This window comes from Rhodococcus sp. 14-2496-1d, from assembly GCF_002259365.1.
Lineage (GTDB): Bacteria > Actinomycetota > Actinomycetes > Mycobacteriales > Mycobacteriaceae > Rhodococcoides.
This window is the reverse complement of record NZ_NPFV01000018.1, coordinates 1-56203: the sequence shown is the minus strand read 5'-3', so window position 1 is coordinate 56203 and position 56203 is coordinate 1. Positions and strand designations below refer to the sequence as shown.

Genomic DNA, 56203 nt, shown 5'->3' with positions numbered 1-56203 from the left:
AAGGCCGACTACTTCTTCGACAACATCTATGCGGCCAAGGTCGATCACGACCTCGAACTGCTCACCCAGCTGCAGGGATACGGCCTACGTCGCCTATCCGCCAGGGCATTCGACCTGTCCGAGGAATCTCAGAACCTGCTCAGCTCGATGGCCGAGAAGCTGCGCGTGAGCGAAGGACTTCCAGCGGTGCCGCCGGACAGCACCGTCTAGGATCCGGCTTTCGAGGCCGATACGGGTCGTTCCGCAGGCTGCACTCCCGCGGCCGCAATTCGCGCCTGCACTTCGGGACGCCTCAGTGGCGGCACCGTCGGCGGTGGCTGACGCCGCTCCGGGAGCGCGTCGAGGAGCCGGTGCGTCGTTGCCGTCACCTCGGCGACGGCAACCTCGAAGGCGTCACGGGTGGCGTCCGAGGTCTTCTGCACACCACTGATCTTGCGGACGTACTGACGCGCGGCCGCTTCGATCTCCTCGTCGGTTGCGTGTGGTTCCAGCCCTCGCAGGGTGGTGATGTTTCGGCACATGCATCGACGATAACCCCGCAGCTCACACCTCGAGAAGACCTGCCACGGCACGTAGACACACCGCACGAACCTGTTCTCGGCTCAGAGTTCTGCGCTCCACCCAGTCCAGGCACACCGCTCGCACGAAGGCCACCCACCCGCGCAGTGCGGTGCGGACAATCTCGTCGTCGCGGAATCCTTCGGGCAGAGCAGCCAGGATCCGCTCCTGCTGGATCTCGAACTCGCGCCTGAGGATGTCGTCGATCCGTCGGTCTCCCAGCAGAGACCCGCGGTTGACGGCGCGGACGCCGTGCGCGTGCTCGTCGGTGTAGGAGATGTATGCATCGAGACCGGCGGCGATCTGCTCGAGGACCGGAAGGGAGGTGTCCGGTGCGGTGAGGTCGAGGTTTCGCTCGGATTCGGTGCGCACGACCTCGACGAAGAATTCACGCTTGGACGGGAAGTAGTGGTACATCAACCCGCGGGAGACGCCTGCGAGGTCGGCGACCTCCTCGATCCACACGTCCTCGTAGGGCCGCTCGGCGAACAGCGCCGAGCCGATCTCGAGTAGCTGCGCACGCCGTTGCGTCGGCGTCATCCGCTTACGGGGTGTGGTCATGGGCCTCGAACTTTACTTGACACGGGTTCAACAGCGAGTACGGTCACTATTGAACACCGGTTCAACAGGCTTGTCTCGAAACGATGGAGTGGCGATGTCGACTGAGTTCGCGGTACGAAACGGCCCTCTGCCGCATCCCCCGTACCGAGTCCCCGTGCTCGGCGACATTCTCGGAATCAACCCGCGCACACCGGTTCAGGACTCGACCGCCATGGCCGGCCGCCTGGGCACCATGTTCGAGCGGAGCATCCTCGGTCGACGGTTCGTGTTCGCCTCGGGTGCCGATGTGGTGGGCGAACTGTGCGACGAGAAGCGGTTCGAGAAGTTTCTCCCTCCCGGCGTCGAGAATCTGCGCGACATCGGAGCCGACGGTCTGTTCACCGCCTACAACCACGAACCGAATTGGCAACGCGCCCACGATCTGTTGCGTCCGGCGTTCACCGCCGGTGCCATGCGCGGCTATCACGAGATCATGGTCGACGTCGCCGACGATCTGGTTCGGCACTGGGAAGGTTGCGCACGCACCGGGGCGACGACCGACGTGTCCTCGGACATGACGAAGCTGACGCTCGAGACGATCGGTCGTACCGGATTCAGTTACAGCTTCGGCTCGTTCGCGCGAACCGAGCCGCATCCGTTCGTCTCCGCGATGGTCGGCGCACTGACCTACAACCAGCGGCGGGCGATGCTCAGGGTTCCCGCGTTCGCGAAACCCTTGTTCGCCCGATCGGATCGCGCGTACGCGCAGAACAAACAGTATTTGGCCGACGTCCTCGCAGACGTCGTCCGAACTCGACGCCGGTCCACCGAGAACTTCGACGACCTGCTGCAGATCATGATGAACGCGGCACGCGACGTCGACAATCCGAATGCATTGAGCGAAGCCAACATCGGCTACCAGATCCTGACGTTCTTGATCGCCGGGCACGAGACCACCTCCGGTGCGCTGTCGTTCGCGCTGTACTACCTGGCGACACATCCGGAGGTCTTCGAACGGGCCCGCGCCGAGGTCGACGAGGTCTGGGGTGCGGGCAAACCCGAGTTCGGGCAGGTCCCCAAGCTACGGTACGTCCGCCGAGTCCTCGACGAATCGTTGCGCCTGTGGCCGACAGTTCCCGCGTTCGGCCGAGGAGCACGGGCCGAGACCACCGTCGGTGACGGCTACCGAATGGCGGCCGGGGACTGGGCGATCGTGCTGGTGACGGCCCTGCATCGCGATCCGGTGTGGGGCGATCGTCCCGGCGAGTTCGACCCGGACAACTTTCTACCCGACCGCATCAGGGCCAGACCGGCTCATGTCTACAAGCCCTTCGGTACCGGTGAACGCGCCTGCATCGGAAGGCAATTCGCCATTCACGAGGCGGTCCTGGTACTCGGAACCATTCTCCAGCGTTTCGATCTGCACGCCGACCCGTCGTACCGGCTTCAGGTCGTGGAGCGACTGACCATGATGCCCACGGGCTTTCGGGTGCAACCGTCGACTCGGCACTAGTCAGTCGGGCAACAGCGGAACCGAGATTCCCGGATCGCGTCCGAGAAGCACCCCACGAGTGAGCGATGTCGATCCGAACTTCTTGTGCACCCCGTCGAGCGCACGGTCGAGAGCCGATGCCTCCGGCGGCGTCCGCACCTGCGGTGCGTCGAACTGCAACTCGAGCTGTTCGGCTCCACCCTTGTCGATACTCGAGACGGTGACACCGACGAGGGTGATGCCCTTCTCGGCGATCAGCGGTGCGGCATCACGGAGCAGTTCGAGTGCGGCGTCCAGGATGTCTCGGGTGTCGGCGGTGGCGCGATCGAGCGTGTGCGATCTGGTGGCGCGAGTGAAGTCGGCAAACCGTAAGCGCAACATGACCGTTCGACCGGTTCGCTCTGCTGCGCGCATACGGTGCGTGACGCGATCGACGAGCCCGATCAACGAGGCCTCCACCTCGGCCGCGTCGTGCCTGCCGCGTCCGAGTGCCCGTTGTGCGCCGATGGAACTGCGTGACTTCCCGGGTTGGACGCGTCGCGGATCCCGGCCCATGGCGAGCGCGTACAGATGGGCGCCCACTCCCTTGCCGAGCACCGATGCCAACGACCGCTCGCCGTAGGCTGCGATATCCCCGACGGTCCTGATGTCGAGGACGTGCAGCTTCTCGGCGGTCACTTTGCCTACGCCCCAGAGCCTTTCGATGTTCAGCGGATGCAGGAACTCGAGTTCGGCACCGGGCGGCACGAGAAGAAGGCCGTCGGGCTTGGCGAAGGCACTGGCCACCTTGGCCAGAAACTTGGTGGTGGCGATCCCGACGGTGATGGGCAGCCCGACCTGCTCGGCGACGTCCCGGCGCAGTTGCCGACCGATCTCGGTCGCACTGCCCGCTATCTTCTGCAAGCCGCCGACGTCGAGAAATGCCTCGTCGATGGAGATGCCCTCCACCAGCGGGGTGGTGTCGTGGAAGACGTCGAACACGTCCTTGCTCGCCTGCGAATAGGCATCCATGCGTGGCGGGACGACGATCGCCTGCGGGCACACGGCGCGGGCCTGCCCACCGCTCATCGCCGTGCGTACCCCGAAAGCCTTGGCCTCGTAGCTGGCGGCGAGCACCACTCCCCCGCCGACGATCACCGGCCTGCCGCGCAACCGCGGGTCGTCACGCTGCTCCACCGAGGCATAGAAGGAGTCCAGATCGGCGTGCATGATGCTCGCCACGGGTCGGCCGCTGGACTCCACGAGTCCATGCTCGCATGAGCCACCGACACCGCACCCGACTCAGCGGCAGACGTGCTCCTCCGCGGCCTGCACGATCGGCTCGGCCCAGGGTTCGCCGGTCCCCTTCTCGTAGGTTGCTCCCAGAGAATCGGTCACCTCTGCGACGGCTTCCTCCTCCGTGAGTCCCTGTTGGGCACGGGTCTCGCAGAAGCCGGGGATGTAGATACCGAGCGCGAACACCTCGTTGACGGTCGTTCCGATGCCCTGCCCGTAGAGGTCGTCGAACAGTGCGGCCATTCCCGGGGTCTCGAGAAATCCGTCCCGCGCCTCCTGAACATCACGCGACACATCGCTCCCTGCGCCGGAGGACGTCAGCTCGTAGCTGCAGCCGGCGGTCAACGCCATCACGCACAGTGCAGCACTCACCGATGTCCGACCTGCTCGCGACTTCACAGGACCACCCCGGCAACCACGTAGGTCAGCGCGGCGACAGCTGCCGCCGCGGGCAGCGTGGTGACCCACGCCGCGAGCATGTTTCCCGCCGTTCCCCAACGCACGGCCGTCGTGCGCTTGGTCGCCCCGACGCCCATGATCGCCGACGAAATGACATGCGTCGTCGATACCGGTGCTCCCAGTCCGATCGAGGCAACGTAGAGAACCGCGGATGCGGTCGCCTCGGCCGCGAAGCCCTGGGGTGGGTCGAGTTCGATGATCTTGCGGCCGAGGGTGCGCATGATCCGCATTCCTCCGGTCGCTGTTCCGACCGCCAGCACCGTCGCGGTGAGGAAATAGCACCACAGAGGAATCGTGTAATCGGCCTGATGACCCGACACCACCAGTGCCAGAACCACGATGCCCATCGTCTTGGCCGCATCCTGCATACCGTGCCCGAAGGCCATGGCTGCGGCCGAGCATGTCTGAGCTCGCCGGAATCCGCGGCTGGTGGCACTGGGAGACGAGCGGCGGAACATCCACAGAATGGCCACCATCGCGGCACTTCCGAGCGCGAAACCGACTGCAGGAGAAACGATCATCGGCAGGATCACCTTGGTCGCGACGCCTCCCCACAGCACTGTCATTCCGCCTGCGAGTGCAGCTCCCACCATGCCGCCCACCAATGCGTGCGAGGACGAGGACGGCAACCCGAACCACCACGTGATCAGATTCCAGGCGATGGCACCGACCAGGGCGCACCCGACCACGAGCAATGCGTCGGATCCGACATCGAGGGCGATGATTCCCTCGCCGACCGTCGAGGCGACCTTCGCACCGAAGAAGGAGCCGAGCAGGTTTCCCACCGCGGCCATGAGCAGAGCCGAACGCAGTGTGAGTGCACGCGTGGACACCGACGTCGCGATGGCATTGGCCGAATCGTGAAAGCCGTTGGTGAAGGTGAACGCCATCGCCAGAGTGATGACAAGAACGAGTGCTACCACCGCGCACTCACGTCTCTTTCAACACGATGGATTCGATGACGTGCGCGACTTTCTCGAAAGCGTCTGCGGCATCTTCGAGTTCGTCGCCCACTCCCTTGAGTTTCATCACGGTCAACGCGTCGAAACGGCCATCGAACAGATCCGCCAGGAATGTCCGATAGGCATGGTCGGCCCGGTTCTCGAGCTCGTTGATCTCGATCCAGTAGCGCTCGAGATCCTTCATCGACGCCAGCCTCGGCATGGCTTCCGCAGTGACTTTCGCCGACCGGTCGAGGATGTCGATCATGTCGTGCATGTGCGGGGTGAGTCGGTCGATCCGGTAGAGCGAGAGCAGATGAGTCGCCGCTTCCATGTGGTCCATCACGTCGTCGAGACTCGAACCCAGGACGTAGATGTCGGTGCGATCGAACGGGGTGATGAAACTCGAATTCAGGGTGCGGAACAGGTCGTGAGTGATGCTGTCTGCTTCGTGCTCGAGATCGACCATGCGACGCGCCACAGCATCGATCTCCGGTGCGGATTCGAGCAGTTCGGTCAACGTCTTGGCTCCGGCGGCCAGCAGTTGAGCCGAGGAGTTGAACAGGTCGTAGAACAGAACGGACTTGGGCTTGAAGCGTGCGAACATCGTGCGGCTCCTAGGGGTGAGTCGGCTACCGGCGAGCGCCGGCGTATGGCTCGAGTAGATCCGACGGCACGCGATGATCGGCATCGGCGGGAAGCACGAGTTCGGGTGCACCGGCGCGTGATCGGGGTGCCATTCCGAATGCCTCGATGGACTGGCAGTACTTCGAGACGCGAATGACGGACATGTTCATGCGAGCCGTCATATCGGTCACCCAGTACGGAACCCGCTCGTTGGCCTTGATCTCCAGGATGGCCAGCTTGGGCGGAATGATGAACCGATTCTCGGCACCGGAGTCGAAGCGGAAGTCGCGGTCGCGTCCGTGCACCTTGTGATCGATGGTTACCCGAAGCCCCAGATCGGCCTCGCGTCCGACGTACGCCTCGCGTAGATAGCCGGTCGTCACCATCGGACGCAGGTCGAGATTGGCGATCAACGTACTGACCTCGTTGACGAACGGGCGTTGACTCGGATCGCAGTCGATCTCCTCACGTCCGTTCAACCACCGCTGAGAAACGTCGTAGGGCAACGAGATTCGACGCTTCTGCGTGACCCTGTTGACGCGCTGCTTGATCTCGATCTGCACCGGTGTGTCGTCCGTGCACTCCGACGGCGCCCCGTACAGGCGCACCCGCACCTTGCGTCGGAACTTCAGGCCCTCGATCTTCTCCCAGTAGAACCGCAGGTCGGTGGTGTCGTAGTACAGCGAGGTGACCGGGTAACCGCCCTTCGGCGAGAACGGATCGGTGTCCATCCGCGCCGTCAGCTCTTCACGGACCTGCGCGACGTCTGCCTCGGCGACGAAGTACTTGATCTCGTACCGGTTGAACGAGTGCAGCTTGCTTGCGGTCTGCTGGTAACCGGTGGGCTCGGTGGTCAGGTCTTCCGGCGACGCACCCTGCTTCTCCAGTGCGGCCTTGGGTCGAAATTTGTCGAACAGACTCATGCGGATTCCTTCTTCCTACGAATGGTGGAACGGAGCGAGCACTACGGCGGGCAAGTCGGCAGCTCCGTCGGCCTCGGACGCGAGCAGCAGTTCACCCGCGTCGGTGAAGGCGACGGCCTCGCCCTGTGGTTGATCGGGGCCCTCGACAACACCGGTGGGAGCGCCCGAGAATGCCGCGGCCACATCGCCGTCGGCGATATCGAAGACGAACAGATCCTTCTTCGTTCGCAGTGCCCCCACGGTGGCGTCGGCATCGACGGCCGCCCCGGTGATCGGCCTGCTCGATCCGTCCGGTGCCGTCGCCGACACCGTTCCATTGCGAGCAAGATCGATCAATTGCGGAGAGGCGGTGACGGATTCGGCGCTGCTGTATATCGTGGCGGACGCACCGCCGGAGACCTTGGTGATCAACACCGGTTGCCCGCTGGGCGTCAGAGCGAACGCCTCGACGTCGTGTGCGCCGTCCGGGTAGCGCAGGGAGACGGAGGTCCGCCGATCGGACCGAACATCGACGCCGATCAGCGTGACGCTGTCGCGGTCGCTGTCGTTGTCACCGGTGTCGGCGAGCCACACGATCCCCGCACGATCGACGGCCATGTCCTCGACGTCGACCGTCTCGACTCCGACCTCGACCCACCTCGTGACCTCGCAGGCACGGTCGAGCACCGCCAGCCGGTCGTCGCTGCCGCGGTCTCCTATCGCGTATCCGGTATCGCCCGTCCACGCCAGGCCCGAGAGCTCGGACAGTCCCGGATCGGTCGGAGTACACCAGGTCTCGAATGCTGCCGTCGACTCCGGTTGGGTCACCCCGCACGACGCGAGAACCGAGACACCGATCCCACATGCGGCGACAGTCCGACCCACGCGTCGATTCCTGTTGTTCACCCACGCGTCGCCTGACCGCCACGCGAACGAGCGGCGATCGTCACCACCCGGGAGCAACATCGGCTCATGAACGGTCGAACCTCTGTTCCGGAGTTGCTGGTGGCCACGGGTACGGCGCGCACGCTCGCGCAGGCCGCCTCCTTCGTGATGGAGGGCATGGTCCTGCTCAACGGACTGCCGCTGCGCGACCCCCGCCGCGAGGTTTCCCCGGCGGACACCCTGACCCTGCGCTGACCGCCGGGACATCACGACGATCCCGTGACAACAGGATCGTCGGCGAGTGCGTCGATTCGGATCTGCAGCCGTGACTTCAATTCCGCAGCATCCGCATCGATGTCCTCCTGGGAGAGACCGGCCGACGTGGGAACGGACGCGGCGACCTCGTCGACGATGTCGAGCACCCGGCCACTGGCCCACAACTTGTCGTAGATCGTGCGGAACGCAGTGTCGTACTCGTCGGTGAACTCCGTCGAGTCCAAGAACATGTCCTTGAGCGAATTACCCAGCATCGGGCCACCTTCGGGCATGCCCCCGCCTTCCGGGAGCTCCATTCCCTCCGGTGGGGTGAAGCCCTCGGGCAGCTGCGGCATGCCACCGCCTGCCCCTCCGCCACCGGGAATCATCGAGACTTCGTCGTGGGCCCCGGCGGTGGAATCGGAATTCAGAGCCAGATTGAGATCCCACGACACGACGGAGAACTTCTTCGTGTCCAGGTCGTAGTAGAGGTAGAAGTTCTTTCCCGGTCCGCCCATGTCGTCGCCGTTGCCCAGCAAGTTCTGCAGTGCAAGATAATTCGCCAGCGAGTCGACGTCGACGTAGTCGGCCAGATGCGCATCGAACTCGGCCTGGTCTGCACCGTCGAGCCACTTCAACAGCGTGATGATCGGTTGCAGGTCCGCTGTCCCGCGGGCATTGATCTGGGTGAACTGCTCTGCATAGGTGGTCTGATCGTCACCCTGATACGTGAAGCTCGCATTCGCTCCGGTCTTGTACAACACCCCGTCGCCGTCCTCCAGAGAATTGGCGTAGTCGTCATCGGGAGCGACGACCACCAGTCGCGTCGTCTCGGCCGAGTCGTTCACCGAGTACGTGGTGTAGGTGAAGTCCTGGGTCGGCTGGCCCGAAGCGTCGGTGATCGCAAGAGAGACCGACTCGTTCAACGCCGGAGCGTACGGCCGCAGCGAGAGCGTGGTGTGACCCTGATACGCCCGCCCCTCGGAGTACTCGGCGAAGTCGATCAGAAACGGAAGATCCTCGGGCGCATCGAAACTGAGCGGTTCACCGAGCACACCCAACCCGACTCCCCCGGGCATTCCCCCGCCCTCGGGCATGGCTGCACCCTCCGCAGGCACGGCTGCACCCTCCGGCATCGCCGCATCCTCAGGCATTGCTGCACCCTCAGGCATCGCCGCACCCTCGGGCATGGCCGCGCCGTCCGGCATGGCTGCGCCCTCAGGCATGGCTGCGGCGTTCGCTGGGGGTGCTGCGCCGTCCGCGCCGGCGTTGCCACCACCGCGTCCCGGCATCGTGCCGTCATCGTTGCTCAGCGAACTCAGCGTCGAGTTGCCCTTCAGTCGAATACCGACGTCCGAGATCAGAGTCCCGTCGATGGTGATGTCGGCGGGTACCGATTCCTTGACACCCTCGTTCTGGAACGAGTCCTTCAGGGTCTGGTAGTCACCGGCATCGATGTCGAGCGAAATCGAATGCGACACAGTGGGATCGAAGAGGTCGACCGTGCCCTGGACGTTCTCGGTGATCTCCGACGCGATGACGGTTGCATCGCCGGTGATGTACGGGCGGATCCGGGTCGACCCGAACACGGTCGCCATCACCACGACGAACACCAGGAGCGTGGCAGCGATCTTCCAGTGCTGCCGCACCGTCCGAGGAATTCGATGGATCAACCTCCTTCGCAGGGTCGTCGGAGCGGAGGGAAAGTTCGTGTTCGGGTCGGCCACGATCAGATATCCGTCTGGTCGTATCCGGTGAGTACCGAAACCCGTTGTCCGGTATTGACCTCACTGAGGGCAGCGATCAACTCACCGGGCTTCTTGCCGGACCGCAGTTGTGCGGTGAAATACAGCTCGGTCAGTGCGCCCGATCTCACCGATTCGGTACTGACCAGCTCGAACTCCTTGCAGTGCTTGATCAGTACGTCTTCGACCAGATCGGTGTAATCGGCGTCGGGTGGCACCTGAACCTTGACGACCTGACGCTGCACATCGAGCTTGAACCAGTCGAACTTGCTCATCACCACCATCACCAGGCAGATCGCGAACGTTGCCGCGATCGCCAACACGTAGAAGCGAGTTCCCGTGGCCATGCCGATCGCCATCACGAGGAAGATGAAGCCGACGTCGCGAGTTTCCTTGATGGCGTTGCGGAATCGGACGACGGACAACGCACCGACGAGGGCGAACGCCCGCGCCACGTTCGATCCGACGACCAGCATGATCAGGCTGATGACCATGCCCACCGTGACGAGAGTTTGTACGTAGGACTGGCTGTACGAGACGTTCTTGTGGGTGAGTCGATAGACCCAGCCGATGATGGCCGACAGGACGAACGACAGTGTCAGAGACACCACGATGTCGAACGTCGAGAACGTTCCGCTCAGGTCTTGAATGTTGAAATTCATCGCATTCCGATCGAGTTGTATCGAATTTCGCACTGGCTACCGGGGGTGGTTCGGCCCGCGCGCCGGCGTAATCCTCGCTTTTTACCGTTTGTTCGGATGCCGTTAACCATAGAGACATTCGGTCCGGAAATTCCATACAGGAAGCTGGCAGTTTCCTGCCAATTCAGCCGCAAGAAGCCTGGCAGCACACAGTCGATCCACGACGAATACCCGACATCCACTTCGGATGTCGGGAAGGGTCATCGTTTCTTATCATGTTGCAGTGCAACAGTTTCGATTGTTCGCTTCAGGCAACGTAACTCCGACCGAACAGGCTCGCGATCAGCGAGCCTCCGAGCGTAGGGCCGGCAGAATGACCTCGTCGATGATTCGGGTTCGGTATTCCGAATCCAAAGGCTTGGCATCGGTCAATGGCCCCGTCATGATCGCGCTGAAAACCATGTATTGCAGAAAATCGGCAGCGGGCGGTCTGGTCGACAATTCCCCCCGCTCCACCGCACGCATGACGACCGACTCGAGGAATCGAGCCTCGGGTTCGAGGAACGTTCTCCGCACCGCTGCCGCCAACTGTTCGTCGACCATCACCGCATGGTGGATCGCCGCGGCGAAACGTTGATCGTGCTCCGCCCCCTCGGACACCCGGTGCATCAGCTCGAGCAGATCTCCACGAAGGTCGCCGGTATCGATTCCGACGAACGGCGGGGGGCCCACCGATTCGATGGCAGCGACCACCAGCTCGGCCTTGCTCGACCACCTCCGATAGAGGGTGGCTTTGCTGCACTGCGCTCGTTCGGCAACCAGGTCCATCGACAGCGAGTCGTAACCGACCTCCCCGAGGCAGAGCAGCGCAGCGTCGAGAAACTCGCCCTCGCGCTCCACACTCACCCTCGACCGACGTGGGGCGTCGCCGTTCATCCGTGCCCCCATATCGAATCGAAACAGTTTCGTACCGATAACCGATGGTAGCGCTGAGGCATACTTCTGTCACGGGACGCGAGTGCAGGTGACCTACATCACGTCAGTGTGACATTGTTGAAGCCGTCGGATCGGCGTGAACGGCTGGAGAAAATCGTGACGGCCTGGTGGCGGTGGTACGCAGCGCTCGGCGCAGTCGGCTGCGTCGTCTACTTCCTCGTCCCCACGATCGTCTGGGCTCAGTCGGTCTTCGTACTCGTCGGAGCGTCCGCCGTCGCTGCCACCGTGATCGGTACCAGGATGCACCGGCCCGCCAACCGCAGAGCCTGGCTGGCCATCGCCACCGGAACCGCACTGTGGGTGCTCGGCGACATCGTGTTCGAGTGGATCCACGTCACTCGCGGAAGCGTGCCGTATCCCTCGATCGCCGATGCGCTGTACCTCGTCGGCTATCCGATCTACGGTTTCGGCCTGTTTCTGCTGGCCCGCCACAAGTGGCGGGCCAGTGAGCGTGGGCATGTCGCCAACAGTGCCATCATCATGGTGGCCTTCGGACTGCTCACCTGGGTCTTCGCCGTCCAGCCGACGCTCGGCGCGGAAGGAATCTCCGGATTGGGCGGACTCGTCGACGTCGCGTACCCCGCGATGGACATCTTCCTGCTCGGACTGCTGGCCCACTTCGTCGGATCACGACAATGGCGAGCCCTGTCCTACCGACTGCTCACCTGCGCCGTGTCGTTGCTCGTCGTCACCGACACCGTCAACAACTTCGCGATCATGCCCGCGTCCTCGTCCCAGCGGTCGCTGTTCGACGTCGGATGGACCCTGTCCTACGTCCTGATCGGCGTCGCCGCCCTGCACCCGTCGATGCGCCGCATCACCAACCCGAACATCGAATCCGACGCCCATCTGATGGCGTCGTTCACCACCCCCACTGTCGTCGTGCTCACCGCGGCCACATTGACCGCACCGATCGTCATGTTCATCGAAGTCGTTCGCGACGAACCGATCGAGCAGTGGGGTTGGGCAGTTCTGCTCTGCGCCGGAGCGTTGGTGATCCTGGTGGTGTTTCGCATCACCGATCTGTTGCGGTTGCTGCACACTCAAACGGTGCAGTTGCGTGCAGTCGCCGACACCGATCACCTCACCGGGTTGGCCAATTTACGCGCCCTGGAACATCAGGTCTGGAGCAATGCCGGCGGATCGACATTGCTGACCGTCGATATCGATCGTTTCAAAGAGATCAACGACACGTTCGGGCGCGGCCTGGGCGACCGGGTTCTCGTGGTGGTCGCCGACCGCCTACGAAGTATCGTCGACGACTCGATTCTGTTGGCACGCTTGGCCGGTGACGAGTTCGCGCTGTGCGGGCCGGCGGAATCGATGGACCCGGCCGCGTTGGCCGAGAAGATTCAACAGCAATTCGCCACGCCTTTCGAGGTGGAGAACATGACTCTGCTGATCGAAGCGAGCGTCGGTGTCGCGTCGAACTCTCCGGCTACCGAGGGCGACGAGGAGACCACACCGGATCGCCTCGTACAGCGCGCCGACCTCGCCGTCCAGACGGCGAAAGCCGCTCAGTCGCGCGTTGCGTACTACGACCGATCGATGGACCGGGACAAGAGCGAGCAACTCATCATGCTCGGCGAGCTCACCACAGCACTCGAATCGGACCAGCTGCGGCTGCACTACCAGCCTCAGGTCGACCTCAGGACGATGAGCGTCGTCGGCGTGGAAGCACTGCTGCGGTGGCATCACCCGAACGGTAACGTCCTGTCCCCCAGCGCATTTCTGCCCACCGCCGAACGTACCGGACTGATCCGGCCGCTGACGAACTACGTTCTCACGCACGCCCTCGCCCAACGCAGGCAATGGCTGGCCGACGGTCTCGACCTGAGCATCGCTGTCAACATCTCGACTCGAAATCTGTTCGACGACACCTTGATCGAGCAGGTGTGCACGGCGCTGACCGAATTCGACTGCCCTCCGTGGCGATTGACGGTGGAAGTGACCGAGACCTCGGCGATGACCGACCCGGTGGGCGCGACGGAGAAGCTGTCGATTCTGCACGCGATGGGTGTGCAGGTCGCCATCGACGACTACGGCACGGGCTACAGCTCACTCGCCTACATCGAGCGGTTGCCGGTCCAGGAGTTGAAGATCGATCGCGCCTTCATCGCCGGCATGGCCCACAATCCCGCACACGCCGCCATCGTGCGCTCGACCGTCGAACTGGCCCGTACTCTGGGATTGTCGGTGACGGCCGAGGGCGTGGAGGACGAGATGACGATGACGGCGTTGCGTGAGCTCCGGTGCGGTCGGGCACAAGGTTTCCACCTCGGCCGGCCCACCTCGGCAGATCGACTGCCCGCCCTCGTCGCCGAGCTCGACGAACGTCTGAGAAGTGTTACAGGAGAACGGATATCATGACCGAGGCAGCCCTGTCGGTGTATGCAGCCATTCGATCTCGCCGCGACGTTCGCGCCGAGTTCGACGGAACCGTCGTCGACGACGAGACGCTGCGCCGCATCCTCGGTGCCGCGCATCAGGCCCCGAGCGTCGGCAACACCCAACCCTGGGACTTCGTGATCGTCCGCAAGCCCGATACCCTGAGCGCCTTCGCCGCCCACGTGGCCGGCTGCCGACAGGACTTCGCGGACAAGCTCGATGCCGAACGCCGAAAGACGTTCGACCCCATCCGTATCGAGGGAATCGAGACGAGCGGAACCGGGGTGGTGGTCACCTACGATCCGGGCCGTGGAGGTCGGCACGTCCTCGGCCGCGACACCGTCGACGACACCGGATTGTTCTCCGCCGTACTGGCCATCGAAAATCTCTGGCTCGCAGCGATAGCCGAGAACGTCGGCGTCGGCTGGGTCTCCTTCTACGACGAGGCTTATCTCACCGAACTGCTCGACATCCCCGCACCGGTTCGCCCCATCGCGTGGCTGTGTGTGGGTCCGGTCGAATCGTTCCAGGAGGTTCCCGATCTGGAGCGCTTCGGGTGGCGCACCCGTCGTCCTCTGGACGACGCCCTGCACTTCGAGCAGTACCGCCGATGATGCGGGCACGCCTGGTGACGGTTGCGGCCGCGCTCCTGTTGGTGACCGGCTGCTCTGCCGACACTGTCGACGAAACCAATCCTCCCGCAACGACTCCGGCGGCCGAGCCGGCACAGGCCCCGGACTCGGCCGACCCGATCGGAACCGTCGTCGCCCTTCCCGGTGCTCCCGAGGGTGTCGTGGTCGGCTCGTCCGGCATCGCAGCTGCCGGGGTACGTGAACCCGACGGCGTGGTGCTGTTCGATGCGGCCACCGGTGTCGTGCGCCAGATGGTCGCGACGACGGGTGCACCGCGCCATCTCTCGCTCGCAGGTCCCGACGGCCCGGTGTTGGTTCCGCTCGAAGGCAGTGACGAACTGCTCGAGATCTCACTCGACGACGGCGCGATCCTGTCGACCGCCACGGGGGTGGGCCGTCAACCACACGACGCCGTGCAGACCTCCGACGGCACCATCGTGGCCACCAACGAAATGGGTGGCGGAGTGATCTTCCTCCGCGACGGGTCGGTGGTGTCGGAGCTTCCGCCCGGGCCCGTCCAACCCGGTGGAGTCGCCGCTCTCGGTCCCTACGCTGCCGTCGCGGACGTGCAGGGCAACGGTGTGTGGGTCTACGACGGTGCGACGCGCCAGGAGGTGGCGCAGGCTCCGATCGGGGTCAAGCTCACGCACGCGGTGACGGTGAATCAGACGGTGGCCGGGTTCGCCGACACCGACGGCGGCACGGTCCTTCTCGCCTCGGTCGACACCGCCGGAGGCATTCGCCAGATCGCGTCGATCGATGCGCCCGGCAACCCGTACGGGCTCGCCGTCGATCCCGAACGCCGGCTGCTGTTCGTGACGCTGACAGCGTCGAATCTCCTGCGGGTGGTCGACGTGTCCGATCCAGCCGCTCCTCGGACTCTGGGCGACGTTCCGACGGTGACGCAGGCCAATTCCGTCGCCGTCGATCCGCGCACCGGGGACGTGCTGGTGACCGGTAGCGACCCCGGTGCGGCGAGTTCGATTCAGATCATCACCCGCGCAGAGTTGCCCGTCGGTTAGCCCTCACCACCCGTAGGAGCCGGGGATTCCCTTGAACGGCCCGACGACATCGTCGGTGATCCAGCCCTCGTAGAACCCGCCTTCCTGTGGTCGCACGGCCTCACCGTCGATCTCGCATTCGACGCGGCTCGGCGAGAAGGCCAGGTAGCCGGCGATGTCGACGAACCGTGGCGTCGGGTTCTCGTAACTCCACGCCGCCGCCGGTGCCACGGCGTCGCCTCCGTGCACATCCCAGTACGTGGCCGCACCCTTCCACTCGCAGTGCGTCGAGCGGGCGTCCGAGGGCGTCAGCGCACCCGGGACCACGTCCGAAGGTGAGATGTACCAGGTCGGTGGGTGGCTCGTCTCGAGCACTCGGTACGCGGCGGTGGTGCGGGCGATCACCTGACCGCCGAGACGGACGACCAGCGATCGGTTGGAGGACTCGAGCCGCGGTGGGCGGGGGTAATCCCACACCGACTCCTGGCCCGGCTTCGGCTTCTCGGGAACGACGGATCTCGGCAAGTTCTGACTCATCCTTCGATGGTGCCACCGGATGTCACGGAGCGTCGACGGGATAGAGATCGTCCACCCGTTCTTCGTCGAGAATCCATCGATCCACCTCGTCGAGCGGCTCGACCGTGCGCATCGAGGTGACGGGAGATTCGGGCACGGATTGCTCGACGCGGACCGGCTGGATGTGCTCCGGCTCGGTTTGGACCGGCTCGACGCGCTTCGTCGGTGCGGGTGCCGGCGTCTCGGGGGTGGTGAGTTCGGGCGCAGGCATCGCCGGTTCGGCTCTCGGTGCGAAGGCCACCTCGTCCACGACGGGTTGTTCGTCGGCGATGCCTGCGGTCTTCGGCAGTTCCGCCGGTACCCGAACGAGGATGCCGAGTCCGTGGGTCGCGGCCAACAGGCTCACCGGGGCGACGGTCGCAATGGCCGCCGACAGGGCCGGATGCAGCGTGCCGGCGTCGGAGATGAAGGCGTGCATGGCATTTGCGCCGATACTGACCAGAGCGGCCGTGATCAGCACGCCCCAGAAGAAGCGTCGACCACTGCGTTGATCCTCGAATTGGGCGAGCGCGATGACGGAGATGGTGGCCTGCAGGATGGTGCCGTCGACGATCACCGGCCACAGCCAGGACAGTGAGCGTGGAACGCCTGCCATCGTGGCGAGATCCCACAGTGCGGCGAAACTCAGCACGAACGACGCGATTCCGATGACGGTGGTGATGACGACCGCACTGACGAGCGTCGCACGCAGGACCTTGTTCATGGGTCGTCATGGAACACGAGACCACCGACAAGTTCGGTCGAGCCCGCGACGATCAGGGCTCGAAGGCACCGCGAACCAGTCCCCGCAAACGCGCGCGCGTTTGCCAGCAGCACGCGTAATTACCATGTGCGCGTTGACAATTACGACCGCGTTCGGCACATGCGCGCGCGTCTGCAGCGCACCCGTATGCCCCGGCGGGATCAAGCGGTTCGGATGGCTCCGCGGTAGAAGTCGGCGCGATCGTGCGCGGACATTCCGCCCCACACGCCGTAGGGCTCGTTGGCCTCCAGTGCGTGCTGGCGACATTGTTCGAGTACCGGGCAGCGGCCGCAGACCTGCTTCGCGGACTTCTCGCGCGAGGTGCGGGCGCGACCTCGCTCGCCTTCGGGGTGGAAGAACACGGACGAGTCCAGTCCACGACACAGACCGTCGAGTTGCCAGTCCCAGACATCGGCGTTGGGAACGGGAAGTTGGACCGGCCTGGCGGGTGCGCCTCGCACCATGAGCTGTCTCCTCACTGAAAAGTGAACAAGCTCACTATCTCGCATTCGTCGTACTTTTACAAGTTCTTTTGTCCATTCGTAGTACTTAAAAGCAAGCGCGCTTGCTTGAAACAGCCGTCGCCGACGCTCTCGGGCGGCCATCGGGGGGGCGACTGCACTGTCGACGCGTGCCTGGATGGGATATGTTGATGCCAATCGACCTATTCGGGTGCGGCAGATATCGAGACAAGGACTTGCGATGGACGTCGGCGATCAGCAGAGCCGAGAACTGGTGTTCGCGGCGCTCGCCGACCAGGTCCGCCGCGAGATCCTCGACACCTTGGCCTCGCACGGTGAATGCAGTGCCGGATTCATCAGCGAACACATCTCCTCGGTGGGGCGGACCACGGTGTCGGCGCATCTGAAAGCACTCAAGATGTCGGGAGTGGTGGTGGAACGGCGCGCTGGACGTCACCGCTACTTCTCCGTCGACCCGGCAGGCCCCGCCAACGACGCTCTACGGTTTCTCCGCGACGTTCTCGAGCGTTCACTGGTTGCGGCGCAGACATCCAGCAGTTCGCCCAGTGCCGGCGACGCTGAGGACGATGCGTCGGAAACCCGGTCTCGCCGGCGCGCGTGAGCGCAGTTCGCCCGCAACCGTCGTGAACGCGGTGGCGTGATGGCCGACCTGTCCGTCACAGCACAGATCCACGTACCCCATCCGCCCCGGGTCGCGTATCAGCAGTTTCTCGATGGCGATCTCCTCGATCTCGAGTGCACACGCATGGTGGTGGGTGCTGCGGTGTCGGTGTCGTTGCCTGTCGGCGGTGCCGCGGGTGAGCCGATCACACTGCTCGGTCACGTGGCAGCGGTGCGGAGCGGCAAATCCGTTGCAGTGGTACACCATCAACCGTGGCGAGGTCGTTTGACGCTGCGATTTCACCCGGACGGTTCCGGCACACGCCTGGTGTTGGAATCGAGCGTGAACCAGGACGGCGTGGCGTGGCTGGCGCACAAACGCGGTTACGGCCCACCCGAACCCCTACGTCCGGACCGACACCGAATCGGTCTGTTGGTGAGCAAATCCGGCTCCGCGGCCGTGTTCGCGCAGGCCACCGAAACACTGGCGCACCTGGCGGTGGACGACATCAATGCCGAAGGCGGGATACACGGACTACCCGTGGAGCTTCTGATCGGCGACGACGCCTCCGACTCGCGAGCGGGGGCTGCCGCCGCCCGCCGATTGCTTCGCAGTGGATGCCGGATCATCTTCGCATGCGTCACCTCTGCCACCTTCAACGCTGCGGCGTCGGCGTTGCAGAACACCGACGTCCTGGTGGTGCACACCGTGCTCAACGAAGGAGGGCGTCCCGATCCGGGAATAGTGCGGCTCGGTGAACGCCCGCTCGCGCAAGCACGTGCCGGCATCCCGGTACTGATGTCGGAAACTCGCTGTAGGACATGGTTCTTCGTCGGCCATCGTTACTCGTGGTCGTACGGCGCGCATTGGGCGGCGCGTCGCGTCGTCGCCGAGAACAACGGTTCGGTACTCGGGGACGCCTACCTTCCGCTGGGTACCGAAGACTTCTCCTCCACCATTGCCGCCATCGAGAATTCCGGGGCGGAACTGATCCTCTCCTCGCTGGTGGGCCACGACGAAGTCGTGTTCGAGCAACAGTGTTTTCACGCCGGCGTTCGATCCCGGACCCGCACGTTGGCCCTGGTGCTCGACGAAGCGACCCAACAGTTGATCGGATCTTCGGCATCCGATGGGGTATGGGCGGCGTTCGCGTATTTCCAGGGCACCACCGACGAGCATCGCGAGCTCGAAAAACGTTATGAGACACTGCAGCCCGGACCGAAGCCACCCATGAGTTCGCTGTCCGAGACCACGTACGAGGCCATCGTTGCGTACGGACGGACGATCGCAGCCTCGCACACCGAACTCGACCGCGAGACGCTGCGGCGTGGCCTCACCGTGCAGGCCGCCACGTCTCGCGTGGACGGCCGAACTGCAGGGCCGTCCATCGTGCTCGCCGAATCGCGGCACGGCATCTTTCGACCGCGGTGAATCGGCAACTACGCACACCGAAGGTCGATATGTCGCTACTCATTGACGTGTAGGTCCGCATCGCCTACCGTCCAGTGTGACGACCGACACACGAGGCTGCTTTCGGGTGCGCTCCGGTGAGGTGAACTCTTCGCACGTGACGACGAACAGCGTTCTGTCGCAGCACTTCACGCTGCTCCACCACCGGGTGATGTCCGCGCAACACAGATTTAACCAGTCAATATGTCGATACACATTGACGCATTGGAAGGACTGCTCTAGCGTCATCGGAACCGAGTACCGATCACGTTCCGCGGCGCTGGTTCGTTCGACGATGCACACCCCAGCACGATCTGCCGCTTCGACAGGAGACGCCATGACAGTTTCACGCCCGAGCCCAGCTGCGATCGGTTCGGCCGCAGAGCATTACGGGATGACCCTGAGTACCGCCGATCGTGAGGAATTCGCGGGTCTCGTCGACGGAGCTCTCGGGTCCTACGACGTCGTGGACGACCTGTATGCGGACATCGCACCCACCGCGCCCGACCGTGAACACCGAACTCCGTCCGCGACCGAGAATCCGCTGGGCGCCTGGTATGTCACCACTTCCATCACCTCGGCCGAGGCCGCCGACGATCGCCTCGCCGGAAGACGAGTTGCCATCAAGGACAACGTCGCGGTGGCAGGAGTGCCGATGATGAACGGCTCTCGCACCCTCGAGGGTTTCGTGCCGACGCGGGACGCCACCGTCGTCACGCGTCTGCTGGCCGCGGGAGCCGAGATCGCAGGAAAGTCGGTGTGTGAGGATCTGTGTTTCTCGGGCTCGAGCTTCACATCCGCGTCGGGGCCGGTGCGCAACCCGTGGGATCCCAGTCGCGAAGCAGGTGGATCGTCGAGTGGCAGCGGCGCTTTGGTCGCACTCGGCGAGGTCGACATGGCCATCGGCGGTGACCAGGGCGGCTCCATCCGTATCCCCGCTTCGTTCTGTGGCGTGGTCGGACACAAGCCGACGTTCGGCCTGGTCCCCTACACGGGCGCGTTCCCGATCGAGCGGACCATCGACCATGTCGGCCCGATCGCCCGCACGGTTGCCGACGCAGCGCTGATGCTGTCGGTGATCGCAGGTACCGACGGCAACGACCCGCGCCAACCCGACGAGACTCCCGCCGTCGACTACACCCACGGCCTCGACAACGGGGTCACCGGACTTCGAATCGGCATCGTCACAGAGGGTTTCGGCCACGAGTCGTCACAACCGGAGGTCGACTCGGCGGTCCGTGCAGCTGCGCTCCGCTTCACCGAAGCAGGCGCGGAGGTCGGCGAGGTGAGTATTCCGTGGCATCGACACGCATTCCACGTCTGGAACGTCATCGCCACCGACGGAGCCGCCTACCAGATGCTCGACGGAAACGGTTACGGCCTCAATGCCGGTGGCCTGTACGACCCGGAGCAGATGGCGTACTTCTCCGAACGACGAAGGACTCACGCCGACGAATTGTCGGAAACCGTCAAACTCGTTGCGCTGTGCGGCCATCACGGAACGACCACTCTGGGATCGGCCGCATACGGCAAAGCCCGCAATCTCGTGCCGACGGCCCGTGCCGCCTACGACACCGCGCTCGAGTCCTACGACGTGCTGGTCATGCCGACGCTGCCCTACACCGCGAGCGAGTTGCCCGAGCCGGGTATCGACCGCGCCACCTACCTCACCAAGGCGCTCGGCATGGTGGTCAACGCGGCACCGCTGGACGTGACCGGCCACCCGGCACTGTCGGTTCCTGCAGGTCTGATCGACGGTCTACCGGTCGGAATGATGATCGTCGGCAAGCACTTCGACGACGCCACCGTGCTGCGCGTCGGGCACGCGTTCGAACAACTAGTGGGCGGATTTCCGACGCCCGATGCCGCGCGAGACCGCGTTGCACTCGCATAGCCCTGACACCCCCACACAACGAAGGAGAATCACGTGAACGGAGTTTTCGATCTCGGCGGTACCGACGGAATCGGTACCGTTGTCGTCCCCGAGAACGAACCGGTTTTTCGAGCGGAGTGGGAGAAGGTCGCTTTCGGCATGTTCTCCATGTGCTTCCGAGGTGGGTTCTTCGGCGTCGACCAATTTCGCTTCGGAATGGAACAGATCGATCCTGCGGTCTATCTGAAATCGCCGTACTACGAACATTGGATCCACACCGTCGAGTACCACGGCGAGCGCACCGGGAAGCTCGATCTCGACGAGCTCGACCGCAGAACCGAGTTCTTCCTGAAGAACCCCGATGCTCCCCTGCCCGAGCATGCCGATGATCCCGAACTCCTGGCCTTCATCGAAGCCGTCGTGCCCGCGGGCGCACCGGCCAAGAGGGAAAGCGACAAAGTTGCACGCTTCGCGGTCGGCGACACGGTCCGTGTGCTTCGAGGCTCACCCCGTGGACATACCCGCAAGGCTCGGTACATCCGCGGTGCAACGGGGAAAGTCGTGCTGGCACATGGCACGTTCATCTATCCCGACACGGCGGGGAACAACCTCGGTGACTGCCCCGAGCACGTCTACACAGTCCGCTTCGAGGCCGACGAACTGTGGGGCGAGGAGACCGCGGATGCCAATCAGGCCGTGTACTTCGACGTCTGGGACCCCTACATCGAACTCGTGAAAACCGAAGGAGCGCAAGCAGTATGAGCGGACTGATTCGTAGCCAGGAAGAGATCGCTGCACGCGTAAAGGCCTTGGAGTCGATGCTGATCGAGAAGGGCATCATGACCACCCAGGCCATCGACCGTCTCGTCGAGATCTACGAGAACGAGGTGGGACCGCAATTGGGGGCCAAGGTCGTCGCCAAAGCCTGGTCCGACCCGGAGTTCAAGGCCCGGCTGCTTGCCGACGCGACCGGCGCATGCGCCGAACTCGGAATCGGCGGATTGCAGGGCGAGGACATGGTGGTCGTGGAAGACACCGCCGACGTGCACAACGTGATCGTCTGCACCCTGTGTTCCTGCTACCCGTGGCCGGTGCTGGGGTTGCCACCGAACTGGTACAAGGAGCCCCAGTACCGGGCGGCGATCGTGCGCGAGCCACGCAAGGTTCTGGCGGAGAGCTTCGGCTACGCGGTGTCCGACGACGTCGAGATTCGCGTCTGGGATTCGAGCAGTGAGATGCGGTACTGGGTTCTTCCTGCGCGGCCCGCGGGCACCGACGGCTGGACCGAAGACCAGCTCGCCGAGTTGGTCAGCCGCGACAGCATGATCGGTGTCGGACCCACGGCCGAGGCCACCTCGTGACCGCGTCGGCAATTCGTTCGGATGCAACCGAATTGGGAGATGCGCGTCGTCGAGTGGAAAAGCTCGTCTGCAGCCTCCCCGAGGTTCCCGGCGGTGATACGGCGTTCACGCAACCCTGGGAGATACGCGCATTCGCGATGGCCGTCGCGGCCTACGATGCCCGCCAGTTCGAGTGGGCGGAATTCCAGCTCTCGCTGATCGAGTCGATCAAGTCGTGGGAGGAACGACACGATCCGTCCGAACAATCACCGTGGTCGTACTACGAACACTGGCTCACCGCACTGGAATCGCGCCTCGCGGGTAGCGGGTTGCTCAGCGACGCGGTTCTCGACGCACGAACCAAGGCAGTGCTCGCAACGCCACCCGATCGGGACCACCACAAGGCTCATCTCGAACCCGTGAGCATCGATCCGGCCCGAACCTGAACTCTCGAACACCATCACCGAAAGCGGTACACACCATGACCACAATGTCAGCAGCACCCGACACCGCACTGCAGAAGATCGCGGCCTCGACCGTGATGATCGCTGCAGTCCTGCTCGCTTTCGTCGTGCTCTACCTCGTCGGTTTCGATCAGGGCGCGATCTCCCGCAGTGGCATGTACATGCACGAACTGATGCACGACGGCCGCCACCTGCTGGGCCTGCCATGCCACTGACCGACACACACGGCCCGACGCTGCAGGGCACCTTCGTCCAACTACTGGTGCGAGGTCTGCTCGCCGGACTCCTCGCAGGTCTGCTCGCCGGAGCAGTCGCCTACGTCGTCGGTGAGCCGCACATCGACTCGGCCATCGCCATCGAAGAAGCAGCCGGTGCCGACGACCATCACACCGGAGCCGATCCCACCGAGGCCGCCCCTGCCGCACATTCACACGGGGACGAGGACCCGCTCGTCAGTCGCGACGGACAACGCGTCGGGCTGTTCCTCGCCACCGGACTCGCAGGCCTTGCCTTTGGCGCGATCTTCGCCTCGGCACTGCACTACGGGCGACGCTTCAGCTCCCTGCCGGGATCGGTACTGGCCCTGGTCGGGGCCGGTGCCGGATGGGTGGCCATCGAAGCGGTGCCGTTCTTCAAGTACCCGGCCAACCCGCCCGCGGTCGGCGATCCGGAGACCATCACCCAGCGCACCTGGCTGTGGTTGGCGACCGTGATTCTCGGTGTGCTGGCCGTCGCGATCGGGATCTACGTCGCCAAGGTGGTGGCATCGCAGCATTCGGTGGCGATCCGCGTCGGCGCACCGCTGCTCGCATTCCTGTTTGTGGTCGGGATCGGCTATGCGCTGTTGCCCGGTGTGAACGAGGTCGGCTCGGACTTTCCCGCCACCCTGCTCTGGGAATTCCGACTGTCGTCCCTGGCCACCCAGGCGACCCTGTGGCTGACTCTGGGATTGGCATTCGCGTTCCTCACCGACCGCGCAGTACGCCCGATCCGCCGCGAGGCCGTCGCGGCGTAGCCCGGTTCTGCGTCAATGGACCATTGCACCGCTCAGACGTCTGCAAAGCGCCATTGACGCAGTGTGGCCGGCCCGGTCGGCCGGGGTGAATGGACCATTGCACCGCTCAGACGTATGCAATGGTCCATTCACGCGGCCAGGGGTGAGCGGTCTATGGCTGGGCGGCAGTTGCCCCAGTCGGTTTCTCAGTGACTCTCCGACATCCCGGCCCGCGTCTCGAGTTCGACGAGGATGCGCTCGGCGATCTTGGTCGGGGGCGGACCGATGTCGACGACGATGGCGTTCTCGTCGTCGCCCAGCGGCTCGAGGGTGGAGATCTGGGTGTCGAGCAGCGACGACGGCATGAAGTGGTCCATCCGTGCATTGAGGCGACCGCTGATCCGATCCTTCGTTCCGGCCAGGTGCACGAAGATCACTTCCGCCCCCTCCCTCGACCCGGCAGCCAGCACGTCCCGATACGTCCGCTTGAGCGCCGAGCACGTCACGATCCCCGATCGCCCCGTGGTGGTGTGGTCGGTGATCCATTCCGCGATCACGTCCAGCCACGGCCATCTGTCCTCGTCGGTCAGCGGCTGACCCGACGCCATCTTGGCCACGTTGGCGTCCGGGTGCAGGTCGTCGCCCTCCTGCAGGTCCCATTTCAGTGCACCTGCGAGGATGCCCGCCACCGTGGACTTGCCCGATCCGGACACTCCCATCACCACGAGTACCGGATGATGTGCTCTACCTGTCGTCTGCGATGCCATCCCTCGATACTGCTCCATCGCGCCCGCCTGGATCGGACAGACGCGAGAAACCGGGCAACCCGTGGGACGATCGACCGGACATGAGCGAGACCAACGACTTCCGCCAACTGCACGATTCGGTGCTCGACGAGCTCGGGCGCGACATCGTCAGCGGCGCGATCCCGAGCGGGACCCGAATCTCGGCAGACGACGTCGCCGTGCGGTTCACCGTGTCGCGGACCGTCGTGCGGGAAGTCGTGCGCGTTCTCGAGTCGCTGGGGTTGCTCACGGTGCGTCGTCGCGTCGGAATCACCGTGCAGGGCTCGGAGAACTGGAACTCACTCGACCCGGTGGTGATCCGCTGGCAACTGGCCGGGCCGGCTCGCGCCGAACAGTTGCTACTGCTCAGCGAATTGCGTTCGGGGATCGAACCTTTGGCAGCCAAGCTGGCCGCCCACCGAGCGACACCCGAGCAATGCGGGGCGTTGACCGCCGCCGTCATCGGAATGTCGTCGACGTCGAGAGCAGCCGACTCCGAGGCCTACCTCGAACACGACTGCAATTTTCATCGCACGCTGCTCGCGGCGTCGGGCAATCCGATGTTGCGATCGATGTCCGACATCGTGGTCGAGGTACTCGCCGGACGTACCCGCCATGCCCTGATGTCGAGGCAGGCCGACCCGGAGGCAATTCGTCTGCACGGGGTGGTCGCCTCGTCGATCCAGTCCGGTGACGCCGACGCCGCACAGCGAGCCATGTTGGCCATCGTCACCAAGTCAGCAGCATCGATGTCGGCGGCCTCGGGTGTGACGCCGTCGCCCGGTCTGGTGCCCGACCAGCAGTGATACACCGAGCGCACAAAGCCAGGTACGCCGAGGCGGGGTTCATCGCCTAGATTCGACGGGTGACTGCTCTCGAATTGCCGCTCGAACTTCGCCGCGCACTCGTTGGAGTAGCTCGGACTCCGCGTCTGCTCGTCGCGTCCGATTACGACGGCACCATGGCGCCGATCGTCTCCGACCCGCAGAAGGCGTTCCCACACCCCGAGTCGGTCAGCGCCATGCGCGGGCTCGCTTCCCTGGCCGGAACCAACGCCGCCGTCATCTCCGGACGCGCCCTGCGTGATCTCGCGATCCTCTCGCGGCTGCCGTCCGAGGTGCAGCTGGTAGGCAGCCACGGCAGCGAGTTCGACGCCGGGTTCGTCAACGCCATCGACGACAACGCCAAGAAGCTCCTCACCGTCATCACCGGCGAACTGCAGGCCATCGCCGACGCCCATCCAGGCGTGAGTATCGAGACCAAGCCGGCCAGCGTCGCGTTGCACGTCCGCAACGCCGAGACCGCCGCAGGCGACGAGGCCCTCGCGGCCGTGCGATCCGGCGCGGCTGCGCGGGACGGGGTGCAGGTCACCGAGGGCAAGTCCGTCATCGAGTTGGCGGTCATCGTCACCGACAAGGGCGTCGCGCTCGACATTCTTCGCCACCAGGAAGCCGCTACTGCCGCAGTCTTTTTCGGCGACGACGTCACCGACGAGAAGGCGTTCGGACACCTGCACGGGCCGGACATCGGCGTCAAGATCGGGCCGGGAGACACCCTGGCGGAGTTCCGCATCGACAGCACCGAGCAGGTCGCGCTCGCCCTGGCGTTTCTGCTCGAAGAGCGACGCCAGTGGCTCTCGGGAGCCGACGCCCCGCGTATCGAGCGACTGACGATGTTGGCCAGCCCCAATGCCGTTGCACTGCTGACCCCCGACGCCGACGTCACCTGGCTGTGTCACCCCGAACCCGATTCGGCAGCGGTGTTCGCGCACCTGCTCGGCGGCGATCAGGCCGGTCACTTCAGCGTCGGACCCACCCGTACATCGTTGCCGCTGAGCCAGCAATACGTGGACGGCACGATGACGGTGCAGACCAAGTGGGCCAGCCTGCAGGTCACCGACTACCTGCCGCACGACGTCGGCCAGGGTCAGACCGCTCTGACCCGCGTCATCACCGGCAAGGCCACCGCCGTGGTCACCTTCGCGCCGCGTCCGGAGTTCGGAAAGGCCTGGGCGTCACTGGAACCCGACGCCGACGGCCTACGCGTCCTCGGTACCGCGGATCCGATGGTGCTGCGTAGCCCCGGCGTCGTCTGGAACATCGTCTCCGATGGATCCCAGCAAACCGCGCACGCCGAGGTCGATCCCTCCAACGGACCGATCGTTCTCGAATTGCGGCTCGGAACGGATGATCTGAGCGAGCACCCGTGGGCCGAGGTGGAGCGTCGTCGGGCATCGGAGGCGTACTGGAAGGACTGGGCCGACGGCCTGGATCTGCCGCCGCTCAAGCGCGATCTGATGAAGCGATCGGCACTGACTCTGCGCGGACTGGTGCACGCCGAGTCCGGTTCGATCATGGCGGCCGCCACCACTTCGCTACCCGAAGATATCGGCGGAGTACGCAACTGGGACTACCGCTACTGCTGGCTGCGCGACGCGGCGCTGACGGCGGCAGCACTGGTCGACGTCGGCTCGACGGCCGAGGCCGAGAACTACCTGTCCTGGATCCACGGAGTACTCGAGTCGGTGTCGGGTCCCGAACGCCTGCACCCGCTGTACACCATCTGGGGCCTCGGCCTGCCACCCGAGGCCGTCATCGACGAGCTGCCCGGTTACGCCGGTTCGCGTCCGGTACGGGTGGGAAATGCTGCCAACCAACAGGTTCAGCTCGACGTGTTCGGCCCCATCGTCGAACTGGTGTCCGCCCTCGCCCATGCACGCAAGGCCGCAGGATCGGAACACGTTCTCTCCGAAGATGACTGGGAACTCGTCCGCGCCATGGTCGAAGCCGTCGAACGTCGCTGGTTCGAACCCGACCACGGTATCTGGGAGATCCGCGACAACCCCCGCCACCACGTCTACTCCAAGGTGATGGGCTGGATCACCGTCGATCGCGCCATCCGACTCGCCGAAACATTCGGCCGTGCGACGGAACCCGGCTGGGCACCTCTGCGCGAGACCATCCGAGAGGAAGTACTCGCCAACGGCTGGAACGAGGAGGTGCAGTCCTTCACCGCCGCGTACGACGGCACCGACCTCGACGCCGCGACCCTGTTCATCGGGCTGTCCGGACTGATCGACCCGGCCGACCCGCGCTTCGCAGCCACCGTCACCGCCACCGAAGCCGAACTGCGCAGCGGCTCGACCGTCTACCGCTACCGCCACGACGACGGACTCCCCGGCGGCGAAGGCGGCTTCCACCTGTGCGCGGCCTGGCTGGTGGAGGCATACCTTCTGGTGGGACAGCGCGCCGAAGCCGAAGCCCTGTTCGCCCAACTCGTCAGCGCCGCAGGCCCCACCGGACTGCTCAGTGAGGAATACGACCCCATCGCCGAACGATCCCTCGGCAACCATCCGCAGGCCTACAGTCACCTCGGTCTGCTGCGCTGCGCGAGATTGCTCAGCGACCAGCCTGCCTGACCTCCGCCCCGCCGCACCGCTCCGCTCCGCGTCAATGGACCATTGCATACGTCTGAGCAGTGCAATGGTCCATTCACCCACGGGGGTCCGCTGCGTGAATGGCACATTGCATACGTCTGAGCCGTGCAATGGTCCATTGACGCGAAGGCGAGCGGAGCGAGCGGCGGCGGCGGCGAAGGTCAGGCGATTGCGGGCGGTTGTTCCGGCGGCGGTCCAGCGGTTCGGCCGCGGAAGAGTTCGGTCGGCAGGGTTTCGGCGGCGACGATGCCCGAGTGCGAGGACGAGAGCACCAGTTTGCCCGCTCGACGGCCTTTTTCCTCGGCGTCCTGGCGCACGGTGGTGAGGTTCTCGCGGATGGCGTCGGAGATGCCGTCGAATCCGGTGACCGAGAGTTGGCTCGGCACATCGATTCCGGAGACTCTGGCGAAGTTGAGTGCCCCGAGGGCGATGACGTCGGTGGTGCAGAGCAGCGCGGTGGTTTCGCGGTTTGCCTGGAGGGCTTGGGCGGCGGCGGAGTGGCCGGAGCGCACGGTGTGGTCGAAGCGTTCGACGACGGTGAGGATGTCCGGGTCGAGTCCGGCGTCGATCATGGCGGCTTGGACTCCGGCGATGCGTTCACGCTGGACGTGGAAGTGACTGTCCGCCAACCGTCCCGGGGGTACGACGCCGTCGCGACGGTCGCGTCCGAGCCGCATGCACAGGACCGCGAGGTGCTCGTGTCCCTGCGAGATCAGATGTGCGGCAAGCATTTTCATTGCGCCGCGGTCGTCGATGGCGACGAGGGCGGCTTCGGGGATGTTGCGGGGTTGGTCGCAGACGACGATCGGCAGATGACGTTCGCGAACCGCAGCGAGGTACGGGTCGTCGTCGGCGACGGAGTAGACGACGAACCCGTCGACTCCGGCCTGTTGCACGACGGCGGCGGCCTGCACGTCGTCGCGTTCGGCACCGGCGGGGATGAGCAGTAGTCCCTGTCCGGCGGCCTCGCAGGATTCGGCGAGTCCGGCGAGGAAGCTCATCGCGGCGGGGTCGCGGAAGGAGTAGCTCAGCGCCTCGGTGAGGAGCAGTCCGATGGCGCCGGCCTTGCGGGTGCGCAGTGATCGCGCGACCGGGTCGGGGCCCGCGTAGCCGCGACGCTTGGCGGCCTGGAGGACGCGTTCGCGAAGTTCGGGGGAGAGCTGATCGGGTCGGTTGTAGGCGTTCGAGACGGTGGTGCGCGATACCTTCAGCTCGGCTGCGATCGACGCCAACGTCGCTTGACGTCGCGGTTCGCTCGACCTGGCCATAACCGGGACGTTAGTCCCACAACGCACCGCAGAGAAACTCGAGGTCGCCTTCGTCCGATTCGAACAAAGGCCAATCGAACGCTAGAGTACAACGGTAACGGTTTCCATTAGCGTCAAGCCTTGCCCTTCAGGAGTACATCGATGTCGTCCATCCGTCGCGCGTCCCGGACCAAACTCACGGCCGCACTCGGCCTGACCTGCGCCGCAGCCCTCACGCTCAGCGCATGCAGCTCAACCGACTCCGCGAGCACCGAGTCTGCCCCGGCCACCCCCGTCGACGGACCGATCACGATCGTCGCGTCGACGAACGTCTGGGGAAGCGTCGCGGAGGCAGTGGCGGGCAACCTGGCCACAGTGACCTCGCTCATCTCCGATCCCTCAGCCGATCCGCACTCCTACGAGGCCAGCCCGGCCGACGCCGCTGCCGTCGCCGAGGCGTCGCTCGTGGTCTACAACGGCGGCGGCTACGACCAGTTCATCGAGGACATCCTCGGATCCGAGGGCAAGGACGTGCCGTCGGTCGATGCGTACACCCTGCTCGACGAGAGCCACGATCACGAGTCCGAGCCCACCTCCGGCGACGCGACGGCCGAAGCAGAGGCAGAGGCAGAGGCAGCGGACGATCACGGCCATTCGCACGGCGAGGTCAACGAACACGTTTGGTACAACGCCGAGGTCGCAGCGCACACCGCCGAGGAGATCGCCGACAAGCTCGGTCAGCTCGACCCCGACAACGCTGCCCAGTACACCGCCAACGCCGAAACGTTCCACGAGCAGGTACACGGCATCACCGACGTGACGGCGAAGATCGCCGCCGATCACCCGGGCGCACCGGTGGCGCAGACCGAGCCGATCGCGCACTACCTGATCGAGGAATCCGAACTCGACGATCGCACTCCCGAGGACTTCAAGGACTCCATCGAGGAGGGCAACGACCCGTCGCCCGCTTCGATCGCCGCGACGCGTGATCTGTTCACCTCGAAGTCCGTCCGCGCTCTGATCTACAACATCCAGACCGAAGATGCTGTGACGCAGGATATTCGCTCCACGAGCGAGGCCGCGGGCATCCCCGTCGTCGAGGTCACCGAGACTCTGCCCGCCGGGATGACGTACATCGAGTGGCAGACCAAGGCAGCGACGGATCTGCAGGCCGCCCTCGCAACGGCCCCTTGAGCCGATCCGACTCCTGATCTCGGACCGGCTGATGGAAAGCTGTAGTACATGCCTGCTGTAGAACTGCGCGATGCCGGACTGGCGTTCGGCGAGCGCACGCTGTGGCAGAACCTGGACCTGACGGTCGAGAAGGGCGAGTTCGTCGCCGTTCTGGGCCCCAACGGATCGGGCAAGACGTCTCTGCTGAAGGTGCTGCTCGGTCAGAATCACCTCACATCCGGCACGGCCGCGATCGACGGCAATCCCGTCCGTCGCGGCCAGTCGGGCGTCGGCTACGTGCCCCAGCAACGAAACATCGACGACGATCTCCCCCTGCGCGGACGCGATCTCGTCGGGCTCGGCTGGGACGGTCATCGGTGGGGCATGGGCCTGCGCGGCATGCGGCAGCGCAAGGAGACGGTGCAGCGCGCGATCGATCAGGTCGACGCCAACTCCTTCGCCGGAGCGCCGGTCGGCTCGATGTCCGGCGGTGAACAGCAGCGGCTGCGTATCGCCCAGGCACTCGTCGGCGATCCGTCGGTCCTGCTGTGCGACGAACCCCTGCTCAGCCTCGACCTCGCCAACCAATCTCTGGTCTCGAGCCTCATCGATCGTCGACGACGGGAGCACGACACCGCAGTGCTGTTCGTGACCCACGAGATCAACCCGATCCTGCCGCTCGTCGATCGCATCGTCTACATCGTCGACGGCCGGTTCCGTATCGGAACGCCGGAGGAAGTCATGACCACCGAGGTGCTCTCCGAGCTCTACGGCACCGAAGTCGAGGTACTGAAAGTTCGCGGCCGGCTCATCGTCGTCGGCACCGGCGACTCGATCGACGCGCTCGGCTCGGCAGGAGCCCACCATCCACCCGTGCCGCACGACAGAGAAGACAAGGCATGAACGAGAAGGTTCTCGACGCATTCTCGAAGATGCTCGACTTCGACACCACCGCAAATCTGCTGACCTACGACTTCGTCCAGCAGGCACTGCTCGCCGCCGCGATCCTCGGATTGCTCGCAGGCGCACTCGGTCCGCTGATCGTCAGCCGCCAGTGGGCGTTCGCGGTGCACGGATCGAGTGAGCTCTCGCTCACCGGTGCCTCCGCGGCACTGCTCGTCGGCATCACCGTCGGCCTCGGAGCCATCGTCGGGTCCGTGGTCGCGGCGGTCATGTTCGCCCTGCTCGGCAGCAAGGCCCGCGACCGCGACTCGGTCATCGGCGTGATCATGTCCTTCGGTCTCGGCCTGTCGGTGCTGTTCATCTGGCTCTACCCGGGCCGAACCGGCACCAGCTTCTCGCTGCTCATCGGACAGATCGTCGGCGTCGGACAGAGCGGTATTCAGCTCCTGCTGGTGTGCGCGGTCCTGGTGTTGATCGTCCTCACCGTGGTCTACCGTCCGTTGCTGTTCGCCAGCACCGACCCCGAGGTGGCGCTGGCCCGCGGCGTCCCCGTCCGCGCACTCTCGGTGGTGTTCGCCGTGCTCGTCGGTGTCGCCTGTGCGCTCGGTGTGCAGATCGTCGGCGCGCTGCTGGTGCTCTCGCTGCTCATCACCCCGGCCGCTGCCGCCGCCCGGGTGACGGCAAGCCCGCTGAAGGCGACGCTGCTGTCGATCGTCTTCGCCGAGATCGCCGCCGTCGGCGGCATCCTGCTCTCCCTTGCTCCCGGCCTGCCGGTCTCGACGTTCGTCACCACCATCTCCTTCGTGATCTACCTCGTGTGCCGCGCGATCGGCGGAACCCGCAAGGCCAATTCCGGACGACTGGTCGCCGCCTAGGATGTCGAGGGTGTCCATCGACCTCAACGCCGATCTCGGCGAGAGCTACGGTGCGTGGACTCTCGGCGACGACGACGCGATGCTCGCCCTGGTCTCGAGCGCCAACGTTGCGTGCGGCTTCCATGCCGGTGATCCCACCACTCTGCTGCGGACGTGCCGCTCGGCCGCGACAGCGGCGGTACGAATCGGAGCGCAGGTGGGCTACCACGACCTCGCCGGGTTCGGCAGGCGCTTTCTCGACGTCTCCCCCGCCGACCTGAACGCCGACGTGATCTATCAGATCGGCGCACTCGACGGCCTCGCTCGAGCCTCCGGTTCGGCCGTCGCCTACGTCAAACCGCACGGTGCGCTGTACAACGCGATCGTGCACCACCGCGGCCAGGCAAAGGCCGTGGTCGACGCCGTTCTCGCCTACGACCCCACGCTGCCGGTGCTCGGCCTGCCCGGCTCGGTGTTCCTCGAGGAAGCCGAACGAGCCGGACTGCGCACTGTCGCAGAGGCTTTCGCCGACCGCGCCTACACCCCGCAGGGGGCGCTCGTCTCGCGCTCGGAACCCGGTGCCGTACTGTCCGATCCCGACGCCGTTGCCCAGCGCGTGTTGACCATGATCACGGACGGCACCGCCGTTGCCGTGGACGGCTCGACCATTGACGTCCGGGCGGAGTCGATCTGTCTGCACGGCGACTCCCCCGGCGCGGTCGCGATGGCCGCGGCCGTATCGAACCTGTTGCGCGCCAACGGTATCGACATCTCCGCATTCGTCCGATGAGGATTCACCCGGCCGGTGAGGACGCACTGCTGGTCGAATTCGACGGGCTGGACGAGACGATGGCGTACTACCGCTCTCTGACGGCCGACCCACCCGCGGCGGTCGTGGATCTGGTACCAGCCGCACGCACGGTCCTGGTGATGTTCGACGGGCCGAAGCAGCCGGTTCTGGACTGGATCGCGGCCACCGAACCCGCAGTCACGACCACAGACGACCGGTCCGACACCGTGACGATCTCGGTGGTCTACGACGGCGAGGACCTGAACGAGGTCGCCCGACTGACCGGCCTGTCCACCGCCGACGTCGTTGCCGCCCATGTCGATCAGACGTGGACCGTTGCGTTCGGCGGCTTCGCACCCGGCTTCGGCTATCTCGTCGGCACCGACGCACGACTGCATGTTCCGCGGCGCACGTCGCCGCGCACCAGCGTTCCGGCCGGTTCGGTGGGCCTGGCGGGTGAGTTCTCGGGCATCTATCCGCGCTCCTCCCCCGGCGGGTGGCAACTGATCGGACGCACCGACGCTCGGTTGTGGGATCTCGACCGCGATCCACCCGCGCTGCTGCGGCCCGGCACCATCGTCCGATTCGAGCAGGCATGAGAGCCCTGACCGTTCTGCAGACGGGACCACTGTGCACCGTCCAGGATCGCGGACGACCCGGATTCGCGTCGATCGGCGTCGGTCGCTCCGGTGCCGCAGACCGACTCTCGCACGATGCCGCGAACCGGTTGGTGGGCAACGACTCCGACGCCGCCACACTGGAAGCGACCTTCGGTGGCCTGAATCTGCGCGCCGAGTTCGACGCTCTCGTGGCCGTCACCGGGGCGCAGGTGAACTGCCGCGTGGACGGCACAGAGCAGGGACTGTTCTCGACCATCACCCTCAGAGCCGGACAGACACTGGAATTGTCCGCGCCCACATGGGGTCTGCGCAGCTACGTTGCCGTGCGGGGTGGGATCGACGTTCCGGCAGTCCTGGGCAGTCGGTCGACGGACACGATGTCGGGCATCGGCCCGGCCCCACTCTCTCCCGGCGATGTTCTGAACGTCGGCAACGGCAGCGCCGAATGGCCGGCTGCAGATTTCGTGCCGCCGCCCACGCTCCACGAGACATTGCACGTGAAGTTCGGGCCGCGTGACGGCTGGTTCACCGAGCACGCCTCGAAGACACTGGTGCAGCAGCCGTGGACGGTCACACCGGACACCGATCGCGTCGGGATCAGGCTCGACGGATCCGAGCCCCTGGCCCGCGCAATCGACGGTGAGTTGTCCAGTGAAGGAATGGTTCTCGGATCTCTGCAGGTTCCCCCGTCAGGGAAGCCCGTGCTGTTTCTCGCCGACCATCCCGTCACAGGCGGATATCCGGTGATCGCCGTCGTCACCGCAGCCGACGTGTCCGTGGCCGCGCAGTTGACCCCCGGCACTCGGGTGCGCTTCCGCGCTATCGGTTGATTCCGGCAGCGGCGGGACAGATTTCACGAATGCTGCGTCGCAACGCATCGGACATCCGGTCGGGCAGTCCGAGCGGACGAACCATGGCATCGGCCTGGTGGAACAGGTGCGTCCATCCGTCGATCAGCTCGATGTCGCGATCGGCGGCGTAGGCCTCGGCGGCGTTGCGCATGTCGGAGTAGACGAAGTCGTACACCGTTGCCGTCGGTGCCAGTTCACCTGTGCCCCAGGCGAGCTGATCCTCCGAGCCGTCTCGTCCGATGGGCGTCGCATTGATCACCAGGTCGTAGGAGCCCAGATCCACTGCTCGATCCGACCAGTCGACGACCGCGACGGAACCGTCGTACCCGTCGAGTTCGGCGACGAGAGCCGCCGCTGCACGACGGTCGACATCCGAGACCACCAGCCTGTCGATGCGGGCGTGCAAGGCGAATGCCGCAGCATGCGCGGCACCACCGGCTCCGAGCAGAAGTACCGATCCGAAGGTACGTCCCGCGGTCGCGGCTCGGACCGCCGCGATGTCGGTGTTCATGGCGAACAGCGCACCCGAACGCAGGAACAGCAGATTCGCCACCCCCGAGACCGTCACATCCGGATCGGCCTCGTCGGCAACCGTTGCGGCCCAGTGCTTCCAAGGCATCGTCACGTTCGCAGCATCGGTGCGGCCGCCCCGGAGAGCCTTCTCGACGTCGGGTAGGCCGGCGGCGTCGACGACCTCCCAGGCGTCGTAACTGGACGAGACCTCGGCGATCTCGAACGCACGCGTCCACAGCGCGGGTGACATCGCGGTGGACGCGTGCGAACCGACCAGGGTCAGCGAGCTCATACCGACTTCGAGACACGCTCTGCAACAACACCTTCTGCTGCAGGAGTCTGTACAGAGACGGACGTGACGTCGGAGGAACCCATGTTCTTCATCAGCGCTGCGACCACGGCCGAGATGATGCATCCCAGGGCCAGGTACGCCGCGACGTAGTGCCAGGAGCCGTCGTTCCAGCTCACCAGAGCGGCCGCGATGAACGGGGTGAAGCCACCGGCGATCGCGCTGGCGACCTGATAGCCCACACCGGCACCGCTGTAGCGCAGTTCCGGGCCGAACATCTCGGTGAACAGGGGCTGCTGCACCGAGACCACCATGTCGTGCGAGACGTTGACCAGGATGACGGCGAGGATCACGATGGCGACCACCGAGGCCGCTTGCAGGGAGAGGAAGAACGGCACGGCAGCCAGTGCGCCCACGACGGCACCGGTGACGAAGATCGGCTTGCGGCCGAAGCGGTCGGCGACCGCCGCGTAGGCCGGGATGCTGAGGATGCCGATGGCACCGACCAGCAGCGCGACGTTGAGCATGAACTGGCGCTCGTAGCCCAGTTCGTTGACGGTGTAGCTGAGTGCGAAGGTGGTGACGATGTACATGGTGAACAGCTCGGCCATGCGCAGCGAGATGATCTTGAGGAACGAACCGGGGTGCTCGGTGATCGCCTGGATGACCGGTAGCTTCTTCTTCTCACCGCTCTCCTCGACTGCCTGCTCGAACACGGGCGATTCCTCGACACCGGATCGGATCCACAGGCCGAACAGTACGAGCACCGCGCTGGCCAGGAACGGTACGCGCCAGCCCCAGCTGGTGAAGGCGTCGTCGCTGAGCAGGTTGCTCATGATGGTGACCGCGCCGGTGGCGAGGATGAGGCCGACGGAGTAGCCGACCTGGACGCCACTGCTGTAGAACGCCTTCTTCTTCGCCGGCGCACTCTCGACGGCCATCAGCGATGCTCCGCCCCATTCGCCGCCGACGGCGAAGCCCTGGATCGCGCGCAGCAGCACCAGCAGCAGCGGCGCGAACCAGCCGATGGACTCGAAGTTGGGAACCAGACCGATCAGGGCCGTTGCGACGCCCATCAGCAACATGGTCCAGATCAGCATCCGCTTGCGTCCGAGGCGGTCACCGAAGTGGCCGAAGAAGATTCCGCCGAGGGGCCGGAAGAGGAAACCGACACCGAAGGTCGCGAACGCGGCCATCACGCCCACTGCGGGCGAGACGCTCGGAAAGAACTGGGAGTTGAACACCAGCGCGGCGATGATGCCGTACAGCAGGAAGTCGTACCACTCGACCACGGCACCGACGAAGCTGCCGATGGCAGCTTTCCGTGCTCTGGATCCGTCCGCGACTGCGACGTCAACGTTCACTTGTCGGCCCTTCGATTTTGTGCGCATCGCGCACAGTTGTTTGTTATTCGCACAACTGTAGCCAGAGGCGGCTCTTGTGGTCAAGACCACAAGCACGGAGCGGTGTGATGCAGCGCGATCAGGGCGATGAGGCAGACTCGAACCATGACGGCCGAGATCGCCCCCGACGACCAACGCCCCGCCTGGTTCGTGCAGTCACTCGAACGAGGCCTGAGCGTGCTGCAGTGCTTCGACGACGCACATCCCGCCCGCACTCTGACCGAGGTCGCCGGGGCCGTCGGAGTCACACGAGCTACGGCCCGCCGACTGCTGCTGACGCTGGCCGAACTGGGATTCGTCCGCCAGGACGGCCGTCGGTTCACCCTCACCCCACGAGTGATGAACCTGGGCTTCACGTTCCTGTCCGGAATGGACCTGCCGCGTCTGGCCGAACCCCACATCGAAACGCTCGCACGACAATTGGGCGAAACGACTTCGGTGGCGATCCTCGACGGATTCGACATCGTCTACGTCGCGCGCGTTCCGTCGTCGCGCATGCTGCGGGTCGTCATCACATTGGGCACTCGATTCCCCGCGCACGCAACGTCTTCGGGTCGAGTGCTGCTCGCAGCGCTGCCCGAGAGCGAGCTGGAGCGTTACTTCGCCGACGCGCCCATCGAAGCCCTCACCCCGCGCACGCTCGTCGATCGAGACGCACTACGTGCCGAGATCGACCGAGTGCGCGCAGCCGGGTGGTCCGAGGTGGTCGACGAACTGGATGTCGGAATGCGTGCTGCTGCAGTGCCTTTGCGGAACAGCAACGGCACCGTCGTGGCTGCGCTGAACACGTCACTGCACGCGAGGAATTACACCAATACCGACATGGTCCAGACCGTGATCCCGGCGATGCACGACACCGCCGCCCGCATCAGAACCTAGGTCTACCCGCGGCGTTGCCGAGCGATGTCGGCCAGCACGACGCCTGCGGCGACGGACGCGTTGAGCGATTCCACCGGCCCCGCCATCGGGATCGACAGAATGTGATCGCAGGTCTCGCTGACCAGACGCGACAGGCCCTTGCCCTCGGAACCGACGACGATGACGACCGGCCCCTTACCGTCGAAGGTGTCGAGTTCGGTGTCGCCGCCCGCGTCGAGACCGACGACGGTGACACCCTTGGACTGCCAATCCTTCAGTGTGCGAGTCAGATTCACTGCTCGCGCGATGGGCAGGCGAGCTGCGGCACCGGCACTGGTTCGCCATGCCACTGCCGACACGCTCGCGCTGCGCCGCTGCGGAATCACCACGCCGTGACCGCCGAAGGCAGCCACCGAACGCACGACGGCACCGAGGTTGCGCGGATCGGTGATGTTGTCGAGAGCCACGAGCAGAGCCGGCTCCTGGTGCGTGCGTGCGTTCGAGATCAGATCGTCGGGGTGCGCGTAGCGGTACGGCGGCACCTGCAGGGCCAGGCCCTGGTGCAATCCGTTGGCGCTGAGCTTGTCCAGATCCGAGCGAGGAACTTCGAGGATGGAGATCCGCGCATCGCCTGCGCGCTGCACGGCTTCCTTGAGGCGATCGTCGCTGTCGGTACCGACGGCAACCCACAGTGCGGTGGCGGGCACGCCTGCCCGCAGGCACTCGACGACCGGGTTGCGGCCCAATACCACCTCGGGACCGTCTTCGGCCTTGCGTCCGGCCGGCCTGCCACCCGCGCGGCCACCGGTGCTGCCGCCACGATTCTGCGCGGACTTCTCGGCGAGCTTGGCCCGACGCGCGGCGGGATGCTTGGTGCGCTCGGAGGCGGGAGGCGTCGCCCCACGACCCTCGAGGCCCTTACGACGCTTGCCGCCGGAACCGGCGACCTGCCCCTTCTTGGTGCCGTCCTTGCGGATCGCGCCGCGCCTACTCGAATTGCCTGCCATCACAAACCTGCTTCGTCGGTCTTGCTCGTACCCAGCGACCATTCGGGCCCGTTGGGTGTATCTGTCACGTCGACTCCGGCCTTCGCCAGTCGTGTCCGTATGTCGTCGGCAGTGGCCCAGTCCTTGGCCGCCTTCGCCGATGCTCGACGCTCCAGCTCGGCCTCGACCAACACGCCGAGAGCGCCGAGGGCGGCCGAGTCGGAACCGCTGTCGCGACTCCAATGCGGATCGAGCGGATCGACACCGAGGATGTCGAGCATCGCTCGCACGCTGCCCGCGTACTCCGCCGCAGCCGGTAGATCGCCGGACTCGAGTGCTGTGTTGCCGAGTGTGACGGTGGCGTGAATCTCGGCCAACGCCTTGGGAACTCCGAGGTCGTCGTCGAGGGCCTCGGCGAACCCGGCGGTCCACTTGCCCATCGGTACCTCACCGGCACGTTCGACGGCTCGACGGACGAACCCTTCGATACCCCGGTACGTCACGGCGGCGGTCTCGAGAGCGGTGTCGGAGTACTCGAGCATCGACCGATAGTGCGCACCACCGAGGTAGAACCGAAGCTCTTGCGGCCGAACCCTCTCGAGTACGTTCGGTACCGAGAGAACGTTGCCGAGAGACTTCGACATCTTCTCCCCGCCCATCGTCACCCACCCGTTGTGCAGCCAGTACTGCGAGAAGCCGTCACCGGCCGCCATGGACTGCGCCCGCTCGTTCTCGTGGTGCGGGAACACCAGATCGAGGCCGCCGCAATGGATGTCGAACTCCGAGCCGAGGTAGTTCTCTGCCATCGCCGAGCATTCGAGATGCCAGCCCGGGCGGCCGGGACCCCACGGCGTCGGCCACGACGGCTCGCCGGGCTTCGCGCCCTTCCACAGCGTGAAGTCGCGGGGATCACGCTTGCCCTCGGCGACGCTCTCGCCCTGGTGCACGTCGTCGAGCTTGTGCCCGGACAGTGCGCCGTAGCTCGGGAAGCTCTGCACGTCGAAGTAGACGTCACCGCACGAATCGGCGTAGGCGTGGCCGCGTTCGATCAGGCGCTCGATCATCTGCACCATCTGGGTGATGTGCCCGGTCGCGCGCGGCTCCGCCGACGGCGGCAGCACCCCGAGCCGGTCGTACGCCCAGGTGAAGGACCGCTCGTAGGTCGCGGCCCACTCCCACCACGGACGGCCTGCGTCGCGTGCCTTGTTGAGGATCTTGTCGTCGATGTCGGTGACGTTGCGTACGAACGCCACGTCGTAATCGTGCGCCAGCAACCAGCGGCGCAGTACGTCGAAGGCGACGCCGCTGCGCACGTGGCCGATATGCGGTTCGCCCTGCACCGTCGCCCCACACAGGTACACCGATACATGGCCAGGGACCAAGGGGGTGAATTCCCGCAGGGCCCTCGTCTCGGTGTCATGCAGGCGAAGGGTCACGACCAGCAATGCTACCGGTGGTTTTACCTCGTCATGACAAGTGCGGTCGCGATGGCCGCGATTCCTTCACCACGACCGGTCAACCCCAGCCCGTCGGTGGTGGTCGCAGACACCGATACCGGCGCACCGAGCACCCGCGAAAGAACTTCCTGAGCCTCGACACGGCGCGGTCCGATCTTGGGCCGATTGCCGATGATCTGCACCGCGGCGTTGCCGATCGCGAAACCGTCCTCGTCGAGCAGCCGCTTGACCTCGGTCAACATGGCGGCTCCACTGACCCCGTCCCATTCCGGACGCCCGGTCCCGAACACCGATCCGAGATCGCCCAGTCCCGCCGCGGACAGCAATGCGTCGCACAGGGCGTGCGAGGCCACGTCGCCGTCGGAATGCCCGTCGAGTCCGTCCGCATCGGTGAACAGCAAACCCGCCAGCCAACAGGGCCGACCGGGAGCGATGGGATGGACGTCGGTTCCGATGCCGACTCTCATAGCGCGCCTCTCACAGCAGAGCCTGTGCCAGTAGTAGGTCGTGTGGAGTGGTGATCTTGAACGCGAGTGCGTCGCCGACGATGGAGTGCACCGTCTCGCCGATGCGCTCGACGAGGCCCGCGTCGTCGGTGGAGATGTCGGATGCGGCGTCGTACGCCCGGCGCAGGACGTCGGCGTCGAATCCCTGCGGAGTCTGCACCGAGCGCAGACTCGCGCGGTCCGGGGTACCGACCACCGCGCCCATGATGTCGACTTCCTTGATGGTGTCGACGACCGGGAGGACGGGGATGACGGCGGAGCGTCCGGCTCGCACCTCGGCCACGACGCGGGCGATCAGCGTCGGTGGGGTGAGGGCACGGGCTGCGTCGTGGACCAGTACGACGGCTGCATCGCCGACAGCGGCCAGACCGGCGCGCACCGAATCGGTGCGCTCGAGCCCTCCGGCCACGACGACGACGTCGTCGCCGACATGACGACGGGCCGCGTCGAGCAGCTCGGCCGGCACGATGACGACGATGCGATCGACGGCCCCCGAGGCCCGAAGACCGTCCACGGACCGTGTCAGGAGAGAATCGGTGCCCAGACAGACGAATGCCTTCGGCTCGTCGTGTCCGAGCCGAAGGCCTTTGCCTGCTGCGGGTACCAGGGCGACCACGTCGCCGGAAGTACCGTTCACTCTAGGAAGCTGTAGCGAGAACTTCGTCGAGCATGGTGTCGGCCTTGGCCTGATCCGTTCCCTCGGCGAGTGCGAGCTCACCGACCAGGATCTGACGCGCCTTGGCGAGCATGCGCTTCTCGCCTGCCGACAGGCCGCGGTCCTGCTCACGTCGCCAGAGATCACGGACGACCTCGGCAACCTTGTTCACGTCACCGGACGCGAGCTTCTCCAAGTTGGCCTTGTAGCGGCGCGACCAGTTGGTGGGCTCTTCGGTGTGCGGCGCGCGAAGCACCTGGAAGACTTTGTCGAGACCTTCTTGCCCGACGACGTCGCGAACGCCTACGTATTCTGCGTTGTCCGCGGGAACTCGAACGGTGAGGTCGCCTTGCGCGACCTTGAGAACCAGATACTCTCTCGGTTCACCCTTGATGGTGCGTGTCTCTATCGCTTCGATCAGCGCCGCTCCGTGATGGGGGTAAACGACGGTGTCTCCGACCTTGAAAATCATGTGACAAGTGCCCCTTTCGATTTACCCAGAATACCACGGCTCATATCAACGGTGCAGGTCAGGGGCATAGTGGTGCCGAATCAGGGGTTGACACAGACCGATCGACGTGTATCCGGGGCCACATTTTCACGTGCGTCACTGCGCCGTCCTCACACTCGGCAGGCACCCTCACCTGGCGTCATCGGGCCACCGGCAGACCCCACGAGCGGCCGGTGGACGAGAACTACTACTCTCCCTAGTGGACGAGATGGACCGAGCCGGCCCGGCACCACATGGAGGACGACCGAAGTGACTGCAATCGACGCTGCGACACCGCTTGGCCGCCATCGCAGGACGGCCGCTGCCCTCGCTCTTCTCGCCGGTGGCGCGCTCGCCCTCACCGCGTGCGGCGCAGGTCAGATCTCCCAGACGGCCACTCAGGTCGCCGCGGTCAACGGCAACTCCGTCGACGTCGGCGACATCCAGCTGCGCAACGTGCACGTGATGTACCCCGATTCGCAGGAGTACAGCATCGAGCCCGGCGGCACCGTCGAGCTCGGTTTCACGGCCATCAACTCCAACCCGGGTGTGGCCGACGAGCTGACCGGCATCTCCTCCCCCGAGGCCGAGGTCACCATCGTCGACGAGGCGGAATCGGGCAGCACCGAGATCGCTCCGCTGACCGCGCTCGGCGCAGGTACGCCCGCGGACGTTCAGCTCGACGATCCGCTGCTGCCGATCCAGCTGATCAAGGTCGAGATGGCAGACATCTCCGAGAACGTTCGGCCGGGCCTGACCCTGCCGGTCACGTTCGAGTTCGCCAACGCGGGCGAGGTCGTCGTCAACGTTCCCGTCGATGCCGGCCACGAGCTCGAGCGCGACGAGTCCGCGGTGACCGAGCACAGCGAAGGCGAGTAGCCGCCGCCCCGACCCTGTCGGTGCCCATCGTTAGGCTCGCGGCGTGGTCAAACTGAAGTCGAGCTACCGCTGCTCCGCGTGCCGTCACTCGGTCTCCAAATGGGTCGGTCGCTGCCCCGAGTGCGGTGACTGGGGCTCGATGGACGAAGTCCAGGCCACCGCTGCTCCGCTCGCCACACGCGCAGGCGCATCGGCCCTTCGTTCGGGCGGTGGGGCCATGATTCCCACCACGCCCGCTGCAGCTCTGACGACCATCAGCAGTGCCACCTCGCAGGCCAACACCACCGGAATCGACGAGTTCGATCGTGTTCTGGGTGGCGGCCTCGTCCCCGGTTCGGTCGTGCTCCTCGCCGGCGAGCCCGGAGTCGGCAAGTCGACGCTGTTGCTGGAGGTGGTGCATCGGTGGGCCCGATCGGCACCCGATCGCCGAGCGCTCTACGTCACGGGCGAGGAGTCGGCGGGTCAGGTGAGGTTGCGTGCCGATCGGACCGGCGCGGTACACGAGCGCGTCTTCCTCGCCGCCGAGTCCGACCTCGCCACCGTCTTCGGCCACGTCGAGCAGGTCGAGCCGAGCCTGCTGATCGTCGATTCCGTGCAGACGATGCTCGCCGCGGACGTCGACGGCGTCATCGGCGGTGTCACCCAGGTTCGCGCCATCACGAGCGCGCTGACCACGCTGGCCAAGACGACCGGGGTTGCGGTGCTGCTCGTCGGGCACGTCACGAAGGAGGGCGCGGTGGCAGGTCCGCGCTCGCTCGAGCACCTCGTCGACGTGGTCCTCAACTTCGAGGGCGACAAGCACTCGACTCTGCGGATGATCCGCGGCGTCAAGAATCGGTTCGGCGCATCCGACGAGGTCGGCTGCTTCGAGCTGCGCGAAACCGGGATCGTCGGCATCAGTGATCCGTCCGGGCTGTTCCTGCATCATCGGGGCGACGCCGTGCCCGGCACTGCCGTCACCGTCACGATGGACGGCAAACGGCCGCTGTTGGCCGAGCTGCAAGCACTGATCGTGGACACCGCGATGCCGTCGCCCCGGCGCGCGGTCAGCGGGCTCGATCACGCCCGCGTGGCGATGATCCTGGCCGTGTTGGAACGCCGCTGCGGGGTCAAGGTGTCCAAGGCGGAGGTCTATGCGGCGACGGTCGGCGGCATGCGCACCAGCGAACCGTCCGCCGATCTCGCGCTGGCTGCGGCCGTGGCGTCGGCGGTCCGCGATCAGCCGCTGCCCCCGGGCATGGTGATTCTGGGCGAGGTGGGGCTGGCAGGCGAGGTGCGCCGCGTCGCCGGACTGGGTCGCCGTCTAGCCGAGGCCGCGCGGTTGGGCTTCAACTACGCCATCGTCCCCGAGGACGCAGGCCCCATACCGGACGGCATCAAGGTCAAGACCGTCACCAACGTCGGCGAGGCGTTGACCTACACGCGTATGCGGCCCGTATGACACCGGGCAGTATTCTTTGTCGGGCTGCCTGCACGTAGTTGCGCAGTACTCTTTATCCGCAGACATGCATCGCCCGCACGGGCAGCAACCACGCCGCACGCCGAGACGACACGAGGGGGTTGGCCATGGAGGGCACCACGCCGTCCCCAGCGTTGCGCGAGACCATCGCCCGGCTCGCACCGGGAACCGCCCTGCGCGACGGTCTCGAGCGAATTCTGCGCGGCCGCACCGGCGGCCTGATCGTCCTCGGATACGACGACGAGGTCGAGGCCATCTGCGACGGCGGATTCGAGCTCGATGTCGAGTTCGCGCCGACCAGACTTCGCGAGCTGTCGAAAATGGATGGCGCAGTAGTACTTTCGACCGACGGCAAACGAATCGTCCGGGCCAATGTGCAGCTCGTACCGGACCACAAGATCCCCACCGTCGAATCCGGCACCCGGCACCGCGCCGCGGAGCGAACCGCCATGCAAACCGGCTACCCCGTCGTCTCGGTGAGCCAGTCGATGAGCATCGTCAGCGTCTACATCGGCGGCGTCAGGCACGTCGTGGAGGGCTCGGCCACCATCCTCTCGCGCGCCAATCAGGCCGTCGCGACCCTCGAGCGCTACAAGGCCAGGCTCGACGACAACACCCGTCAACTCTCGGTCGTCGAGATCGAGGACTTCGTGACCCTGCGCGATGCCCTGACCGTCGCGCAGCGCCTCGAGATGGTGCGGCGAGTGTCGGTGGAGATCGAACAGAACGTCCTGGAACTCGGCACCGACGGCAGGCAACTCGCGCTCCAGCTCGAAGAGTTGTTGGGCGACAACGACGTCGATCGCCAACTGATCGTCCGTGACTACCTCGCCGGGAACGAACCGTCGAGCACCACCGGAGTCGAGAAGGCACTCGCCGCACTGGACAAGCTGACCGACGTCGATCTGCTGGATCTGACGACGCTGGCCCGAGCCTTCGGATATCCCGCGACCATCGAGGCCCTCGACACCCCGATGAGCCCCCGCGGGTACCGGGTGCTCACCCGAGTTCCGCGGTTGCAGTTCAGCCAGATTCACCGACTCGTCGGCGCGTTCGGCACCCTGCAGGGGCTACTCGCGGCCACCTCGGCCGACCTGCAGTCCGTCGACGGCATCGGTGGACTGTGGGCCCGTCACATCCGCGAAGGCCTCTCCAGACTGGCCGAGGCCTCGATCTCGGGACCGTACGACTAGGACGCCTTCTTCTTCGTCCCCGGCAGGAAGCCTGCATCGATCACGGCCTTCACGTACGGTCGTGCGCTCGTGATCAACTCCTCGGCATCGGGGACGTCTCTCCACACGGCCGACGCCATGATGTCGGTGCGATCCTCGATGTGCTGATCGAGCGCGACGCCGTCGTCGGTCAACGTCTCGCCCTCGGCGGAGACGGTGAGCAGTCCACGGGCAGCGAGTCGTTCTGCGGCAGAACCCCATTCGCTCTCGGACCATTCCCGGGTGAGCTGCGTGATGCGCTTGCCGAGCGCCCGACGGCCGGGCTGCGGGTTCGGCCGGTCGGCCTCGTGGAAGACGGCCGCTTCCGTTGGATCGAGTTCTGCGTCGATCAGCGCGGCGAGGTGGCCGTCACCGCGCCATTCACGGAGGACGGTGATCGAGTGCCAGAGGGCCAGATGCGGTACCTCCGGTCGAGCGGCGGAGTGCCACGCCGCGGCGAGCGGTCGGCCCGCGAACGAGGCGGTGTCGCCGATATCGCCCAGACGCCCCGCCAACTCGGTGAGCGCAGGGTCGTCCGCCAGGGAGCCGAGAGCCGTGCCGAGAACGGAGTCGAGTAGGGCCCACCGACGATCGGACACCGCGTCCAGTCCGACGGCCACGGCGGCAGGCCACGCACGCTCGATCAGTACCGGATTGAAGTTGTAGAACGCAGCAGCGACGACACTCGGCGCGCACGGACCCATCGGAGCAGCCCGAGCTCCGACGTACCAGGCGTGCCCGTCGAGGCCGGTGTCCTCGTACGCCGATCCCAGTTCGGGATTGAAGTACGCGGTGACGTGGAAGGGTTCGAGCGTCTTGTAGGCCGCTCGGGCGAGTGCTGTCGAGGTGGTCATGAGAGTCGACCGTACTCAGCCGGTGATGTTGAACGGCTCCGGCGCGCTCTTGAGCTCGCCGAGCTGGGCGATCGCCTGGTAGGCACCGACGCCGACCGGGATGCGCTCTTCGCCGCAGCCGGGAACCGAGTTGGTACCCGACCACTTGACGGTGAAGCCGGCCTGTTCGCCGAGCTTGAAGGTGCGCAGATCCGAAGCAGCGTTGGGGAAGCAGTCGATGTTGGACCAGATGCGCTGATTGTCGAGGGTGTAGACGAGCGCCTGCTGCAGACCGGCACCGACGTCGCGCTGACATTCGGTGGAGCCGATGTTGGTGATGACCACGGTGAACACGGGCTCTTCGCCCAGCCGATAGGTGGCCTGCTCCGGCGTCACCTTGATCGCGAGCGACTGATCCGAGCACTGATTGGCGATCACCGGAGCCGGCGCGCCGCTGGTGGTCGCAGCTGCGCCACCACCGGCAGCGGAGTCGGTGGCTCCACCCGAGCCGCCGGAACCACCTGATCCACCCGAACCGCCACCGGAGCCACCTGCACCGGCGGAATCCGCATCGGAGGCAGAGGAGCTGGGTGACGGCAGAGCCGAGGACGTCGCCGGAGCCGCAACGACACCTGCAGGAGCGGCCTCGGTGTCGTCGGAACCGCCACTGAGCGAGGCGATGAACCACACGATCAATCCGAGGACGACAACGGCCGCACCGATGGCGAGCGCACGGCGTCGCCAGTAGATTTCGGGAGGCAAAGGCCCGGTCGGTTCCAACACGAATCAACCGTATGCGGCCGAGGCCACGCTATCCCTGAGCCCACGCGGCGTGTCGCGTCAGCGAACTCACCGAGATGGGATCGGAGTGGTTCAGGCTGGTATTTCGCCGATGTCGCCGATCACCTCACGCAACTGCGCATGACCCTTCGACAGTTGGTAGGTGAGCCCGACGATCGCGAGCTCTCCGGCTTCGACCTTCTCGGCGACGATTCGGGAACGCTGCATCAGCAGATTTCCGGTTTCCTCGACGTGGCGGGCCTCGAACTCGTCGACGGCATGGTAGCCGTCACGGCGGGCCGAGAGCACCGACGGGGTGACGCGTTCGACGACGTCGCGGATGTAGCCACCGGGTACGTCGCCACTCTCGAGGGCGTCGACGGTCGCCTTGACTGCACCGCAATGATCGTGGCCGAGCACCACGATCAGCGGCGCCTTCAGCACCGCGACGCCGTACTCGATCGAGCCCAGAACCGCAGAGTCGACGACATGGCCTGCCGTGCGCACCACGAACATGTCACCGAGGCCCTGATCGAAGATGATCTCTGCAGCAACACGCGAGTCCGCGCAGCCGAAGAGGATGGCACCGGGATGCTGAGCGCTCTCGAGGCGGGCGCGATCCTCGATACCCTGCGACGGGTGCAGGACCTCTCCGGAGACAAACCGTTGGTTGCCTTCCTTGAGTGACTTCCAGGCAGCGATCGGATTCGAAGCAGGCATGGGTTTCATTGTGCACGTGGATCGAGTTACCGGCGAGTCGGGTTGACTACTGTTGGGACCGATCACAGACACGACGAGAAGGGCGACCACTTGCCGATCGATGCCGACGCACTGCTCGGGTGGTTCGACACCGACGGACGCGACCTGCCGTGGCGAAGGCCCGGCGTCAGCGCGTGGCAGATCCTGATGAGCGAGATCATGCTGCAGCAGACGCCGGTGGTGCGGGTCGCGCCCATCTGGGAGCAGTGGGTGCAGCGTTGGCCGGTGCCGTCGGCGATGGCCGCGTCCTCGCAGGCCGAAGTGCTCCGCGCGTGGGGCAAGTTGGGCTATCCGCGTCGAGCACTGCGGTTGCACGAGTGCTCCCGGGTGCTCGCCGAAGAGTACGGCGACGAGGTGCCCACCGACGTCGAGACTCTGTTGGGTCTGCCGGGCATCGGCGCATACACCGCAAGGGCGGTCGCGACTTTCGCCTACGGTCAGCGAGTTCCTGTGGTGGACACCAATGTTCGACGCGTCGTCGCGCGTGCGATGCACGGCAATGCCGAGCCCGGAAATCCCTCGACCTCGCGGGATCTGGCCGACGTCGAACAGCTGCTCCCCGAGAGCGTCCCGCGCGCCGCCCGCTACTCGGCGGCGTTGATGGAAATGGGCGCACTGATCTGTACAGCCAAGAATCCGGCCTGCCTGCTGTGCCCACTGCCGGAGTGCGCCTGGATCGAGGCAGGCAGGCCCGCGCACACCGGCCCGGCCAAGAAGGTCCAGAAGTTCGCGGGGACGGATCGTCAGGTGCGCGGCAAGCTCATGTCGGTGCTGCGCGAGAGCACCGGACCGGTCGAGCGCGCTCAGCTGGACATCGTCTGGACCACCGACCCGACCCAACGCGACCGAGCTCTCGATTCACTGCTCACCGACGGCTTGATCGAACAAACCGAATCGGGATTGTTCGCCCTCGCGGGCGAGGGCTCGGACGGCTAGGACGCCAGGAACTCCACCAGCGCAGCATTGACCGCATCGGGGCGTTCGAGGTATCCGAAGTGACCGGTGTCGGCGATTTCGACGTACTGCGCACCGGGTATCGCGGAGGCGACGTCGCGGCACTGCTGCACCGGAATCATGCGATCGTCGGCGAATCCGATCACCAGAGATTTCGCCCTGATCGCCCGGTACGCCGCCAATCGGTCCGTCCCTGAACGCATTTCGAGTCCGATCTGCGCACGCATACCCGCAGTCTTTCTGCCACCGGAGTATTCGAGGATCGCCAGCCAATCACCGATCGCCGAGTCGTCGGCGAGGGTCTTCGGCGAAAAGTTCTGCATCGCAGTCATCGCCGCCCGATACGACGCGGGGAGTTCGACCCCGGCGTCGTGAAGATCCTTCTCACCCTTCGACATCTGCGCACGAAAAGTGGTGGTCTTGCCGAAGGTGGCCATCATCACTGCATGCGACACCAGATCCGGCCGGGCCAAGGCCAGTTCCTGCGTCACGCGCGCTCCCATCGAGGTGCCCACGACGCGTGCAGGCCCGCCACCGAGGTGTTCGATGAGGGCAGCGGTGTCGGCGACCAGATCGTCGAGCGTCATTCCGCTCGCGCACTCGGAAGACGGTGCGATACCCCGATTGTCGAAGGTCACCACCCGATACCCCTGCTTCACCAGCACCGGAACCTGATGGGTTCGCCACACGCGTCCCGGGCTACCGGTACCCATCACCAACACCACCAGCGGACCGTCGCCGGTGACGTCGTAGTTGAGGTCGATTCCGTTGAGCTTCGCGAGCGGCATTCGGATCATCCTAGTGCGCGCAGGAACTCCTGCACCGCCGTGCGATACCCCTCGGGTGCCTCGTCGTGAATCAGGTGCGCCGCCTTCTCGATCCGCACGTACGCCGATCCGGGCTTGCCCGAGTGCATTCGCTGCATCTGACCGGCCGGGGTGATGGTGTGTTCACCTTCGATCAGCAACACCGGAGCGTCGACGGCATCCCACTCGTCCCAGAAGTGTCGAGTCCCCCACTCCTGCGAGATCGCCTCGAAGACGTCCACCTCACCGTGCAGGTGCCAGCCATCGTCACTTCGCACGAAGGAATCCAGAAAGTATTGTCCCGCAACATCTCCGAAGAACGCCAGCACCGCATCGGCGTCGGGAAAGGGTTGCGGCCACGCCCGCATCATCGCTGCCCAATCATCGGCGGTCCGTCCCCTGAAATCCGGAGAGATGTCCTCGACCACCATGGCGGAAACCAGGTCGGGGCGCTCGGCGGCGGCACACCAACCGTGCAGTGCGCCCATCGAATGGCCGATCAACACACTGGGACCCAATGCCTCGAGATGCTCGAGCAGGTCGGCCACGAAGAACTCGGTCGTGAGCTCGGTCGGCGCAGGACGACGATGCCCCGGCGCATCGTAGGAGTGCACATGCCCGAATTCTCGAAGCCACGGAACCTGCCGCCGCCAGGTGGCGGCGCTGCCCATCAGCCCGTGCAGCAGCAGAATCGAACGGCCGGATCCACCCTCGTCGTAGAGCATCACCACCGAGCATATCGGCGGAGTAATCTCGCGGGCATGGCCATTGTGAAGATCAATGCGATCGACGTACCCGAGGGCGCGGGCCCCGAACTCGAGAAGCGCTTCGCCGCGCGCGCCGGGTCGGTCGACGGCTCCCCGGGTTTCCTCGGGTTCCAACTGCTGCGGCCGGTCAAGGGCGAGTCGCGATACTTCGTCGTCACCCAATGGGAGGACGAGGAGTCGTTCCAGGCATGGTCGGCGGGACCGTCGCGGGAGGCTCACGCCGGAGCCAGTTCTGCGAAGCCGGTCTCGTCCGGAGCATCCCTGCTCGAATTCGAGGTCGTACTGGACGTGCCTGCCGCGTCCTGAAGAGCGCACGCGTCCGCTCAGATGCGTTCGCGGGCGAGCTCCCATTCGAGTCTCGTCGGCATCTGCGAATCCAGTTTCGCCACAGCTTCGGCCAGGAACTCGGCCGGCATCGGCCTGCCGAGGAAGTAGCCCTGAGCACCGTCGCAGCCCAATTCTCGGAGCGCGTCCAACGTGCCCGCGTCCTCGACTCCCTCGGCCATCACCCGCACCCCGAGACTTCGAGCCAGGTCGATGGTCGAGCGCACGATCGATGCGTCGGTCTCTTCGGTTTTCATCTTCGACACGAACGAGCGGTCGATCTTGAGAGTCTGCACCGGCAGAGTCTGCAGATAGGCCAACGAGCTGTAGCCGGTGCCGTAGTCGTCGATCGCGATGGTGACGCCGAGGCCACGAAGGGACGTCAACGCGTTCACCGAGCGCACCGGATCGGTCATCGCCGTTGTCTCGGTGACCTCGAACTCCAGGGCATGCGCGGGAACCGAATGTTTCGCCAGCGCGGCCGCGACCTGTTCGGTGAGCGTCTCGTCCAGTAGGTTTCTCACCGAAAGATTCACCGAGACAGACAAATTGACTCCACGTCGACGCAGCTCGCTGCACTGAGCCAAGGCCTCGTCGAGCACGAGGGCGGTGATGGCGGGCAACATACCGGTGCGCTCGGCGTCGGGCAGGAACATCGACGGTCCGATCAGACCCTCACGTGGGTGCTGCCACCGCAGTAACGCCTCGACGCGATCGACACTGCCGGATTCCAGATCCAGGCAAGGCTGAAAGAACACTCGAAGCTGGTGGTCACCGATGGCCTTGTCGAGTTCGCCCAGCAACCGCATGTGATCGTGTCGGTCGCGATCCATGTCGGGTTCGTAGCGACCGATACGAGTGTGGCCCGCCTTCGCGGCAGTCAGGGCCACGTGCGCCCGCTGCAGCATCGATTCGCCGTCTATCGACACGGTCGCCGAACCCGAACCCGAGGCCGCCGGGCAGACTTCTATGGCTGCGATTCCGACCGTCGCGTCGAGTGCCACGTTGATGTCGTGCACGAACATCGTTCTACTGACTGCGAACTGGAGTTGCTCGGCAGTGTCCGATACGTCGATCTGGCCGGGACGCCTGCGCATGGCGACGACGAACTGATCCCCACCGAGCCGTCCGACGAGGTCGTCGGATCGCACCGATGCGACCAGGCGATGACCGATCTCGCGCAGGACACTGTCTCCTACGCTGTACCCGAAGGTCTCGTTGATCTGCGCGAAGCGGTCGATGTCCACCACGAGCGTGAATACGTCCGACTCGCCGCGTCCGGCGAGCATCGTGTCCAACCGCTCTCGGAGCAGGCGGCGACTGGCCAGCCCGGTCACCGCATCCGTCCGAGCCACGTCCTCGAGCACTGCGGCCTGCCGCCGCAGCGTCTCGAGGAAGTATGCGATACGGCACCCGACGAGCGCGATGATCATCGCCGACGACAGCACGATCACCCACCCCCACTGCTGGACGGGGACCCCGCGGGCCAACTGAATTGCCATCGCTAGGGGTGTCACGGCGACCGCGACCGCGAGTCCGAGAAATCTCACACGCCCGAATCTGAACGGGCTGGACCGGTCGACCCGCGACACCGCCCGCTCCGGAATGTGCAAGGCGATCACTCCGAAACACACGTACGCGGCCAACCACAGCGTGTTCAGGAGAGTCGAACGGTAGAGCTCGGACGAGTCGACCGTGGCATAGGACGCGAAATCGGCAGACACCAGGAACACGACTCCGGCCGCTGCCGCCAGGAACGGCACCGTTGTCGAGCGGGTCAGCAGGTACAGACTTCCGACGAGCGTGAGCAGAAACGCGTCGATGGTGAGGTAGACCGTGGCAGGCCACAATTCCATCGCCGACGGAAACGACAGCGTCGAATCGCCGGGGATGACGAACACCCACGTGGCGAGTCCGATACCGACTGCAACAACCAGACACTCGAGCAGTTCTTCCCACCCGAACACGAGCCCGTTCTCGTCGGCGGCTCGTGCGAAGCCGACGGCGATCACCAGATAGCCGAACAGGTAGAAGATGTCGGACGAGGAGAACGTCGATACTCGTCCCCCGCTGACCTGCACCATCGCGATCAGCGCGTCGCCGATACCCCAGGAGCCGACGCCGACGGCCATGTACCTCCACGTCCGCTTGTCCGGCCCGGGTTCCCGAAAGTAGCGGTAGACGAACGCGACGATTGTGGCCAGAAGCACGATTGCGTATATCGCACCCTGGGGTATGCCGGGAGGGGCTATCGCGTACGCCGCTACGGCGAGTACACCGAGGCCCAGGAAGCGCGTCCACAACATGGTGGGGCTGATCCTTCCTAGGCCGGTCGGTGCATACCCCGAACGTACGCATCAGCCGATCGAACCCGACGTTTGAACACGATTCGTAACCGAATCACCCTGCAGATGGGTCGAGTAACGAACTATTTCAAACCTGACGATTGTTCGCCAGTCTCACATCGGGCGATTTGTCCGTTCAGCTTTCGAGAGCCGCGTCCAATGTGATCTCGACACCGGTGAGAGCCTTGCTGACGGGGCAGGTTTCCTTTGCCGCCTGAGCCGCCTTCGCGAAGCCGTCTGCATCGAGACCCTCGACCTCGCCCCGCACTGTGAGTTTGATGCCGGTCAGCTTGAAACCCGGTTCATCGGGACCCAGCGAGACATCGGCGGTGACCTCGAGGCTCTGTGGGGTGCCGCCCGCCTCGGCGATCAACGCCGACAACTGCATCGCATAGCAACTCGAGTGAGCCGCGGCGATCAATTCCTCGGGACTGGTGGTGCCGTCGGCGTTCTCGGCGGCGCGCTTGGGAAACGACACATCGAAAGTCGCCGCGCCGGAACTGGACAGCTCGACTTGACCGGAACCTTGTTCCAGCGTTCCGTTCCAAGCTGTGCGTGAAGTACGAGTTGGCATCGAACCGAATCCTTTCGTAGTCGACCCTCTGTGGGCCTGTTTCTCAGGCTAACGTCAGCGGGGTGACCGGGCTACCGAGTGCGAAGATGTCGACACGACGGGTGCGACAATCGAGAAACTGCCCGCGCGCAGCGACGATCGTGGCAACCGCGATCCTGTCGATCGCGATCGCCGGATTCTCGACGCCGACGGCCGGCGCGAGCCCTCTGACGGACTTCTACGACGCGCCGGTTGCGGCGGTCGACACCGCGACGCTCGGCGAGGTGGTCCGAAGCCGGCCCGTCAACTCGCCCAAAGGGTTCGGTCTCGGATTCGACATCGAGCGGATTCTCTATCGGTCCACCGACACACACGATCAGCCCATGGTCGTATCCGGCTACACCATGACCCCCACCGCTCCGTGGGTCGGCCCCGGACCCCGGCCGGTGATCGCGTACGCGCCCGGCACCTCCGGTATGGCGGACCGCTGCGCCGGATCGGCTGTTCTCGGGACAGTCGGTTCGTCCCCGGCCATCCTGCCGCTGCTGTTGGCCGGATATCGCGTCGTCGCGACCGACTACCAGGGCCTGGGCACCCCCGGCGGGCACACGTACCTGAACCGAATCGCCTCGGGCCGTGCTCTGCTGGACGCCGCCAGATCAGCGGACGTCGAGCCGACCACCCCGGTGGTGCTGTTCGGCTACTCCGAAGGCGGGTTCGCGTCCGCATCCGCTGCCGAACTCGCCTCCACCTACGCTCCCGAGCTGAACGTCCGGGGAGCGTACGTCGGTGCGCCACCGGCCGATCCGACCCTCAACATCGACACGCTCGACAACACCCGCCTCGGTAGCGCCGCGCTCTTCACGGTCGACGGGATGATCAACGCCTACCCGGAACGAGCGGCAGGCATCCGCGACCTCTTCGACTCCGACGGGATCGCCGCGCTCGACGCCGCACAGAACTGGTGCACCACCGACCCCGCGGCCACCGTAACCGTACGAACGACCGAGCTCACCCGCGACGGCCGACCACTGACCGAGCAACTGAGCAACCCGGTGCTGGCCGAGATCACCGAGACGAACACCGTCGGGCGCATCGCCCCTGCCATGCCGGTGTATCTCTCGCACGCAGTCGAGGACGACACCGTGCCCGTCGAGCAGAGCCGCACCCTGCTCGGGCGCTGGCGCGATCTGGGCGCAGACGTCACCTACCGCGAATACGATCTGCCGGCCATCCCGGTGGAGGGCGCGAACCACCTACCCGGATCCCTGGCGGCCTACGACGACGTGATGCCCTGGATCGCAGGCCTCGTCCGCGCAGGAGTGGAGCTTGCAGGAACGACCCGATAGGCGGAAGCTGATCTCAGGTGTGAAATCAGGGTGTTCACCGAGGCGTCGACCGCGATGAGGTTGATTCACTCCCATCATGCGCATCGTCCACGCCCTGCTGACCGTCGTAGCGGTCCTGACCGCAGGCTCCCCCACCCCACCGGACCCCGGCGTGGCGTCGGACATCCGAGCCGTCGCAGACGAACTCGGACTGCCGGGAGTCGCGTTCCGCGTCGTCTCCGAGCACGAGGTCTTGGAGAACGTCGAGTACGGGGTGGACGGAGACGGTGCGCCGATCGACGAGACGACTCCGTTCGTGTGGGGTTCGGTATCGAAGTCGGTGACGGCGGCCACGGTGTACTCACTCGCCGAACACCGAGCCCTGACGCTGGATGGATCCGTGAATTCGATTCTGCCGGAGAGCGATTCGATCCTTCCGGACAACGTCACGATCGACGACCTGATCCACCACACGAGCGGCCTCCCGCACGATGTGACCGAACTGGACGTGTGGGGGCGCACGGAGCGAGCGCTCGACATCCTCCCCGCCCTGGACGTCAGGGCCGCCGAACGCGGCACCTTCCGTTACTCGAGCCTGAACTACCTACTGCTGCAAGCGATCGTCGAGAAGGCCACCGCCGAACCTTTCGCCGACGTCGTCGCCCGTGAGACCGGGGTGCACACCGCAGACACCGTCGCACCCGGCCACGTACCGTTCTTCACCTTCCCCCGAAGAATCGATACCGAAATCGACTCCGCAGGAATGGGTTACGGCTACCTGAGCGGTTCCATCGACGAACTCTCACGCTATGCATCCAGCCAACTGACCGCTCCGGCGTCGAACAGTCCGGATACGGTGCCGACGGGTTCGGGGGCGGCGTACGGATACGGGTGGTACGTCGAAACGCTGCCCGACGGTACCGAGATGCGGTGGCATTCCGGGGCGGTCCCCGGCTATTTCACTCACGTTGCACTCGTTCCGGAACGACACCTGGCTGTGGTGTTCGCGACCAACAGATACGGCGAGCTCGAGGCCGATGCTCTGGCCTCGGCTGCCCGCTCCCTCGTGCTCACGCGTTTCGGCATGGACGACCCTCGTACCGCCGGCTTCGGTCCGTACGAAGTAGCACTGATCGCGTCGACCATCCTGGCGGTGCTGTTGGCGATCTGTGCGACGAGAGCGCTCCTCGGATTCCGAACCGCTCCCGGACGATGGGCACCCGCGCGTGCACTGGCCGCCCTCGGCGCAGCTGGACTGCTGTACTTTTCGCTGCCCGCACTCGCCCATGCGCCGATCTCGACACTGGCCCGCTGGGCTCCAGACATCGCGCTGCTGTTCTGGATCCTGCTCGCCGAACTTGTTGTCATTGCCGTTGCCCTCGGCGCTCGGGTCCTGCGTCAATGGACCACTGCACACGTCTGAGCGCTGCAATGTGCCATTCACCCGCGGAGCTGATCTGCGTGAATGGACCACTACATACGTCTGAAGAGTGCAATGGTCCATTGACGCGAACGGGGCGGGGGGTGGGCG

General features: G+C 65.4%; 60 protein-coding genes (1 of these 60 cut by a window edge). 30 read left to right on the top strand and 30 right to left on the bottom strand.

From position 1 onward, the window contains the following. Positions 1-210, top strand: the final stretch of a protein-coding gene (locus tag CH296_RS13750; protein ID WP_032397406.1) for a helix-turn-helix domain-containing protein. It extends 210 nt beyond the left edge of the window; the window shows 210 of its 420 coding nt (coding positions 211-420); the start codon falls outside the window, past its left edge; the stop codon is at positions 208-210. Here CH296_RS13750 and CH296_RS13745 read toward each other — a convergent pair. Then, on the bottom strand, positions 207-521 hold the full coding sequence (locus CH296_RS13745) for a DUF2277 domain-containing protein (RefSeq protein WP_045198644.1): 315 nt from the start codon (positions 519-521) through the stop codon (positions 207-209). The genes CH296_RS13750 and CH296_RS13745 overlap by 4 nt on opposite strands. Positions 522-543: 22 nt before the next feature. After that, positions 544-1119: a TetR/AcrR family transcriptional regulator gene (locus CH296_RS13740; RefSeq protein WP_045198642.1), complete on the bottom strand. Its 576-nt coding sequence runs from the start codon at positions 1117-1119 to the stop codon at positions 544-546. Between the two features lie 94 nt (positions 1120-1213). On the opposite strand from CH296_RS13740, the gene CH296_RS13735 reads away from it, so the two are divergent. Beyond that, entirely contained in the window at positions 1214-2611 is a 1398-nt protein-coding gene (locus CH296_RS13735) for a cytochrome P450 (protein ID WP_094659557.1), read from the top strand. Here CH296_RS13735 and dinB read toward each other — a convergent pair whose 3' ends face one another. The 6 genes from dinB to CH296_RS13705 form a co-directional block, all read right to left on the bottom strand. Further along, complete coding sequence (dinB, locus tag CH296_RS13730) at positions 2612-3799, bottom strand: DNA polymerase IV (RefSeq protein ID WP_179277739.1); 1188 nt, start codon at positions 3797-3799, stop codon at positions 2612-2614. It lies immediately after the preceding gene. Between the two features lie 72 nt (positions 3800-3871). Next, positions 3872-4237 carry a hypothetical protein gene (locus CH296_RS13725; protein ID WP_141214751.1) on the bottom strand — a complete coding sequence of 122 codons (366 nt, stop codon included), beginning with the start codon at positions 4235-4237 and terminating at the stop codon, positions 3872-3874. A 23-nt stretch (positions 4238-4260) separates the two neighbouring features. Further along, positions 4261-5247: an inorganic phosphate transporter gene (locus CH296_RS13720; protein WP_032397171.1), complete on the bottom strand. Its 987-nt coding sequence runs from the start codon at positions 5245-5247 to the stop codon at positions 4261-4263. Positions 5248-5254: 7 nt separating this feature from the next. After that, complete coding sequence (locus CH296_RS13715) at positions 5255-5872, bottom strand: DUF47 domain-containing protein (RefSeq protein WP_094646763.1); 618 nt, start codon at positions 5870-5872, stop codon at positions 5255-5257. A 25-nt stretch (positions 5873-5897) separates the two neighbouring features. Beyond that, positions 5898-6815, bottom strand: coding sequence for a polyphosphate polymerase domain-containing protein (locus CH296_RS13710; RefSeq protein WP_032397173.1), 918 nt, complete (start codon positions 6813-6815; stop codon positions 5898-5900). Between the two features lie 15 nt (positions 6816-6830). Next, positions 6831-7679 (bottom strand): hypothetical protein, encoded by an 849-nt coding sequence (locus tag CH296_RS13705; protein ID WP_143546362.1) that lies wholly within the window; start codon positions 7677-7679, stop codon positions 6831-6833. A gap of 87 nt (positions 7680-7766) precedes the next feature. Here CH296_RS13705 and CH296_RS28940 point away from each other — a divergent pair, with 87 nt between their 5' ends. Next, complete coding sequence (locus CH296_RS28940; RefSeq protein WP_155290818.1) at positions 7767-7934, top strand: hypothetical protein; 168 nt, start codon at positions 7767-7769, stop codon at positions 7932-7934. Positions 7935-7945: 11 nt separating this feature from the next. Here the strand turns inward: CH296_RS28940 and CH296_RS13700 are convergent, their stop codons facing one another. The 3 genes from CH296_RS13700 to CH296_RS13690 form a co-directional block, all read right to left on the bottom strand. Continuing rightward, complete coding sequence (locus CH296_RS13700) at positions 7946-9661, bottom strand: CotH kinase family protein (protein WP_256980448.1); 1716 nt, start codon at positions 9659-9661, stop codon at positions 7946-7948. A gap of 2 nt (positions 9662-9663) precedes the next feature. After that, positions 9664-10341, bottom strand: a complete 678-nt coding sequence (locus CH296_RS13695; protein ID WP_094685025.1) for a DUF4956 domain-containing protein — start codon at positions 10339-10341, stop codon at positions 9664-9666. A 321-nt stretch (positions 10342-10662) separates the two neighbouring features. Further along, on the bottom strand, positions 10663-11256 hold the full coding sequence (locus CH296_RS13690; protein ID WP_094630989.1) for a TetR/AcrR family transcriptional regulator: 594 nt from the start codon (positions 11254-11256) through the stop codon (positions 10663-10665). Positions 11257-11412: 156 nt separating this feature from the next. Here CH296_RS13690 and CH296_RS13685 point away from each other — a divergent pair, with 156 nt between their 5' ends. From CH296_RS13685 to CH296_RS13675, 3 genes are read left to right on the top strand one after another with little or no spacing between them, the layout of a single operon-like run. Beyond that, the gene (locus tag CH296_RS13685) at positions 11413-13686 is read left to right on the top strand and encodes a bifunctional diguanylate cyclase/phosphodiesterase (protein WP_094685023.1); all 2274 of its coding nucleotides are present in this window, start codon (positions 11413-11415) and stop codon (positions 13684-13686) included. An 11-nt stretch (positions 13687-13697) separates the two neighbouring features. Further along, positions 13698-14318, top strand: coding sequence for a 5,6-dimethylbenzimidazole synthase (bluB, locus tag CH296_RS13680; RefSeq protein WP_179273151.1), 621 nt, complete (start codon positions 13698-13700; stop codon positions 14316-14318). Further along, positions 14315-15358, top strand: coding sequence for a hypothetical protein (locus CH296_RS13675; RefSeq protein ID WP_256980447.1), 1044 nt, complete (start codon positions 14315-14317; stop codon positions 15356-15358). Before bluB ends, CH296_RS13675 begins: the two co-directional genes overlap by 4 nt. Before the next feature lie 3 nt (positions 15359-15361). Here the strand turns inward: CH296_RS13675 and CH296_RS13670 are convergent, their stop codons facing one another. The 3 genes from CH296_RS13670 to CH296_RS13660 form a co-directional block, all read right to left on the bottom strand. Next, positions 15362-15874 carry a DUF427 domain-containing protein gene (locus CH296_RS13670; RefSeq protein WP_032397179.1) on the bottom strand — a complete coding sequence of 171 codons (513 nt, stop codon included), beginning with the start codon at positions 15872-15874 and terminating at the stop codon, positions 15362-15364. Between the two features lie 22 nt (positions 15875-15896). Further along, on the bottom strand, positions 15897-16616 hold the full coding sequence (locus CH296_RS13665) for a DUF2637 domain-containing protein (protein WP_094685020.1): 720 nt from the start codon (positions 16614-16616) through the stop codon (positions 15897-15899). A 200-nt stretch (positions 16617-16816) separates the two neighbouring features. Continuing rightward, positions 16817-17119, bottom strand: coding sequence for a WhiB family transcriptional regulator (locus tag CH296_RS13660; RefSeq protein WP_032397411.1), 303 nt, complete (start codon positions 17117-17119; stop codon positions 16817-16819). A 238-nt stretch (positions 17120-17357) separates the two neighbouring features. Between CH296_RS13660 and CH296_RS13655 the strand changes: the two genes are divergently transcribed. The 8 genes from CH296_RS13655 to CH296_RS13620 all read left to right on the top strand — a co-directional run bounded on the left by CH296_RS13655 (position 17358) and on the right by CH296_RS13620 (position 23879). After that, positions 17358-17738 (top strand): helix-turn-helix transcriptional regulator, encoded by a 381-nt coding sequence (locus CH296_RS13655; protein WP_094630994.1) that lies wholly within the window; start codon positions 17358-17360, stop codon positions 17736-17738. A 39-nt stretch (positions 17739-17777) separates the two neighbouring features. Beyond that, a complete protein-coding gene (locus CH296_RS13650) occupies positions 17778-19169 on the top strand; it encodes an ABC transporter substrate-binding protein (protein WP_094685018.1) in 1392 nt (463 codons plus the stop codon). 355 nt (positions 19170-19524) lie between these two features. Continuing rightward, complete coding sequence (locus tag CH296_RS13645) at positions 19525-21081, top strand: amidase (protein WP_094685016.1); 1557 nt, start codon at positions 19525-19527, stop codon at positions 21079-21081. A 33-nt stretch (positions 21082-21114) separates the two neighbouring features. Continuing rightward, on the top strand, positions 21115-21822 hold the full coding sequence (gene nthB, locus CH296_RS13640; RefSeq protein ID WP_094630997.1) for a nitrile hydratase subunit beta: 708 nt from the start codon (positions 21115-21117) through the stop codon (positions 21820-21822). Next, positions 21819-22421 (top strand): nitrile hydratase subunit alpha, encoded by a 603-nt coding sequence (nthA, locus tag CH296_RS13635; protein ID WP_094659569.1) that lies wholly within the window; start codon positions 21819-21821, stop codon positions 22419-22421. The genes nthB and nthA overlap by 4 nt, the downstream gene beginning before the upstream one ends. Beyond that, positions 22418-22846, top strand: coding sequence for a nitrile hydratase accessory protein (locus tag CH296_RS13630; protein ID WP_254924247.1), 429 nt, complete (start codon positions 22418-22420; stop codon positions 22844-22846). Before nthA ends, CH296_RS13630 begins: the two co-directional genes overlap by 4 nt. A 95-nt stretch (positions 22847-22941) precedes the next feature. Next, positions 22942-23079, top strand: a complete 138-nt coding sequence (locus tag CH296_RS13625; protein WP_256980480.1) for a CbtB domain-containing protein — start codon at positions 22942-22944, stop codon at positions 23077-23079. Further along, entirely contained in the window at positions 23070-23879 is an 810-nt protein-coding gene (locus CH296_RS13620; RefSeq protein ID WP_094685014.1) for a CbtA family protein, read from the top strand. The genes CH296_RS13625 and CH296_RS13620 overlap by 10 nt, the downstream gene beginning before the upstream one ends. A gap of 185 nt (positions 23880-24064) precedes the next feature. On the opposite strand, the gene CH296_RS13615 is transcribed toward CH296_RS13620, so the two are convergent. Beyond that, the gene (locus CH296_RS13615; protein WP_032397181.1) at positions 24065-24625 is read right to left on the bottom strand and encodes a gluconokinase; all 561 of its coding nucleotides are present in this window, start codon (positions 24623-24625) and stop codon (positions 24065-24067) included. Positions 24626-24705: 80 nt separating this feature from the next. On the opposite strand from CH296_RS13615, the gene CH296_RS13610 reads away from it, so the two are divergent. Both CH296_RS13610 and otsB read left to right on the top strand, forming a co-directional pair. Then, complete coding sequence (locus CH296_RS13610) at positions 24706-25449, top strand: FadR/GntR family transcriptional regulator (RefSeq protein ID WP_032397182.1); 744 nt, start codon at positions 24706-24708, stop codon at positions 25447-25449. Positions 25450-25508: 59 nt separating this feature from the next. Then, on the top strand, positions 25509-28061 hold the full coding sequence (gene otsB / locus CH296_RS13605; RefSeq protein WP_094685012.1) for a trehalose-phosphatase: 2553 nt from the start codon (positions 25509-25511) through the stop codon (positions 28059-28061). A 179-nt stretch (positions 28062-28240) separates the two neighbouring features. On the opposite strand, the gene CH296_RS13600 is transcribed toward otsB, so the two are convergent. Further along, positions 28241-29347 carry a LacI family DNA-binding transcriptional regulator gene (locus CH296_RS13600; RefSeq protein ID WP_032397184.1) on the bottom strand — a complete coding sequence of 369 codons (1107 nt, stop codon included), beginning with the start codon at positions 29345-29347 and terminating at the stop codon, positions 28241-28243. Between the two features lie 141 nt (positions 29348-29488). Here CH296_RS13600 and CH296_RS13595 point away from each other — a divergent pair, with 141 nt between their 5' ends. From CH296_RS13595 to CH296_RS13570, 6 genes are read left to right on the top strand one after another with little or no spacing between them, the layout of a single operon-like run. Beyond that, positions 29489-30520 carry a metal ABC transporter solute-binding protein, Zn/Mn family gene (locus CH296_RS13595; RefSeq protein WP_094646755.1) on the top strand — a complete coding sequence of 344 codons (1032 nt, stop codon included), beginning with the start codon at positions 29489-29491 and terminating at the stop codon, positions 30518-30520. A gap of 48 nt (positions 30521-30568) precedes the next feature. Further along, complete coding sequence (locus tag CH296_RS13590) at positions 30569-31402, top strand: metal ABC transporter ATP-binding protein (RefSeq protein WP_032397185.1); 834 nt, start codon at positions 30569-30571, stop codon at positions 31400-31402. Further along, positions 31399-32277 (top strand): metal ABC transporter permease, encoded by an 879-nt coding sequence (locus CH296_RS13585; RefSeq protein ID WP_032397186.1) that lies wholly within the window; start codon positions 31399-31401, stop codon positions 32275-32277. Before CH296_RS13590 ends, CH296_RS13585 begins: the two co-directional genes overlap by 4 nt. 1 nt (position 32278) lies before the next feature. Continuing rightward, on the top strand, positions 32279-33046 hold the full coding sequence (locus CH296_RS13580) for a LamB/YcsF family protein (RefSeq protein WP_094685010.1): 768 nt from the start codon (positions 32279-32281) through the stop codon (positions 33044-33046). Beyond that, the gene (gene pxpB / locus CH296_RS13575) at positions 33043-33645 is read left to right on the top strand and encodes a 5-oxoprolinase subunit PxpB (protein WP_094685008.1); all 603 of its coding nucleotides are present in this window, start codon (positions 33043-33045) and stop codon (positions 33643-33645) included. Before CH296_RS13580 ends, pxpB begins: the two co-directional genes overlap by 4 nt. Next, positions 33642-34496, top strand: a complete 855-nt coding sequence (locus tag CH296_RS13570; protein ID WP_094685006.1) for a biotin-dependent carboxyltransferase family protein — start codon at positions 33642-33644, stop codon at positions 34494-34496. Before pxpB ends, CH296_RS13570 begins: the two co-directional genes overlap by 4 nt. On the opposite strand, the gene CH296_RS13565 is transcribed toward CH296_RS13570, so the two are convergent. Both CH296_RS13565 and shiA read right to left on the bottom strand, forming a co-directional pair. Beyond that, the gene (locus CH296_RS13565) at positions 34486-35322 is read right to left on the bottom strand and encodes a shikimate dehydrogenase (protein WP_094685004.1); all 837 of its coding nucleotides are present in this window, start codon (positions 35320-35322) and stop codon (positions 34486-34488) included. The two genes, CH296_RS13570 and CH296_RS13565, sit on opposite strands and share 11 nt — an antisense overlap. Continuing rightward, positions 35319-36683, bottom strand: coding sequence for a shikimate transporter (gene shiA, locus CH296_RS13560; RefSeq protein ID WP_256980446.1), 1365 nt, complete (start codon positions 36681-36683; stop codon positions 35319-35321). The genes CH296_RS13565 and shiA overlap by 4 nt, the downstream gene beginning before the upstream one ends. Positions 36684-36827: 144 nt before the next feature. On the opposite strand from shiA, the gene CH296_RS13555 reads away from it, so the two are divergent. Further along, on the top strand, positions 36828-37601 hold the full coding sequence (locus CH296_RS13555) for an IclR family transcriptional regulator C-terminal domain-containing protein (protein WP_094685001.1): 774 nt from the start codon (positions 36828-36830) through the stop codon (positions 37599-37601). Positions 37602-37603: 2 nt separating this feature from the next. Here CH296_RS13555 and rlmB read toward each other — a convergent pair whose 3' ends face one another. Genes rlmB through CH296_RS13530 form a run of 5 tightly spaced genes read right to left on the bottom strand, consistent with a single transcriptional unit; the run spans position 37604 to position 41656 of the window. Further along, positions 37604-38587: a 23S rRNA (guanosine(2251)-2'-O)-methyltransferase RlmB gene (gene rlmB / locus CH296_RS13550; RefSeq protein WP_032397190.1), complete on the bottom strand. Its 984-nt coding sequence runs from the start codon at positions 38585-38587 to the stop codon at positions 37604-37606. Further along, on the bottom strand, positions 38587-40002 hold the full coding sequence (gene cysS, locus CH296_RS13545) for a cysteine--tRNA ligase (protein ID WP_032397416.1): 1416 nt from the start codon (positions 40000-40002) through the stop codon (positions 38587-38589). Before cysS ends, rlmB begins: the two co-directional genes overlap by 1 nt. Before the next feature lie 23 nt (positions 40003-40025). After that, positions 40026-40490, bottom strand: a complete 465-nt coding sequence (gene ispF, locus CH296_RS13540; protein WP_032397191.1) for a 2-C-methyl-D-erythritol 2,4-cyclodiphosphate synthase — start codon at positions 40488-40490, stop codon at positions 40026-40028. Positions 40491-40500: 10 nt separating this feature from the next. Further along, positions 40501-41166, bottom strand: a complete 666-nt coding sequence (ispD, locus tag CH296_RS13535) for a 2-C-methyl-D-erythritol 4-phosphate cytidylyltransferase (RefSeq protein WP_032397192.1) — start codon at positions 41164-41166, stop codon at positions 40501-40503. A 1-nt stretch (position 41167) separates the two neighbouring features. Then, positions 41168-41656 (bottom strand): CarD family transcriptional regulator, encoded by a 489-nt coding sequence (locus CH296_RS13530; RefSeq protein ID WP_027494344.1) that lies wholly within the window; start codon positions 41654-41656, stop codon positions 41168-41170. 288 nt (positions 41657-41944) lie between these two features. On the opposite strand from CH296_RS13530, the gene CH296_RS13525 reads away from it, so the two are divergent. The 3 genes from CH296_RS13525 to disA all read left to right on the top strand — a co-directional run bounded on the left by CH296_RS13525 (position 41945) and on the right by disA (position 45205). Continuing rightward, entirely contained in the window at positions 41945-42553 is a 609-nt protein-coding gene (locus CH296_RS13525) for a hypothetical protein (RefSeq protein WP_094684999.1), read from the top strand. Between the two features lie 43 nt (positions 42554-42596). Then, positions 42597-43994, top strand: a complete 1398-nt coding sequence (gene radA / locus CH296_RS13520; RefSeq protein WP_032397194.1) for a DNA repair protein RadA — start codon at positions 42597-42599, stop codon at positions 43992-43994. Positions 43995-44119: 125 nt separating this feature from the next. Further along, positions 44120-45205 carry a DNA integrity scanning diadenylate cyclase DisA gene (gene disA / locus CH296_RS13515; RefSeq protein ID WP_032397195.1) on the top strand — a complete coding sequence of 362 codons (1086 nt, stop codon included), beginning with the start codon at positions 44120-44122 and terminating at the stop codon, positions 45203-45205. Here disA and CH296_RS13510 read toward each other — a convergent pair. The 3 genes from CH296_RS13510 to CH296_RS13500 all read right to left on the bottom strand — a co-directional run bounded on the left by CH296_RS13510 (position 45202) and on the right by CH296_RS13500 (position 47556). Further along, positions 45202-46077, bottom strand: coding sequence for a hypothetical protein (locus CH296_RS13510; protein ID WP_094659644.1), 876 nt, complete (start codon positions 46075-46077; stop codon positions 45202-45204). The two genes, disA and CH296_RS13510, sit on opposite strands and share 4 nt — an antisense overlap. 15 nt (positions 46078-46092) lie before the next feature. Next, positions 46093-46839: a hypothetical protein gene (locus CH296_RS13505; protein ID WP_094684997.1), complete on the bottom strand. Its 747-nt coding sequence runs from the start codon at positions 46837-46839 to the stop codon at positions 46093-46095. A gap of 90 nt (positions 46840-46929) precedes the next feature. Next, positions 46930-47556 (bottom strand): carbonic anhydrase, encoded by a 627-nt coding sequence (locus CH296_RS13500; RefSeq protein ID WP_032397417.1) that lies wholly within the window; start codon positions 47554-47556, stop codon positions 46930-46932. 90 nt (positions 47557-47646) lie between these two features. Here CH296_RS13500 and CH296_RS13495 point away from each other — a divergent pair, with 90 nt between their 5' ends. Next, positions 47647-48531, top strand: coding sequence for an A/G-specific adenine glycosylase (locus CH296_RS13495; RefSeq protein ID WP_094684995.1), 885 nt, complete (start codon positions 47647-47649; stop codon positions 48529-48531). Here CH296_RS13495 and CH296_RS13490 read toward each other — a convergent pair. Both CH296_RS13490 and CH296_RS13485 read right to left on the bottom strand, forming a co-directional pair. Then, a complete protein-coding gene (locus tag CH296_RS13490) occupies positions 48528-49337 on the bottom strand; it encodes an alpha/beta fold hydrolase (protein ID WP_045200899.1) in 810 nt (269 codons plus the stop codon). The genes CH296_RS13495 and CH296_RS13490 overlap by 4 nt on opposite strands. 5 nt (positions 49338-49342) lie before the next feature. Then, complete coding sequence (locus CH296_RS13485) at positions 49343-50080, bottom strand: alpha/beta fold hydrolase (protein WP_094646744.1); 738 nt, start codon at positions 50078-50080, stop codon at positions 49343-49345. 36 nt (positions 50081-50116) lie between these two features. Between CH296_RS13485 and CH296_RS13480 the strand changes: the two genes are divergently transcribed. After that, positions 50117-50428: an antibiotic biosynthesis monooxygenase gene (locus CH296_RS13480; RefSeq protein WP_045198600.1), complete on the top strand. Its 312-nt coding sequence runs from the start codon at positions 50117-50119 to the stop codon at positions 50426-50428. Positions 50429-50445: 17 nt separating this feature from the next. Here CH296_RS13480 and CH296_RS13475 read toward each other — a convergent pair whose 3' ends face one another. Next, positions 50446-52752, bottom strand: coding sequence for a bifunctional diguanylate cyclase/phosphodiesterase (locus CH296_RS13475; protein ID WP_094681982.1), 2307 nt, complete (start codon positions 52750-52752; stop codon positions 50446-50448). 175 nt (positions 52753-52927) lie between these two features. Continuing rightward, positions 52928-53365, bottom strand: a complete 438-nt coding sequence (locus CH296_RS13470) for an OsmC family protein (RefSeq protein WP_032397201.1) — start codon at positions 53363-53365, stop codon at positions 52928-52930. Positions 53366-53505: 140 nt separating this feature from the next. On the opposite strand from CH296_RS13470, the gene CH296_RS13465 reads away from it, so the two are divergent. Both CH296_RS13465 and CH296_RS13460 read left to right on the top strand, forming a co-directional pair. Beyond that, entirely contained in the window at positions 53506-54693 is a 1188-nt protein-coding gene (locus CH296_RS13465) for a lipase family protein (RefSeq protein ID WP_256980445.1), read from the top strand. 76 nt (positions 54694-54769) lie between these two features. Further along, positions 54770-56095, top strand: coding sequence for a serine hydrolase (locus CH296_RS13460; protein ID WP_094684993.1), 1326 nt, complete (start codon positions 54770-54772; stop codon positions 56093-56095). Positions 56096-56203 lie beyond the last annotated feature (108 nt).

Excerpts from the sequence above, each read along its gene's own strand:
- CH296_RS13745 (WP_045198644.1), bottom strand. The coding sequence starts at position 521 with ATGTGCCGAAACATCACCACCCTGCGAGGGCTGGAACCACACGCAACC.
- CH296_RS13740 (WP_045198642.1), bottom strand. The coding sequence starts at position 1,119 with ATGACCACACCCCGTAAGCGGATGACGCCGACGCAACGGCGTGCGCAG.
- CH296_RS13735 (WP_094659557.1), top strand. The coding sequence starts at position 1,214 with ATGTCGACTGAGTTCGCGGTACGAAACGGCCCTCTGCCGCATCCCCCG.
- dinB (WP_179277739.1), bottom strand. The coding sequence starts at position 3,799 with ATGCACGCCGATCTGGACTCCTTCTATGCCTCGGTGGAGCAGCGTGAC.
- CH296_RS13715 (WP_094646763.1), bottom strand. The coding sequence starts at position 5,872 with ATGTTCGCACGCTTCAAGCCCAAGTCCGTTCTGTTCTACGACCTGTTC.
- CH296_RS13710 (WP_032397173.1), bottom strand. The coding sequence starts at position 6,815 with ATGAGTCTGTTCGACAAATTTCGACCCAAGGCCGCACTGGAGAAGCAG.
- CH296_RS28940 (WP_155290818.1), top strand. The coding sequence starts at position 7,767 with ATGAACGGTCGAACCTCTGTTCCGGAGTTGCTGGTGGCCACGGGTACG.
- CH296_RS13695 (WP_094685025.1), bottom strand. The coding sequence starts at position 10,341 with ATGAATTTCAACATTCAAGACCTGAGCGGAACGTTCTCGACGTTCGAC.
- CH296_RS13690 (WP_094630989.1), bottom strand. The coding sequence starts at position 11,256 with ATGAACGGCGACGCCCCACGTCGGTCGAGGGTGAGTGTGGAGCGCGAG.
- CH296_RS13675 (WP_256980447.1), top strand. The coding sequence starts at position 14,315 with ATGATGCGGGCACGCCTGGTGACGGTTGCGGCCGCGCTCCTGTTGGTG.
- CH296_RS13670 (WP_032397179.1), bottom strand. The coding sequence starts at position 15,874 with ATGAGTCAGAACTTGCCGAGATCCGTCGTTCCCGAGAAGCCGAAGCCG.
- CH296_RS13665 (WP_094685020.1), bottom strand. The coding sequence starts at position 16,616 with ATGAACAAGGTCCTGCGTGCGACGCTCGTCAGTGCGGTCGTCATCACC.
- CH296_RS13660 (WP_032397411.1), bottom strand. The coding sequence starts at position 17,119 with ATGGTGCGAGGCGCACCCGCCAGGCCGGTCCAACTTCCCGTTCCCAAC.
- CH296_RS13655 (WP_094630994.1), top strand. The coding sequence starts at position 17,358 with ATGGACGTCGGCGATCAGCAGAGCCGAGAACTGGTGTTCGCGGCGCTC.
- CH296_RS13650 (WP_094685018.1), top strand. The coding sequence starts at position 17,778 with ATGGCCGACCTGTCCGTCACAGCACAGATCCACGTACCCCATCCGCCC.
- CH296_RS13645 (WP_094685016.1), top strand. The coding sequence starts at position 19,525 with ATGACAGTTTCACGCCCGAGCCCAGCTGCGATCGGTTCGGCCGCAGAG.
- nthA (WP_094659569.1), top strand. The coding sequence starts at position 21,819 with ATGAGCGGACTGATTCGTAGCCAGGAAGAGATCGCTGCACGCGTAAAG.
- CH296_RS13625 (WP_256980480.1), top strand. The coding sequence starts at position 22,942 with ATGATCGCTGCAGTCCTGCTCGCTTTCGTCGTGCTCTACCTCGTCGGT.
- CH296_RS13620 (WP_094685014.1), top strand. The coding sequence starts at position 23,070 with ATGCCACTGACCGACACACACGGCCCGACGCTGCAGGGCACCTTCGTC.
- CH296_RS13615 (WP_032397181.1), bottom strand. The coding sequence starts at position 24,625 with ATGGCATCGCAGACGACAGGTAGAGCACATCATCCGGTACTCGTGGTG.
- CH296_RS13610 (WP_032397182.1), top strand. The coding sequence starts at position 24,706 with ATGAGCGAGACCAACGACTTCCGCCAACTGCACGATTCGGTGCTCGAC.
- CH296_RS13600 (WP_032397184.1), bottom strand. The coding sequence starts at position 29,347 with ATGGCCAGGTCGAGCGAACCGCGACGTCAAGCGACGTTGGCGTCGATC.
- CH296_RS13595 (WP_094646755.1), top strand. The coding sequence starts at position 29,489 with ATGTCGTCCATCCGTCGCGCGTCCCGGACCAAACTCACGGCCGCACTC.
- CH296_RS13590 (WP_032397185.1), top strand. The coding sequence starts at position 30,569 with ATGCCTGCTGTAGAACTGCGCGATGCCGGACTGGCGTTCGGCGAGCGC.
- CH296_RS13585 (WP_032397186.1), top strand. The coding sequence starts at position 31,399 with ATGAACGAGAAGGTTCTCGACGCATTCTCGAAGATGCTCGACTTCGAC.
- CH296_RS13580 (WP_094685010.1), top strand. The coding sequence starts at position 32,279 with ATGTCGAGGGTGTCCATCGACCTCAACGCCGATCTCGGCGAGAGCTAC.
- pxpB (WP_094685008.1), top strand. The coding sequence starts at position 33,043 with ATGAGGATTCACCCGGCCGGTGAGGACGCACTGCTGGTCGAATTCGAC.
- CH296_RS13570 (WP_094685006.1), top strand. The coding sequence starts at position 33,642 with ATGAGAGCCCTGACCGTTCTGCAGACGGGACCACTGTGCACCGTCCAG.
- CH296_RS13565 (WP_094685004.1), bottom strand. The coding sequence starts at position 35,322 with ATGAGCTCGCTGACCCTGGTCGGTTCGCACGCGTCCACCGCGATGTCA.
- CH296_RS13555 (WP_094685001.1), top strand. The coding sequence starts at position 36,828 with ATGACGGCCGAGATCGCCCCCGACGACCAACGCCCCGCCTGGTTCGTG.
- rlmB (WP_032397190.1), bottom strand. The coding sequence starts at position 38,587 with ATGGCAGGCAATTCGAGTAGGCGCGGCGCGATCCGCAAGGACGGCACC.
- ispF (WP_032397191.1), bottom strand. The coding sequence starts at position 40,490 with ATGAGAGTCGGCATCGGAACCGACGTCCATCCCATCGCTCCCGGTCGG.
- CH296_RS13530 (WP_027494344.1), bottom strand. The coding sequence starts at position 41,656 with ATGATTTTCAAGGTCGGAGACACCGTCGTTTACCCCCATCACGGAGCG.
- disA (WP_032397195.1), top strand. The coding sequence starts at position 44,120 with ATGGAGGGCACCACGCCGTCCCCAGCGTTGCGCGAGACCATCGCCCGG.
- CH296_RS13510 (WP_094659644.1), bottom strand. The coding sequence starts at position 46,077 with ATGACCACCTCGACAGCACTCGCCCGAGCGGCCTACAAGACGCTCGAA.
- CH296_RS13500 (WP_032397417.1), bottom strand. The coding sequence starts at position 47,556 with ATGCCTGCTTCGAATCCGATCGCTGCCTGGAAGTCACTCAAGGAAGGC.
- CH296_RS13490 (WP_045200899.1), bottom strand. The coding sequence starts at position 49,337 with ATGCCGCTCGCGAAGCTCAACGGAATCGACCTCAACTACGACGTCACC.
- CH296_RS13485 (WP_094646744.1), bottom strand. The coding sequence starts at position 50,080 with ATGCTCTACGACGAGGGTGGATCCGGCCGTTCGATTCTGCTGCTGCAC.
- CH296_RS13480 (WP_045198600.1), top strand. The coding sequence starts at position 50,117 with ATGGCCATTGTGAAGATCAATGCGATCGACGTACCCGAGGGCGCGGGC.
- CH296_RS13475 (WP_094681982.1), bottom strand. The coding sequence starts at position 52,752 with ATGTTGTGGACGCGCTTCCTGGGCCTCGGTGTACTCGCCGTAGCGGCG.
- CH296_RS13470 (WP_032397201.1), bottom strand. The coding sequence starts at position 53,365 with ATGCCAACTCGTACTTCACGCACAGCTTGGAACGGAACGCTGGAACAA.
- CH296_RS13460 (WP_094684993.1), top strand. The coding sequence starts at position 54,770 with ATGCGCATCGTCCACGCCCTGCTGACCGTCGTAGCGGTCCTGACCGCA.